General features: G+C 38.8%; 46 protein-coding genes, 25 tRNA genes, 1 rRNA gene and 1 pseudogene (1 of these 73 running past the window's edge). 58 read left to right on the top strand and 15 right to left on the bottom strand.

Annotated elements, in window-relative coordinates; all coding sequences use genetic code 11:
• Positions 1-187 precede the first annotated feature (187 nt).
• The 34 genes from rrf to ACPWSO_RS11000 all read left to right on the top strand — a co-directional run bounded on the left by rrf (position 188) and on the right by ACPWSO_RS11000 (position 12874).
• Positions 188-303: ribosomal RNA gene (rrf, locus tag ACPWSO_RS10835) — 5S ribosomal RNA — on the top strand.
• Between the two features lie 14 nt (positions 304-317).
• Positions 318-390 (top strand) — tRNA-Val (locus tag ACPWSO_RS10840).
• Between the two features lie 3 nt (positions 391-393).
• Positions 394-466: transfer RNA gene (locus ACPWSO_RS10845), tRNA-Lys, on the top strand.
• A 6-nt stretch (positions 467-472) separates the two neighbouring features.
• Positions 473-554: transfer RNA gene (locus tag ACPWSO_RS10850), tRNA-Leu, on the top strand.
• Between the two features lie 8 nt (positions 555-562).
• Positions 563-635, top strand: a tRNA-Thr gene (locus ACPWSO_RS10855).
• 9 nt (positions 636-644) lie between these two features.
• Positions 645-716: transfer RNA gene (locus ACPWSO_RS10860), tRNA-Gly, on the top strand.
• Positions 717-728: 12 nt separating this feature from the next.
• Positions 729-814: transfer RNA gene (locus tag ACPWSO_RS10865), tRNA-Leu, on the top strand.
• A gap of 14 nt (positions 815-828) precedes the next feature.
• A tRNA-Arg gene (locus tag ACPWSO_RS10870) sits at positions 829-902 on the top strand.
• Between the two features lie 10 nt (positions 903-912).
• A tRNA-Pro gene (locus ACPWSO_RS10875) sits at positions 913-986 on the top strand.
• 13 nt (positions 987-999) lie between these two features.
• A tRNA-Ala gene (locus ACPWSO_RS10880) sits at positions 1000-1072 on the top strand.
• A gap of 14 nt (positions 1073-1086) precedes the next feature.
• Positions 1087-1160: transfer RNA gene (locus ACPWSO_RS10885), tRNA-Met, on the top strand.
• 18 nt (positions 1161-1178) lie between these two features.
• Positions 1179-1252 (top strand) — tRNA-Ile (locus ACPWSO_RS10890).
• Positions 1253-1280: 28 nt separating this feature from the next.
• A tRNA-Ser gene (locus tag ACPWSO_RS10895) sits at positions 1281-1370 on the top strand.
• A gap of 126 nt (positions 1371-1496) precedes the next feature.
• A tRNA-Met gene (locus ACPWSO_RS10900) sits at positions 1497-1570 on the top strand.
• 41 nt (positions 1571-1611) lie between these two features.
• Positions 1612-1685 (top strand) — tRNA-Asp (locus tag ACPWSO_RS10905).
• Between the two features lie 4 nt (positions 1686-1689).
• Positions 1690-1762 (top strand) — tRNA-Phe (locus tag ACPWSO_RS10910).
• A gap of 16 nt (positions 1763-1778) precedes the next feature.
• A tRNA-Gly gene (locus tag ACPWSO_RS10915) sits at positions 1779-1849 on the top strand.
• A gap of 5 nt (positions 1850-1854) precedes the next feature.
• Positions 1855-1928 (top strand) — tRNA-Ile (locus ACPWSO_RS10920).
• 2 nt (positions 1929-1930) lie between these two features.
• Positions 1931-2018, top strand: a tRNA-Ser gene (locus ACPWSO_RS10925).
• Between the two features lie 8 nt (positions 2019-2026).
• Positions 2027-2098, top strand: a tRNA-Glu gene (locus ACPWSO_RS10930).
• A 12-nt stretch (positions 2099-2110) separates the two neighbouring features.
• Positions 2111-2200, top strand: a tRNA-Ser gene (locus ACPWSO_RS10935).
• A 128-nt stretch (positions 2201-2328) separates the two neighbouring features.
• Positions 2329-2402 (top strand) — tRNA-Met (locus ACPWSO_RS10940).
• 40 nt (positions 2403-2442) lie between these two features.
• Positions 2443-2516, top strand: a tRNA-Asp gene (locus ACPWSO_RS10945).
• Positions 2517-2532: 16 nt separating this feature from the next.
• Positions 2533-2603: transfer RNA gene (locus ACPWSO_RS10950), tRNA-Gly, on the top strand.
• A gap of 8 nt (positions 2604-2611) precedes the next feature.
• Positions 2612-2685: transfer RNA gene (locus tag ACPWSO_RS10955), tRNA-Ile, on the top strand.
• Between the two features lie 12 nt (positions 2686-2697).
• Positions 2698-2769 (top strand) — tRNA-Glu (locus ACPWSO_RS10960).
• A 259-nt stretch (positions 2770-3028) separates the two neighbouring features.
• Positions 3029-3871 carry a BglG family transcription antiterminator LicT gene (gene licT, locus ACPWSO_RS10965; RefSeq protein ID WP_426083262.1) on the top strand — a complete coding sequence of 281 codons (843 nt, stop codon included), beginning with the start codon at positions 3029-3031 and terminating at the stop codon, positions 3869-3871.
• Positions 3872-4014: 143 nt separating this feature from the next.
• Positions 4015-5910: a beta-glucoside-specific PTS transporter subunit IIABC gene (locus ACPWSO_RS10970; RefSeq protein ID WP_426083264.1), complete on the top strand. Its 1896-nt coding sequence runs from the start codon at positions 4015-4017 to the stop codon at positions 5908-5910.
• A 134-nt stretch (positions 5911-6044) separates the two neighbouring features.
• Positions 6045-7475: a 6-phospho-beta-glucosidase gene (locus ACPWSO_RS10975; RefSeq protein WP_426083266.1), complete on the top strand. Its 1431-nt coding sequence runs from the start codon at positions 6045-6047 to the stop codon at positions 7473-7475.
• A 151-nt stretch (positions 7476-7626) separates the two neighbouring features.
• Entirely contained in the window at positions 7627-9090 is a 1464-nt protein-coding gene (locus ACPWSO_RS10980) for a family 1 glycosylhydrolase (protein WP_426083268.1), read from the top strand.
• 75 nt (positions 9091-9165) lie between these two features.
• Positions 9166-9927 (top strand): histidine phosphatase family protein, encoded by a 762-nt coding sequence (locus ACPWSO_RS10985; protein ID WP_426083487.1) that lies wholly within the window; start codon positions 9166-9168, stop codon positions 9925-9927.
• Between the two features lie 165 nt (positions 9928-10092).
• Complete coding sequence (locus tag ACPWSO_RS10990; RefSeq protein ID WP_426083270.1) at positions 10093-10410, top strand: cupin domain-containing protein; 318 nt, start codon at positions 10093-10095, stop codon at positions 10408-10410.
• A 33-nt stretch (positions 10411-10443) separates the two neighbouring features.
• The gene (locus tag ACPWSO_RS10995) at positions 10444-12072 is read left to right on the top strand and encodes a peptide ABC transporter substrate-binding protein (RefSeq protein WP_426083272.1); all 1629 of its coding nucleotides are present in this window, start codon (positions 10444-10446) and stop codon (positions 12070-12072) included.
• A 289-nt stretch (positions 12073-12361) separates the two neighbouring features.
• Positions 12362-12874, top strand: a complete 513-nt coding sequence (locus ACPWSO_RS11000; protein WP_426083274.1) for a GNAT family N-acetyltransferase — start codon at positions 12362-12364, stop codon at positions 12872-12874.
• A 399-nt stretch (positions 12875-13273) separates the two neighbouring features.
• Here the strand turns inward: ACPWSO_RS11000 and ACPWSO_RS11005 are convergent, their stop codons facing one another.
• On the bottom strand, positions 13274-13924 hold the full coding sequence (locus tag ACPWSO_RS11005) for a DUF998 domain-containing protein (protein WP_426083276.1): 651 nt from the start codon (positions 13922-13924) through the stop codon (positions 13274-13276).
• 252 nt (positions 13925-14176) lie between these two features.
• Here ACPWSO_RS11005 and ACPWSO_RS11010 point away from each other — a divergent pair, with 252 nt between their 5' ends.
• The 6 genes and pseudogenes from ACPWSO_RS11010 (at position 14177) to ACPWSO_RS11035 (ending at position 20881) form a co-directional block, all read left to right on the top strand.
• On the top strand, positions 14177-14386 hold the full coding sequence (locus ACPWSO_RS11010; RefSeq protein ID WP_426083278.1) for a hypothetical protein: 210 nt from the start codon (positions 14177-14179) through the stop codon (positions 14384-14386).
• Positions 14387-14588: 202 nt separating this feature from the next.
• Positions 14589-14881 (top strand): annotated as a pseudogene (locus tag ACPWSO_RS11015) (transposase); the annotation flags it as partial.
• 10 nt (positions 14882-14891) lie between these two features.
• Positions 14892-15587 (top strand): hypothetical protein, encoded by a 696-nt coding sequence (locus ACPWSO_RS11020; RefSeq protein ID WP_426083280.1) that lies wholly within the window; start codon positions 14892-14894, stop codon positions 15585-15587.
• Between the two features lie 306 nt (positions 15588-15893).
• Positions 15894-16655, top strand: coding sequence for a DeoR/GlpR family DNA-binding transcription regulator (locus ACPWSO_RS11025; protein ID WP_426083281.1), 762 nt, complete (start codon positions 15894-15896; stop codon positions 16653-16655).
• A gap of 15 nt (positions 16656-16670) precedes the next feature.
• Positions 16671-18062: a M24 family metallopeptidase gene (locus ACPWSO_RS11030; protein ID WP_426083282.1), complete on the top strand. Its 1392-nt coding sequence runs from the start codon at positions 16671-16673 to the stop codon at positions 18060-18062.
• Between the two features lie 473 nt (positions 18063-18535).
• Positions 18536-20881, top strand: coding sequence for an HAD-IC family P-type ATPase (locus ACPWSO_RS11035; RefSeq protein WP_426083284.1), 2346 nt, complete (start codon positions 18536-18538; stop codon positions 20879-20881).
• 278 nt (positions 20882-21159) lie between these two features.
• Here ACPWSO_RS11035 and ACPWSO_RS11040 read toward each other — a convergent pair whose 3' ends face one another.
• Complete coding sequence (locus ACPWSO_RS11040; protein WP_426083286.1) at positions 21160-22950, bottom strand: heavy metal translocating P-type ATPase; 1791 nt, start codon at positions 22948-22950, stop codon at positions 21160-21162.
• A 758-nt stretch (positions 22951-23708) separates the two neighbouring features.
• On the opposite strand from ACPWSO_RS11040, the gene ACPWSO_RS11045 reads away from it, so the two are divergent.
• The 4 genes from ACPWSO_RS11045 (at position 23709) to ACPWSO_RS11060 (ending at position 27899) form a co-directional block, all read left to right on the top strand.
• Positions 23709-24056, top strand: a complete 348-nt coding sequence (locus ACPWSO_RS11045; protein WP_426083288.1) for a hypothetical protein — start codon at positions 23709-23711, stop codon at positions 24054-24056.
• Between the two features lie 98 nt (positions 24057-24154).
• Positions 24155-24406 (top strand): hypothetical protein, encoded by a 252-nt coding sequence (locus ACPWSO_RS11050; protein WP_426083290.1) that lies wholly within the window; start codon positions 24155-24157, stop codon positions 24404-24406.
• Between the two features lie 38 nt (positions 24407-24444).
• On the top strand, positions 24445-24813 hold the full coding sequence (locus tag ACPWSO_RS11055; RefSeq protein ID WP_426083292.1) for a DUF6578 domain-containing protein: 369 nt from the start codon (positions 24445-24447) through the stop codon (positions 24811-24813).
• 635 nt (positions 24814-25448) lie between these two features.
• Positions 25449-27899: an Ig-like domain-containing protein gene (locus tag ACPWSO_RS11060; protein ID WP_426083294.1), complete on the top strand. Its 2451-nt coding sequence runs from the start codon at positions 25449-25451 to the stop codon at positions 27897-27899.
• 875 nt (positions 27900-28774) lie between these two features.
• Here the strand turns inward: ACPWSO_RS11060 and ACPWSO_RS11065 are convergent.
• On the bottom strand, positions 28775-29155 hold the full coding sequence (locus ACPWSO_RS11065; protein ID WP_426083295.1) for a hypothetical protein: 381 nt from the start codon (positions 29153-29155) through the stop codon (positions 28775-28777).
• Positions 29139-30464 (bottom strand): Y-family DNA polymerase, encoded by a 1326-nt coding sequence (locus tag ACPWSO_RS11070; protein WP_426083297.1) that lies wholly within the window; start codon positions 30462-30464, stop codon positions 29139-29141. The genes ACPWSO_RS11065 and ACPWSO_RS11070 overlap by 17 nt, the downstream gene beginning before the upstream one ends.
• A 209-nt stretch (positions 30465-30673) precedes the next feature.
• On the opposite strand from ACPWSO_RS11070, the gene ACPWSO_RS11075 reads away from it, so the two are divergent.
• Together ACPWSO_RS11075 and ACPWSO_RS11080 are read left to right on the top strand one after the other, a co-directional pair.
• Positions 30674-32209, top strand: a complete 1536-nt coding sequence (locus tag ACPWSO_RS11075) for a hypothetical protein (protein WP_426083299.1) — start codon at positions 30674-30676, stop codon at positions 32207-32209.
• 228 nt (positions 32210-32437) lie between these two features.
• The gene (locus ACPWSO_RS11080; RefSeq protein ID WP_426083301.1) at positions 32438-32644 is read left to right on the top strand and encodes a hypothetical protein; all 207 of its coding nucleotides are present in this window, start codon (positions 32438-32440) and stop codon (positions 32642-32644) included.
• A gap of 92 nt (positions 32645-32736) precedes the next feature.
• On the opposite strand, the gene ACPWSO_RS11085 is transcribed toward ACPWSO_RS11080, so the two are convergent.
• The gene (locus tag ACPWSO_RS11085) at positions 32737-33027 is read right to left on the bottom strand and encodes a hypothetical protein (protein WP_426083303.1); all 291 of its coding nucleotides are present in this window, start codon (positions 33025-33027) and stop codon (positions 32737-32739) included.
• A gap of 269 nt (positions 33028-33296) precedes the next feature.
• On the opposite strand from ACPWSO_RS11085, the gene ACPWSO_RS11090 reads away from it, so the two are divergent.
• Complete coding sequence (locus tag ACPWSO_RS11090; protein WP_426083305.1) at positions 33297-33605, top strand: antibiotic biosynthesis monooxygenase family protein; 309 nt, start codon at positions 33297-33299, stop codon at positions 33603-33605.
• A gap of 123 nt (positions 33606-33728) precedes the next feature.
• Here the strand turns inward: ACPWSO_RS11090 and ACPWSO_RS11095 are convergent, their stop codons facing one another.
• The gene (locus ACPWSO_RS11095; protein ID WP_426083307.1) at positions 33729-33971 is read right to left on the bottom strand and encodes a GlsB/YeaQ/YmgE family stress response membrane protein; all 243 of its coding nucleotides are present in this window, start codon (positions 33969-33971) and stop codon (positions 33729-33731) included.
• 118 nt (positions 33972-34089) lie between these two features.
• Between ACPWSO_RS11095 and ACPWSO_RS11100 the strand changes: the two genes are divergently transcribed.
• Entirely contained in the window at positions 34090-34647 is a 558-nt protein-coding gene (locus tag ACPWSO_RS11100; protein WP_426083309.1) for an RNA 2'-phosphotransferase, read from the top strand.
• 93 nt (positions 34648-34740) lie between these two features.
• Here ACPWSO_RS11100 and ACPWSO_RS11105 read toward each other — a convergent pair whose 3' ends face one another.
• Positions 34741-35958 carry an MDR family MFS transporter gene (locus ACPWSO_RS11105; protein WP_426083311.1) on the bottom strand — a complete coding sequence of 406 codons (1218 nt, stop codon included), beginning with the start codon at positions 35956-35958 and terminating at the stop codon, positions 34741-34743.
• A gap of 159 nt (positions 35959-36117) precedes the next feature.
• Here ACPWSO_RS11105 and ACPWSO_RS11110 point away from each other — a divergent pair, with 159 nt between their 5' ends.
• Positions 36118-37854: an ABC transporter substrate-binding protein gene (locus ACPWSO_RS11110; RefSeq protein ID WP_426083313.1), complete on the top strand. Its 1737-nt coding sequence runs from the start codon at positions 36118-36120 to the stop codon at positions 37852-37854.
• Positions 37855-37953: 99 nt separating this feature from the next.
• On the opposite strand, the gene ACPWSO_RS11115 is transcribed toward ACPWSO_RS11110, so the two are convergent.
• The 3 genes from ACPWSO_RS11115 to rlmD all read right to left on the bottom strand — a co-directional run bounded on the left by ACPWSO_RS11115 (position 37954) and on the right by rlmD (position 40637).
• Positions 37954-38772 (bottom strand): hypothetical protein, encoded by an 819-nt coding sequence (locus tag ACPWSO_RS11115; RefSeq protein ID WP_426083315.1) that lies wholly within the window; start codon positions 38770-38772, stop codon positions 37954-37956.
• A gap of 209 nt (positions 38773-38981) precedes the next feature.
• The gene (locus ACPWSO_RS11120; RefSeq protein ID WP_426083317.1) at positions 38982-39242 is read right to left on the bottom strand and encodes a hypothetical protein; all 261 of its coding nucleotides are present in this window, start codon (positions 39240-39242) and stop codon (positions 38982-38984) included.
• A gap of 24 nt (positions 39243-39266) precedes the next feature.
• A complete protein-coding gene (gene rlmD / locus ACPWSO_RS11125) occupies positions 39267-40637 on the bottom strand; it encodes a 23S rRNA (uracil(1939)-C(5))-methyltransferase RlmD (protein ID WP_426083319.1) in 1371 nt (456 codons plus the stop codon).
• Between the two features lie 128 nt (positions 40638-40765).
• On the opposite strand from rlmD, the gene recX reads away from it, so the two are divergent.
• The 5 genes from recX to ntdP all read left to right on the top strand — a co-directional run bounded on the left by recX (position 40766) and on the right by ntdP (position 45255).
• Positions 40766-41569, top strand: coding sequence for a recombination regulator RecX (recX, locus tag ACPWSO_RS11130; RefSeq protein ID WP_426083321.1), 804 nt, complete (start codon positions 40766-40768; stop codon positions 41567-41569).
• Positions 41559-42731, top strand: a complete 1173-nt coding sequence (gene mutY, locus ACPWSO_RS11135) for an A/G-specific adenine glycosylase (RefSeq protein WP_426083489.1) — start codon at positions 41559-41561, stop codon at positions 42729-42731. Before recX ends, mutY begins: the two co-directional genes overlap by 11 nt.
• 194 nt (positions 42732-42925) lie before the next feature.
• Positions 42926-43369 (top strand): DUF6323 family protein, encoded by a 444-nt coding sequence (locus tag ACPWSO_RS11140; RefSeq protein WP_426083323.1) that lies wholly within the window; start codon positions 42926-42928, stop codon positions 43367-43369.
• On the top strand, positions 43350-44600 hold the full coding sequence (locus ACPWSO_RS11145) for a DUF6179 domain-containing protein (protein ID WP_426083325.1): 1251 nt from the start codon (positions 43350-43352) through the stop codon (positions 44598-44600). The genes ACPWSO_RS11140 and ACPWSO_RS11145 overlap by 20 nt, the downstream gene beginning before the upstream one ends.
• A 121-nt stretch (positions 44601-44721) precedes the next feature.
• Positions 44722-45255 carry a nucleoside tri-diphosphate phosphatase gene (gene ntdP / locus ACPWSO_RS11150; protein WP_426083327.1) on the top strand — a complete coding sequence of 178 codons (534 nt, stop codon included), beginning with the start codon at positions 44722-44724 and terminating at the stop codon, positions 45253-45255.
• Positions 45256-45577: 322 nt separating this feature from the next.
• Here ntdP and ACPWSO_RS11155 read toward each other — a convergent pair whose 3' ends face one another.
• The 5 genes from ACPWSO_RS11155 to ACPWSO_RS11175 form a co-directional block, all read right to left on the bottom strand.
• Complete coding sequence (locus tag ACPWSO_RS11155) at positions 45578-46423, bottom strand: sugar phosphate isomerase/epimerase family protein (protein ID WP_426083329.1); 846 nt, start codon at positions 46421-46423, stop codon at positions 45578-45580.
• 150 nt (positions 46424-46573) lie between these two features.
• Positions 46574-47962, bottom strand: a complete 1389-nt coding sequence (gene uxaC / locus ACPWSO_RS11160) for a glucuronate isomerase (protein ID WP_426083331.1) — start codon at positions 47960-47962, stop codon at positions 46574-46576.
• Positions 47963-48157: 195 nt separating this feature from the next.
• Positions 48158-49663 (bottom strand): UxaA family hydrolase, encoded by a 1506-nt coding sequence (locus tag ACPWSO_RS11165; protein WP_426083333.1) that lies wholly within the window; start codon positions 49661-49663, stop codon positions 48158-48160.
• Positions 49656-51080: a tagaturonate reductase gene (locus tag ACPWSO_RS11170; RefSeq protein ID WP_426083335.1), complete on the bottom strand. Its 1425-nt coding sequence runs from the start codon at positions 51078-51080 to the stop codon at positions 49656-49658. Before ACPWSO_RS11170 ends, ACPWSO_RS11165 begins: the two co-directional genes overlap by 8 nt.
• A 171-nt stretch (positions 51081-51251) precedes the next feature.
• On the bottom strand, positions 51252-52253 hold the full coding sequence (locus ACPWSO_RS11175) for a LacI family DNA-binding transcriptional regulator (protein WP_426083337.1): 1002 nt from the start codon (positions 52251-52253) through the stop codon (positions 51252-51254).
• 235 nt (positions 52254-52488) lie between these two features.
• Between ACPWSO_RS11175 and ACPWSO_RS11180 the strand changes: the two genes are divergently transcribed.
• From ACPWSO_RS11180 to ACPWSO_RS11195, 4 genes are all read left to right on the top strand, one after another.
• Positions 52489-53814, top strand: a complete 1326-nt coding sequence (locus ACPWSO_RS11180) for a glycoside hydrolase family 28 protein (RefSeq protein WP_426083339.1) — start codon at positions 52489-52491, stop codon at positions 53812-53814.
• 76 nt (positions 53815-53890) lie between these two features.
• A complete protein-coding gene (locus tag ACPWSO_RS11185; protein WP_426083341.1) occupies positions 53891-55630 on the top strand; it encodes a sensor histidine kinase in 1740 nt (579 codons plus the stop codon).
• On the top strand, positions 55627-57102 hold the full coding sequence (locus tag ACPWSO_RS11190; protein WP_426083343.1) for a response regulator transcription factor: 1476 nt from the start codon (positions 55627-55629) through the stop codon (positions 57100-57102). The genes ACPWSO_RS11185 and ACPWSO_RS11190 overlap by 4 nt, the downstream gene beginning before the upstream one ends.
• Before the next feature lie 425 nt (positions 57103-57527).
• Positions 57528-57671, top strand: the start of a protein-coding gene (locus ACPWSO_RS11195) for a carbohydrate ABC transporter permease (protein ID WP_426083345.1). 771 nt of this gene lie beyond the right edge of the window; the window shows 144 of its 915 coding nt (coding positions 1-144); the start codon lies at positions 57528-57530; its stop codon lies off the right edge, out of view.

Genomic DNA, 57671 nt, shown 5'->3' on the forward strand with positions numbered 1-57671 from the left:
GATCAGGTAGATAGGTTGGAAGTGGAAGGCCAGTGATGGTTGGAGCGGACCAATACTAATCGGTCGAGGACTTAACCAAAGAATTGGAAGAGTAAGAAAATGTTTTTCGGAATGACTGTGTTGAAGAGTTTTAATCTATCCAGTTTTGAGTGAGCAAATCACTCAACTAAATACCAAACAACACCAGTGTGGTGGCGATAGCGAGAAGGATACACCTGTTCCCATGCCGAACACAGAAGTTAAGCTTTTTAGCGCCGATTGTAGTGAAGGGTTTCCCTTTGTGAGAGTAGGACGCCGCCGCGCGATTGTTGTATTATGGAGGTTTAGCTCAGCTGGGAGAGCACCTGCCTTACAAGCAGGGGGTCAGCGGTTCGATCCCGTTAACCTCCATATGAGTCGTTAGCTCAGTTGGTAGAGCATCTGACTTTTAATCAGAGGGTCACAGGTTCGAGCCCTGTACGACTCATAACATGCGGGTGTGGCGGAATTGGCAGACGCACTAGATTTAGGATCTAGCGCCGCGAGGCGTGGGGGTTCAAGTCCCTTCACCCGCATTAAAAAAGCCGGCTTAGCTCAGTTGGTAGAGCATCTGATTTGTAATCAGAGGGTCGAGGGTTCAAGTCCTTTAGCCGGCATCCAGAAACGCGGAAATAGCTCAGTGGTAGAGCACCACCTTGCCAAGGTGGGGGTCGCGGGTTCGAACCCCGTTTTCCGCTTTCAAATACCGCGCCGGGGTGGCGGAACTGGCAGACGCACAGGACTTAAAATCCTGCGGTGAGTGATCACCGTACCGGTTCGATTCCGGTCCTCGGCATTTAGAAATATGTAGCACCCATAGCTCAACTGGATAGAGTGTTTGACTACGAATCAAAAGGTTAGGGGTTCGACTCCCTTTGGGTGCATTGTTATAAACGGGAAGTAGCTCAGCTTGGTAGAGCACTTGGTTTGGGACCAAGGGGTCGCAGGTTCGAATCCTGTCTTCCCGATAATTATGAATTTGGGGCCTTAGCTCAGCTGGGAGAGCGCCTGCTTTGCACGCAGGAGGTCAGCGGTTCGATCCCGCTAGGCTCCATTTTTATATGTATACGCGGTGTAGCTCAGCTGGCTAGAGCGTCCGGTTCATACCCGGGAGGTCGGGGGTTCGATCCCCTTCGCCGCGATTATTTTTTTAAGAGCCTGGACCTTTAGCTCAGTTGGTTAGAGCAGACGGCTCATAACCGTCCGGTCGTAGGTTCGAGTCCTACAAGGTCCATTGTGACATTGTTGCTTAAAAATAATATGGAGGATTACCCAAGTCCGGCTGAAGGGAACGGTCTTGAAAACCGTCAGGTGTGTAAAAGCACGCAAGGGTTCGAATCCCTTATCCTCCTTTACTGAGAAACACTGTGATTATTTTATCAGAGCAGATGTTGAACAGTGCTTGGCAACTATAAGGACGAAATTTCCTTAACGAGAGTTGCAGAAAACCTTTCCGTATACAATAAGTATACTATTATCGCGGGGTGGAGCAGTCAGGTAGCTCGTCGGGCTCATAACCCGAAGGTCGTAGGTTCAAATCCTGCCCCCGCAATTGCTTTTGACAATAGTTAAAAGCCAGTAGTAAAGATTTTTGGTCTGGTAGTTCAGTTGGTTAGAATGCCTGCCTGTCACGCAGGAGGTCGCGGGTTCGAGTCCCGTCCAGACCGTTTTGGCTCGGTAGCTCAGTTGGTAGAGCAATGGATTGAAGCTCCATGTGTCGGCAGTTCGATTCTGTCCCGCGCCATTATACCATTAAATTTGCGGGTGTAGTTTAGTGGTAAAACCACAGCCTTCCAAGCTGTTGTCGCGAGTTCGATTCTCGTCACCCGCTTTAATGGGCCTATAGCTCAGCTGGTTAGAGCGCACGCCTGATAAGCGTGAGGTCGATGGTTCGAGTCCATTTAGGCCCATTGGGGAAGTACTCAAGTGGCTGAAGAGGCGCCCCTGCTAAGGGTGTAGGTCGGGAAACCGGCGCGAGGGTTCAAATCCCTCCTTCTCCGTTCTTTCTGGCCCGTTGGTCAAGTGGTTAAGACACCGCCCTTTCACGGCGGTAACACGGGTTCGAGTCCCGTACGGGTCATTGCAATATTTTGGAGGATTACCCAAGTCCGGCTGAAGGGAACGGTCTTGAAAACCGTCAGGTGTGTAAAAGCACGCAAGGGTTCGAATCCCTTATCCTCCTTTACTGAGAAACACTGTGATTATTCTACCAGAGCAGATGTTGAACAGTACTTGGTGACTAAGAGAAGCAAAGTTTCTTTAATCAAAGTCGCAAGAAAACTTTCCGTATACAAATAGGTATACTATTATCGCGGGGTGGAGCAGTCAGGTAGCTCGTCGGGCTCATAACCCGAAGGTCGTAGGTTCAAATCCTGCCCCCGCAATAGCTTTTAACAATAGTTAAAAGCAAGTAACAAAGAATTTGGTTTGGTAGTTCAGTTGGTTAGAATGCCTGCCTGTCACGCAGGAGGTCGCGGGTTCGAGTCCCGTCCAGACCGTTATAAAGAGTTTTACGCGGGTGTAGTTTAGTGGTAAAACCACAGCCTTCCAAGCTGTTGTCGCGAGTTCGATTCTCGTCACCCGCTTTTTTTATGGGCCTATAGCTCAGCTGGTTAGAGCGCACGCCTGATAAGCGTGAGGTCGATGGTTCGAGTCCATTTAGGCCCATCAAAAATTCCCGGCCCGTTGGTCAAGTGGTTAAGACACCGCCCTTTCACGGCGGTAACACGGGTTCGAATCCCGTACGGGTCATCATTAGCGGTTGAGTACCGCTTTTTGTTTTAAATGCTTTGGAAGCGTTGACAAACGTTTTGTTATCATGTAATCTATGGTTATATGATATATAATTGAATATTATTTGTTGGATAGTGATTGTTTAAGTACAAGCTAAACCTAGTTATTTCAAAGGGGATGAAATTCTTTCACCTTTTTTGAAGTGGTTGGGTTTTTTTGTTTTTTTGAATAAGCGAATAAAATAATGTATTTGTTTTTATTCAGAATGGGGGAAAAAATGTTAATTCATAAGATACTTAACAACAATGTGATCATTACTGTCGATGAACACAATCGTGAATTGATAGTAATGGGCAAAGGATTGGGTTTTAAGAAAAAACCTGGTGATTTTATCTGTAAAGACAGGGTTGACAAAATCTATCAGCTGACAAATGAAAAAATTTCCCTACAATTCCAAGAGTTGCTGGAAGATTTACCCATGGAATATTTGAAAATATCGGATGAGATTATCGAGTATGCAAAGAAGGAAATCAACGAAAATCTAAATGAAATGATTTATATTTCGTTGACAGACCACTTGCATACAGCAATTGAACGGGTGAAAAAGAATGTTGAAGTCAAAAATGTTTTGTTATGGGATATCAAACGGTTTTTCCCAGATGAGTTTAAAGTTGGTATGATGGCCATTCAAAAAGTGAAAGAAAAGTATGATGTGGAGTTATCAGAGGATGAAGCTGGTTTTATAGCATTACACATTGTTAATGCCCAACAGGATGCAGATGGATCCGGTAATACTTATGAGATAACAAAGATTATGCAGGAAATTATGAATATTATTAAATATTATTTTAAAATATCATTCGATGAAAACTCTGTCTATTTTTATCGATTTACTACACATCTCAAGTTTTTTGCCTATCGTTTACTTTCAAAAGGACAATACATGGATGAAACAGATCAGGAATTATTAGAAATTATTAAAAGTAAATATCAAAATGCCTATCACTGCATCGAAAAAATCGAAAAGTATTTAATCGCTGCCTATGACTATAAAATTTCAAATGACGAGAAGCTTTATTTGACTATTCATATTGCACGTTTAGTCATTAAAAATAGTTAAACTATTATTATTATCAACCTAAGGAGGGACGAGGTACACCAAGAGAATACCCCTGCGATACCAAAATGGTATGGCTTTGGATCGTGACATTCAGTTGGCGAAACCTCTAAATAAAAATACACATAAATTTGGAGGAAAAAAACATGGGTAAATATGATGAATTAGCAAAAAATATTGTAAGAGAAGTTGGCGGTAAGGATAATATAAACTCTCTGACGAACTGTATCACACGTCTTCGTTTTAAACTGAAAGATGACAATAAAGCGAATACAGAAGTTTTAAAGAACATGGATGGTGTTGTTACGGTTATGCAGGCTGGGGGGCAGTACCAAGTAGTTATTGGTAATCACGTTCCTGATGTGCGTAAAGCTGTGGATGAAGTTATTGGTGTGCTGCAGCCCGTAGTTGATGATGGGCCTAAAGGTAATTTGTTCGATCGATTTGTAGATATGATTTCTGGTATTTTTCAACCAATTCTGGCTCCATTGTCTGCTGCTGGTATGCTGAAAGGTGTAAATGCCATTTTAGCATTTGCATTGGGCGTTTCCTATTCAGAAGGACCGACATATGCTGTATTTAACGCAATGGGGGATGGATTATTCCTATTCCTGCCAATTTTCATTGGCTACACAGCAATGAAAAAATTTGGCGGTTCACCATTCTTGGGAATGATGATTGCTTCCAGTTTAGTTTATACAGGCTTTATTGATGGCTCCGCAACTGCTGCTTTTGCTGAAAGCGGGGGACTGAACATCTTTGGGATTCCGTTCTCAATTCCAGCTGCTGGTTATGGTTCAACGGTAATGCCAATTATCGCAGCCACAGCGTTTGCAGCTTTGCTTGAAAAACAATTAAGAAAAATTATTCCAGATGTAGTAAAATTATTCTTAGTTCCATTCTTTACAGCACTAATTGCAGTGCCGCTAACCTTCTTAGTAATTGGACCAATTATGAACGTTGTTTCTGATGCGTTAGGAAACGGTTTGATTGCATTACAAGGGTTCAGCCCAATTTTATTTGGAGCTATTCTTGGATTTGCTTGGCAGATTCTTGTTATGTTCGGTATGCACTGGGCAATTATTCCATTTGCAATTATTGCTTTGTCTCAGGGTCAGCCTACACAGCTTTTGATTGCTTCAGGAGGCGTTTCATTTGCTCAAACAGGTGCGGTACTAGCAGTAATGTTAAAAACAAAGAATGCAAAACTGAAAGAGTTATCTATTCCAGCCTTCATTTCAGGAATCTTTGGTGTGACTGAGCCGGCAATCTACGGTATTACTTTACCGAAAAAGAAACCTTTCTGGGCTTCTTGTGTGGTTGGTGGAGTAACAGGTGCAATTTCCATGGGATTAGGTATTCAAGCTTACCAAATGGGGGGACTTGGAGTATTTAGATACACAGGGCAAATTTCTCCAGATGGAGATGTCAAATATGCAATTTGGAGCATGGCACTCGATGCAGCTGCTCTTATTGCCGGCTTTGCACTAGCCTACGCTATTGGATTTAAGGATGATGAAGACCTTTCTGCACCGCTGTCTAAGGAAGAAGCGAAACTTGCGGCAACAGGTCAACAAAATAAGCTTGGCAAAGATGAAGTTGTTGCTCCTGTCAAAGGAACGGTATTGCCTTTAAGTCAATGTAAGGATCAGGCATTTGCGCAAGGAGCATTAGGTAAGGGTGTGTTGATTGAACCTACAGAAGGAATTGTCCGCGCACCATTCGATGGAACTGTAATGACGTTATTCCCTACAAAACATGCGATTGGTTTGATTTCTGATCAGGGGATGGAACTGTTAATTCATATAGGTATGGACACGGTTCAGTTGGATGGACAATACTTTGAAGCGAAAGCGGCACAAGGAGATAAAGTGAAAAAAGGTGATGTTTTAGTCACTTTTGATATTGAAGCGATTAAGAAAGCCGGTTATAGTACGCAAACACCGGTGATTGTTACAAATACAGGAGACTATCTGGATATTGTAGAAACACAGAATGCAGAAGTAACTTCAACCGATACGCTGATTACTGCTTTAGCTTAATGAAGCATTATCAAAATAAATAAAATCTGAGATGGTTCTTGTTGAAAAGAGTATAGGAAAGCTGATAGTTAAAATTATCATTTCTTAGAAACTATTCACGCGAATCATCTCTGTAGTAAGAGAGGACTTTGTAAATGGCATTTAGAAAAGATTTTTTATGGGGCGGAGCAACTGCTGCGAATCAATGTGAAGGCGGCTATAATGAAGGCGGACGCGGTTTAGCTAATGTGGATGTTGTACCTATTGGTGAAGACAGATTTCCTATTTTAGCAGGAAAAATGAAAATGTTTGATTTTGATGATGAGCATTTTTATCCAGCGAAAGAAGCAATTGACATGTATCACCGCTATAAAGAAGATATTGCTTTATTCGGTGAAATGGGCTTCAAAACATACCGTTTATCGATTGCCTGGACAAGAATTTTTCCAAATGGTGATGAGACAGAACCCAACGAAGAAGGTCTGAAGTTCTATGAAGATTTATTCAAAGAGTGCCGCAAGTATGGAATTGAGCCGCTAGTAACAATTACGCATTTTGATTGCCCAATGCATTTGATTAAAAAATATGGTGCATGGCGTAGTCGTGAATTAGTTGGTTTTTATGAAAATCTTTGTAATGTTATTTTCAACAGATATAAAGGGCTAGTGAAGTATTGGCTGACATTTAATGAAATTAATATGATTCTTCATGCACCATTTATGGGCGCAGGTCTTTATTTTGAAGAAGGAGACAATGAAGAACAGGTGAAATTCCAGGCGGCTCACCATGAGCTAGTTGCTAGTGCCGTTGCTACAAGAATTGCCCATGAGGTAGATCCAGAGAATAAGGTTGGTTGTATGCTAGCAGCGGGAAATTACTATCCTTATACACCAAAACCTGAAGATGTCTGGGCTGGAAAGCAGAACGACCGGGAAAACTATTTCTTCATTGATGTTCAGTCCCGTGGTGAATATCCTGCATATGCATTGAAAGAGATGGAGCGTAAAGGGATTGAAATTAAGATGGAGGAAGGCGATGAAGAGTTATTGAAAGCTCATACCGTAGACTTTATCTCATTCTCTTATTATTCTTCCCGTGTCGCTACAACAGACTCTGCTCTGCTGGAAAAAACTGCTGGAAATATCTTTTCTTCAGTAAAAAATCCTTACTTAGAAGCGAGCGAATGGGGCTGGCAGATTGATCCCCTTGGGTTGAGAATAACTATGAATGATTTGTATGACCGTTATCAAAAACCATTGTTTATTGTTGAAAATGGTTTAGGAGCAGTAGATACACCAGATGAAAACGGCTATGTTAATGATGACTATCGGATTGAGTATCTAGCGGCGCATCTTCAGGCAATGAAAGATGCTGTTGAGCAAGACGGAGTAGACCTGCTAGGCTACACAACCTGGGGCTGTATTGATTTAGTTAGTGCTGGAACTGGTGAAATGAAGAAACGTTACGGATTTATCTATGTTGACCGTGATAATGAAGGAAACGGTACCTTAAAACGTACGAAGAAAAAATCATTTGACTGGTATAAGAAAGTGATTGCGTCTAACGGTGAAGATTTAACAAATTAGTAATGCATAGGGGCTGAAGCGAATATTCGTTTTTGTTTCAGTCCTTTTAAATGGATTTATTTGAAAACGAGTTATTTTGTTAGATTCTCGTAGTAATAAATATATTTCTATATGATTTGAATAATTATCTATTTCAGGAGGGAACTACATTATGACATTTCCAAAAAATTTTTTATGGGGCGGAGCAACTGCTGCCAATCAATATGAAGGCGGTTATTTATCTGGTGGTAAAGGATTAAGTACACTGGATGCTATTACCGGCGGTAGTCATACAGAGCCGCGAATGATCACTTATAAAACAAAAGATGGAAAAATTGAATCAGTCACGCGAGAAAAGGAGCTGCCGGAAGGAGCAGTGGGGTATGTAGATCCTGACCGTTATTACCCGAGCCATGTAGCAACTGACTTTTATCATCATTATAAAGAAGACATTGCGCTGTTTGCGGAGATGGGCTACAAATGCTTTAGACTTTCGATTGCTTGGTCAAGAATCTGTCCAAAGGGGACAGAAGAGATTAATGAAGAAGGGCTGCAGTTTTATGACAAGGTTTTTGATGAGTGTTTGAAATACGGCATTGAACCAGTAGTCACAATTAATCATTTTGATATTCCGATGTATCTTGCAGATGAGCTGGATGGCTGGTCCAATAGAAAGGTTATTGATTACTTCCTGTTTTTCTGTGAAACCATATTTAAACGGTATAAGGATAAAGTCAAATACTGGATGACGTTTAACGAAATTAACTTTTTAAGAAGCTGGACACAAATTGGTATTCATAAGAATGACGGACAATCGAAATATCAGGCAGCTCATCACTTATTTGTAGCAAGTGGAAAAGCAGTACAGCTGGGACACGATATTAATCCTGATTTTCAGATTGGTATGATGGTTGCCTATATTCCAAGCTATCCAATGTCTTGTAAGCCAGAGGATGTGATGGAAGCATTACAGTTTAATCGAGAGCAGGAGTTTTATATCGATGTTCAGGTGAAGGGATATTATCCAGCACATAAGCTAAAAGAATTTGAAAGAAATGGGATTGTCATCAAGAAGGAACCTGGAGATGATGAAATTATCAAAGCTGGGACAGTTGATTATATTGGTTTTAGTTATTATATGTCTACAGTATCCTCTGCTGATCCTAAGGATGTGAAATATGTCGGGGGTAATCAAATGCCGGCTGTTAAAAATCCTTACCTGGAAGAATCAGACTGGGGCTGGGCTGTCGATCCTTTGGGTCTGAGAATTTCATTGAGCAAGCTTTATGACCGCTACAATGTACCTTTGTTTGTTGTTGAAAACGGCTTTGGGGCTGTTGACCAGCTCGAAGCAGACGGCTCCGTTCAAGATGACTACCGGATCGATTATTTCCAGAAACACATCCAAGCGATGAAGGATGCTATTGAGCTGGATGGAGTAGACTTACTAGGCTATACACCATGGGGTTGTATTGATTTAGTCAGCGCTGGAACTGGTGAAATGAAGAAACGCTATGGCTTTATTTATGTAGATATGGATGACGAAGGCAATGGGACATTAAAACGGACTAAGAAAAAATCTTTTGATTGGTACAAGCAAGTCATTCAAAGTAACGGGGAAAATCTAGAGAAATAATAGACAAGATTAGGAGTGAAAAAAGTGAAGAAATTTATAAAAGCAATTGGTGTTTTAAGTTTGAGTGTACTGATTATGGCAGGCTGCGGCAGTAAAGCAGCTGAAGAAAAGACAGAAGCAAAGGCTGAGAAGCCGGAAGAACTGACAATCTATGTTGTTCGTCATGGAAAGACAATGCTGAATACAACAGATAGAGTTCAGGGCTGGTCTGATGCTGTTCTGACGCCGGCTGGTGAAGAAGTCGTAACGGCAGCAGGAATCGGTTTAAAAGATGTTGATTTTCAGAGTGCTTACAGCAGCGACAGCGGCCGGGCAATGCAGACAGCAAAGCTGATTCTTGCAGAAAATAAAACAGCGTCTGAGCTTCAGCTTGCTACGGATGAACGCTTCAGAGAGTTTAACTTCGGTACGTACGAAGGCGATTTAAACCACACGATGTGGCAGGATATTGCTGATGACCAAGGTGTTACATTAGAAGAATTCATGAAAAACATGACACCGGAATCCTTTGCTAATAGCGTAGCTAAGCTGGATGAAGGTCGGGATGAAGAAGGTGTGAATTGGCCGGCAGAGGATTATGAGACAATTACCAACCGTTTAACTGCTGGTTTGGATGATTTAGTTGCAGCAGAGATGAAAAAAGAAGGCAGCGGCGATGTTCTTGTGGTTTCTCACGGACTAAGTATTTCAGCTTTACTGGATACATTGTTTGATGACTTCAAGATTCCTGAAGGCGGACTAAAAAACGCGAGTGTCTGCACAATCAAGTATAAAGACGGCAAATACACACTGGATAAAGTCAACGATCTTAGCTATGTAGAAAAAGGACAAGAATAAAATACTTCTAAAATCCTCTGACAGAAAAACAGCTGTCAGAGGATTTTTTAAAGAGAAAATTAATGATTAAAAATTCTGAATTTTCTAAAAAAAGATTGACTTATAATGTTATTAAAGCAATAATAAATACTATCTCACAAAAATGTTAGAAAAGGGGAGAAAGCCATGATAATAAAGCCAACCTTACCACAGGAAATGACTATTTTTTTTGATCAGGAGAATCAGCCAAATAAAAAAGTTCAGATGGGTGTTATTACGTTATTACCGGGTGAAAAACGTCCATTAGAGGGTTTTTCCCGTCATGATCAGGATGAGTATTCATATGTTATTTCAGGAGAAGCACATACTATTTTAGAGGACGGGCAGGATCTTGTGGGCAAACCAGGTGATGCTCAGTTGATTGAAGCTGGTGAAGGGCATATTAACTACAACGATGGGACAGATCCGGCAGTTGTTGTTTGGATGCTTGTGGAACGGGACTAAGCAAAAAAATAAAGAAGGTAAAGGGAGAATGGGATGAAAAAAGTAATTAAACTAATGACAGGCTTGATAACAGCAGGAATTATATTGACTGCTTGTTCCGGCGGAGGGCAGAAAAAAAGTGAAGAGCAGCCGATGCAGTTAATGTCTGCATCTGAGCTGACAACACTAAATACTTCAGTGATGCTGGATTTTCCTGATGCAATTGTACAGACTGCAGCTTTTGAAGGACTGTATGCATTGGATGAAGAGGATGAGATTATTCCAGCAGTCGCAAAAGAGCTGCCGGAAATATCAGAGGATGGCAAAACATATACGATTAAACTAAGAGAAGATGCTGTTTGGAGCAATGATGACCCAGTGACCGCTCATGATTTTGAGTTTGCCTGGAAAAAAATGATTGATCCTGCTAATGGCTTGGTTTACAGCTTCTTAATTGTTGAAACGATTCAAAATGGCGGGGAAATTTCCAACGGCGAGAAAAAACCGGAAGAGCTGGGTGTAAAAGCACTGGATGACTATACCTTGGAAATTAAACTAACGGATGCTAAACCATATTTCACTTCGCTGTTGGCGTTTCCTACCTTCTTCCCGCAAAATCAAAAGGTTGTAGAGGAGCAGGGCGACGACTATGGAACGGCTAGTGATACTGTTGTATACAATGGTCCGTTCCTTGTGGAAAACTGGAAGCAAACAGATTTAAGCTGGGATTTGGTTAAAAATGATAAGTACTGGGATAAGGAAAATGTCAAATCTGATAAGATTCACTATGAAGTGGTGAAGGAAGCATCCACTGCACTTAATTTGTTTGAAGATGGACAACTGGATGTTGCCACAATCACAGGCGAGATTGCGAAACAGAATCAAAATAATGAGGATTTTCATTCATATCCAACAGCTACGATGAATTACATTCGTTTAAATCAAACACGTGACGGTAAAGATACCCCATTAAAAAATGAAAATCTGAGAAAAGCTATCGCCTTGGGAATTGATAAAGAAACGCTTGTTAATAACATCATTGCGGACGGTTCCAAACCATTATACGGTGCAGTAACAGAAGGCTTTGTATCAAATCCGGCAACTGGTCAGGATTTCCGGGAAGAAGCTGGTGATTTAATGACCTATGATAAAGAAGCTGCTGTTGAGTATTGGAAAAAGGCACAGGCTGAGTTAGGTGAGAAGGTTAAAATAGAGCTTATGGTGACTGATGACGGCTCTTACAAGAAGATGGGAGAAAGTATTCAGGGAACGCTACAGGAGCTGTTTCCAGGGCTGACAATCGATGTGAAGGCGCTGCCGACAGAAACGGCCTTGAACTTTGGGAGAGAAAGCGACTATGACATGTTTCTGATTTATTGGACTCCTGATTATAAAGATCCAATTTCTACTCTAAAAATGTTATATAGCGGAAATGACCGCAACTATTCAAATCCAACCTATGATCAGCTTTTAGATGATGCTTCAGAGAAATATGCATTGGAGCCGGAAAAACGCTGGGAGACACTGATTGCTGCTGAAAAATTGGTAATTGAAGAAACAGCCGGGATGATTATTATCAGTCAAAACCAGCAGTCTGTCTTACAAAATCCAAAAATTAAAGGGTTGAATTACCATACGTTTGGTGCACCATTAACATTGAAAAATGTAGCTTTAGAAGATTAAAAACTAGAATAATAGGGCGGCTTAGGGAAGCAGCAATGATTGCTGCATGTCCAATCCATTGTAGCCAATATTAGAGCTGTAAAGAAATTAAGCTGCAGTGAGAAGCTTTGAAGAAATAAGAAGGATTTACAAAAATTGTTCTCTAGATTTTTGTGAATTCTTTCTTATTTTTTAGATATAGGCTGATTTAAACTTTAAAAGACAGTGTCTTTATAATCTGTTACTGTTGCTTGCCTAGCACGAAGCCTTTGCTATAATCAAGAGGACGGATGAATAGAGGAGTGGTATATTGAGAAGAGGCATTTTTGAAACAGAACGGATTTATTTTTCTCATTGGCAGGAAAAAGATAGTGAACTGGCTGTCTCTCTTTGGGGAAATCAAAGAGTGGTTCAGTATATTACGAGGGAAGGAATGTCTGAAGCTCAGATTAAGGAACGGTTAGCAAAGGAAATGGAAAATCAGAAAGCTTACGGCTATCAGTACTGGCCGATATTTCTTAAACGGAATGAAGCATTTATTGGCTGTGCGGGACTTCGTCCGTATGCAAAAGAAGATAACGCTGCAGAAATAGGGGTTCATTTAAAAGAAGAATTTTGGGGACAAGGGTTCGCAGAAGAAGCCTTGCGGGAAGTGATTCAGCAGGCTGCCTCTTTTTTTATGCTGAATCAAGTATTTGCTGGTCATCATCCAGCAAATACTGGTTCGAAAAAACTGTTAAACAAACTAGGTTTTGTATTTGAGAAAACTGAATTTTATGAGCCGACGGGATTATGCCACCCGTTATATTTTTTGAATTTATAAAGATTTAAAGCTGATTTTTCAGGATAACGGTTGATAGATATTTAAAGTGAAAGCAGATTAGTATCTATTAAAAAGGATATTAGTTGACAAAAAAGCAGGATTTAAGTATTATAATAACTACCAACAACAACCTTTTTATTTTTCATTTTACTCTTAATTGAGTAATACTCCTTTTAGGCTATCTCTTCGGAGATAGTCTTTTTTTGTCTAATAAATAGTTAGAGGAAGTCTAGCATGACTAGAAATGAGCAAGAAAATTTACAATTATTCATTATGTCTTTAAACCTAACAGCAATGATACTTGGAAAATAGGAGCACAGCAATTTTTTTTGGGAGGCCTTAAGAGCCCACTTTGATGATAAGCTGGAATGATTTGAGCTGTTGCGTTTTTAGCATATTTTACTGATTTTTTCTATAAACGTTCTGGTGCTGTATAGCAACCAAAACAAAAGGTAGATAGAGGAAAAATAGATTAGCCCGCTGCCACAAGCCTCGATAAGGGATAGGCAGCTGAAGCAGGAAGGGAATTTTAGGTGCAGCAAACAACAGCATAAAAACGGATGAAATAAGAAAAGTGATGAATAGAACTACAACCATAAAGCGATTCATCTCTAGAGAATACAGCCGGATTAGAATAAAGGTACCGATTAGTAAGGCAAGAAAACCTGCGCCAGAAGCGTAGTCATGAATCATCTCTTCAATTTCGCCGCCAATAGTTGTTGCCGCCGACCGGTCGAAAATCCCGGTAAGTATGCAGTCTCCAGTACTGAAAACAGCCAACATAATTCCCAACCACTTTGCAAGGGAACGGTTGGTAACCTTAAACCGTTCATAGAATGCAGGAATAGTCAGTAACAGCAGTAAACCATCTATGATTGCCCAAATCTTAAAGGCCATTTTTGTAGGACTGCCATTTTCGCCGAATGCACTGATTAGCATAGTAAACGAATCATAGTTCGTATAAAAGGCTGCTAAAATAATTGGAAAGATTAGTTCGCTGGCAACAGCTATGAGTAATAAATAAAAACCATATTTTTTTAAATGTTTCATGATTAAGCCTCCTGTATCCGATGATTATTCTCATTGTAATACGTTTGAGGTTATTTCTCATTTATTAACTTCTCAAAGGCAATTCATTTAGATATGCTTAAGCAAAGCTCATCATTTTTTATTTTTTAAATCAATGAAAAAACGAATCTATCATGAATAAAAATAAATATTTAAAATATATTTTTGTTATATATAAGATAATGTTATGATTGTATTTGTAGTTAACTTTTCTTAAGTATAGGGGGGGACAGGATGACATTAACTAAATTGAATGAGTTAGAAGCTGCATATGAAGCAGCTGATCAGAAGTTAAAAGCTTTTCTTCAGAAGAGGATTCAGTCATTAATTTTCTTTGGGCGTACGATCAAACTATATGAAGCTAAAGCGACCTGTTTTAGGGAAGTTGTTGCTGAATGTGAACGTTTGGAAAAACAGGCGAAAAAGCAGTCATCCTCTTCGTGACAGTCAATTAACACAAAATAAAATTTATTCATATTTTTTCGATAAAGAGTGAGTAATAGTACGTAACTCAAGTAACGAGAGTGGGGCAATAGTCAGAAGAAAATCTGATTATTGTCCTACTTTTTTAATTTTAGGGTACACAAAAAGCACACAGCCTTGTATGATTAAAGTGCCTAAACCCAATCAAAAGGAGCGTGCTTTTATGTTTAAAAATTATACCATTAATCAAACGATTTTACCATTAGAGTTGGAACAGTTTATTCCTGAAACTGACGTCGCTTTTGCGGTTAATGCCTTAGTCGAAGCAATGCCGCAAACACTCTTTAATAAACTAGAAGAGCAATTAGGCCGACCGGCCTACCACCCGAAGATGCTATTAAAAATTATTCTGTATGCGTATACTCAGCGTGTCTTTTCTGGTCAGAAAATGGAATTTCTGTTGGATGACAGCTACCTATGCGCTGGTTAGCGAACCACGAACAAGTCAGTAGACGACCATGGAAATATGTTTGAAACAGCAACAGACATTGGCGATTCATCAGTTCTTAGAGGTGAAAACAATCGTGACAGCAAATCTGATGTCGACATGTTTAAGATTCGTCCGGCTTATGATGGTGCATATAAAATAATAGTTACTGGCGGTATTCAGGTTTTTGATGAAAATGGTGTTCAAAAGAAATCACATCCAGCGACATTTGTAAATGGCCCAGCTTATGATTTGGAAGCTGGTAAAGCTTATTTTATAAGGGTTGAAAGTAGTACCATGGTTAATAATTATGTTGCGGATAAAATATATGAAATCAAAATACAGGATCCGTTTGATGCAACGAAGGAATATGGAGTTGAAACATTAAGTCTAAGTCATAGTTCAATACCTTCCACAGGGTACCTTTCCGGATTTGGCGCAACATTTAATGAGCGTCATCCAATTGCTTATTATAAAGCGTATAGAACACCTTCAACCGTTTCAATCAAGGCGTTAAAAGTAAGTCTTTCTTCAAGCGGCTCAGCTACATCAATCGAAATTTACAACGAAGCAAAAGTGCTAATTGGGCAATCTGCATTGGGAGAAGACGGAAAACAAACCGTTTGGGTAAATGTTGGTAAAGACCAAGTTGTTTACACGAAAGTAGTGAATGAAACCCCTGGAGTCTTAGGGTACTTTTTCCATTTAGGTTTTCTAAACTCACTGATTGAGTAGTTTTTCAACAGTATAAGACCACCTTCAAAAGTTAGTCTAAAAGGCTAAATTTTTGGAAGTGGTCTTTTTATTTATGCTGGGAACATCAAGTGTAGTCAAATATATTCTAAGTTTTGGAATGTGTCTGAAAAAAATTATAATTGTTAATGGCTAAAACTTTCGTAAATGAAGAATAAGAATAGGGAAGCTCACTATAAAACGGAATTGCATTTTTTTGCGATAATATAATTACTTTTAAAATGTTTTTGCTTTATATTGCAAAAAAATGCAATCAGTGTTATCGTTAATTAACGAGGAGAGAAAAACATGCTGATTGAAGAACGATTAGAAAGAATTAAAAGTGTATTAGAGGAACATAAAAGTGCCACGATTGAAAAGCTTGTAGAGGAACTTAAAGTATCTAAAGATACTGTCCGGCGGGATTTAATTAAATTAGAGAAGCAAAATGTCGTGAAAAGAACGCACGGTGGTGCGGTTCTAAACAACCGGGAGGCAATGATTTTTAATTATGATCAACGCTCAGAAAAGTTTCACTTAATTAAAGAAAAAATAGCGCAAAAAGCTGCAGAGCTTATTAAGGATAATTCCAGCGTTATCTTTGATTCCTCGACAACTGTGGAAGCGGCTATTCCTCAATTGCAAGACAAAAATATTTATGCAATTACTAACTCACTAACTCACGCCAAGCTTTTGGCGAAAAATAAGAAAGGTGAAGTGACTCTTTTGCCTGGAAAGCTCCATAAGGAACAACTATTCTTATATGGGAGTGAAACAATTCAAAAGCTAGAACAGTATAATGCAGACTATACACTTTTAGGTGTGTTTGCAATATCTGGTAAGGGTCTATTTATTCACACGGAAGAAGAAGGACTTGTAAAACGTCAGATGGCTCTGCAGGCAGCCAAAGTAATTGCTGTAGCTGACCATACAAAAATTGACACGACAGGCTTTTTTAAGGTCTGTGAATTATCTGATATTGATTACTTAATTACAGATATGGAGCCTGATCAAGAGTTTATACAAGCTTTGAATGAAAAAAATGTTGTGCTTGTTTTAACAGAACATTAACGAAGGAGATTTGGAATGGTAAACAAAACAGTTAAATTAAAGGAAATAACAGCACCTAAAAAACATGAGGGTGTAGCTCCAACAATATTATCAAATACAACCATGGCAGAACGTAAAGAGAAAGTAATTAGCAGAATGAACGAAGAGGGCTACGATACTCTAGTTATTTATGCGGATAAAGAACATGGGGGGAATTTTGAATATTTAACGGGATTTATCCCGCGTTTTGAAGAAGGATTACTGGTTCTAGAGAATACAGGGAACGCTACCGTGATTTTAGGCAATGAGAATCTAAAAATGGCAAAATTTTCTCGAATTCCGGTGACCTTAAAACACAGTCCGTTCTTCTCCCTGCCAAATCAGCCTATGGATAATGAACAACCATTAGAAACGCTTTTTGACGAGCTTGGATTTAATAACATGAAGAAAATTGGGTTGATTGGCTGGAAGATGTTTACACCAAAGAATACCAATCCGGCTGTTTATTTTGATATTCCTTATTTTATTGTAGCAGCGATTAAAGAAAGCATCGATTCGACAGCTGTTTTGGAAAATGCGGCTCATCTTTTGATTGGCGGAGAGAACGGTACTCGAACGACAAATAATGCAAACGAGATTGCTCATTATGAATATGGTGCTAACTTAGCATCCAACTGTATTTTAACAGCTATGGATGCTGTAGAACCTGGCATAAAAGAAGCTGAGTTAGGCAATCTATTAGCTGCAGAAGGTCAATACAATACAGTTGTAACCATTGCGGCAACTGGACAGCGGTTCGAGAGTGGGGTAATCTATCCAACCTACAAGCAAGTTAAAAAGGGAGATCCTTTATCCTTAACAACAGCCTTCAAAGGCGGTTTATCTAGTAGAACAGGGTTTGTTATCTCTAGTGAAAGTGAACTGCCAGTGGAACAAAGCGACTATTTAGAACGGGTGGCTAAGCCATACTTTAATGCAGTTGCTACTTGGCTGGAAACTGTAAAATCGGGTATCAAGGGGAAACAGATTTATCAAGCCATTGAAGACGTATTTCCAAAAGAAATGTATCATTGGCACTTAAACCCAGGGCATTTAGTAGCTGATGAAGAATGGATGTCTTCGCCGATTTATAGTGAATCAAATGAGTTATTAAAAAGCGGAATGATTTTACAAATAGACATCATTCCTTCTATTACTGGGTATACCGGGGTGAGTGCCGAAGAGTGTGTGGCATTGGCGGATGATAAACTGCAGTTGGAAATTCAAGAACAGTATCCAGAGCTGTGGCAACGAATCCTCACAAGAAGAAAGTATATTAAAGAAGTCTTGAATATACAGCTGAGCGAGGAAATATTGCCGTTATCAAATACAGTTGCCTATTTAAGACCATTCTATTTGGCTAAGGATCAGGCGTTCTATTGTGAATAAATGAAAAAGCTTAGAGGGAAACCCTTAAGCTTTTTTTCGTATTTCCCCAAGTTCTACGCCTTATTTGTTAAAAATAGAATGAAATCAAGTATTACAAAAGCCAATAATGGAATAACTATAAAATTAATTTATGGCAAAGTGTAATTGGCAATGGTAGACTTAGGGTTTAGAAGTATTTATTTCTAAAAAAAGAGACTGAGACTATTTTCCAGTTAATAACTAGATTAATTAAAAAAGCTAGTCTTTATGATAAGTGCATGGTTAATCAGAAAAAGTATTTTTTATCAGCACCCGCTTGTAGACTAGGCTTTACTGAGTTGATTAAAAGCTAAATGGTTGCCTAGAGAGAAACAGTAAGCTATGCATAAATGGTGATAAGGAGTACATAAAATTTAAGACTAAAGCCGCATGTTTTTTTAGCGGTATCTCATTTATTATAGAGCCTAAGGGCATAATTGGAAGGACGATGATAGATGGCTAATGATGTTTCATACGGTTTGACGACGCAGGAAGTAAATCTGCGAATACAAAATGGGCAAGTAAATAAAGTGAAAAAAAATACATCTCGTTCTTATAAAACGATTTTCTTTTCAAATATATTTACTTTTTTTAATATAGTTAATACAATGCTTTTTTTCCTCGTTTTTCTTACAGGTTCTTATCAAAATGGCCTGTTTGTATTTGTGGTGCTGAGCAATGTTGTTATCAATCTGTTTCAGGAAATTCGGGCAAAACGGACATTGGATAAGCTGGCCCTTATAAAAGTGTCTACTGCCCAAGTCTATCGAGACAATAGATTACAGACAATCTCCATCAATCAACTAGTGATAGATGACTATCTTTTTCTTGAAAACGGAGATCAAATACCAACGGATGCCAGAATTTTTGAGGGAACGCTAGAAGTGAATGAATCGTTGCTGACTGGCGAGGCGGATAGTGTTTACAAAGAGAAAAATGCTGAGCTGTTTTCCGGCAGCTTTGTGACATCTGGTAGTGCTGTATGTCAGGTAATTCGTGTCGGTGAAGATAATTATATTCAAAAAATCACTAAAGAAGCAAAAACAATCAAAAAGAAAACCTATCTCATTCAAGGCGGATTAAACAAAATAATCAAATGGGTCAGCATGCTGCTGATTCCGTTATGTAGCTTGCTTTTTTTGAAACAGTATTTTTTTTCACATGCTACGGTAGACTATGCGATTTTGCATACTGTTGCGGCAGCTGTAGGTATGTTTCCAGAGGGGCTCTTCTTGTTAACGAGTGTCACCTTAACGATTAGTGCTGTTTATCTTGCCAGAAAAAAGGTGCTCGTACAAGAGCTTAACTGTATCGATGCATTGGCACGAGTGGATGTTCTTTGTTTAGATAAGACTGGTACGATTACCGAAGGTAAAATGACAGTGGAAGAAATGGTTTCGTTTGAGTCTGAAGAAGCAGTCCATGAAATTATGGGAAATATGATGACTTATTTACCTGATAAAAATCCAACAGCTGTAGCGTTACGAGAGTTTTTCTCAGCAAAGAACACTTTTGAATCAATGGCCGTCACTCCTTTTTCATCCGAGCGTAAATTTAGTACAGTTACCTTTAAAGAACAAGGAACCTATTATCTGGGGGCGGCTTCGTTTCTATTTTTACATGGTCATGAAGAGCTGCTGAGTCAGGAAAGAAGCTATGCGGAAGAAGGCTATCGTGTAATTGTTTTAGGACACAGCTCTACGGCATTTGAAAATAATCAGCTGCCTGAGGATATGACTGCTGTTGCTCTTTTTCTTCTATCAGATACAATTCGCGAAAATGCGAAAGAAATTCTTAGCTACTTTGATAACCAAGAGGTGCAGTGTAAAATTATCTCAGGTGATGACCCAGTTACCGTTTCTCAAATTGCTAAGAGAGTGGACTTACCTGGAGCGGATGCCTATGTAGATGTTTCGGCTATCTCCTCTAAAGAAGAATTGAAAACAGCTGTAGAGAAATATCAGATTTTCGGGCGAGTGTCCCCGCAGCAGAAAAAGGAAATGATTATCCTGTTAAAAGAATTAGGGCATACAGTAGCAATGACTGGCGACGGTGTGAATGATGTTTTGGCTTTAAAGGAAGCAGATTGTTCTATTGCAATGGCTTCAGGAGTGGATGCAGCAAGGCAGACCTCAAACCTAGTCTTATTGGAAAATCAATTTGAAGCAATGCCTGCAGTGATGGATGAAGGCCGGCGGGTGATTAACAATATCACACGTTCGGGCTCCTTAGTTTTAGTTCAAGTACTCTATTCTATTTTAATTACAATGGGTACCCTATTGATTGGGTCGGTTTATCCTTTTGAGCCGATTCAGTTAACAATCATAAATGCCTGCTTTGTGGGAATTCCAACCTTTTTTCTTAACCTTGAAGCAGATTTCAACAAAGTACGAGTTAAGTTTTTGGAAGAGATATTCACAAAAGCCTTTCCCCCAGCCTGTACGATTGCGTTGGGTACATTGTTAATTATTAATATTGGGCATTTCTTAGGAAGTAGTGGTCAGGCGTTGGCACTGATGTGCATGATTTTTACTGCATGGAACTACAGAGTTGTTCAGAAAAAAATTTATCCGCCGGTTAATAATTATCGAACGGCAATATTCCTGTGCACCCAGTTCGTTTTCTTTGCGGCATTGATTGCAGGCAAAGAGATATTTAATATAGGAGCTGCCACATTTATAAATCTTGTTTTACTGGTTGCTCTTTTAAATTATACAGCCTTTTTCCAGCGTATATTTGAGGGTCTCACTAGTAAAATACACAAGTATCTTTTACTGCGAGGAAAAGATTTGCAGAAATAGAAAAAAGTAGGATAGTCTTGTTAATGAGATGACTATTGTATCTTCAGAAGAAGGATTTGAACATCATTTTTTATTTATAAGTAATGAAAATAATTGCTCTTAATCTATCTAGAGCTGCAGCGATATGAAAAAACGCAGGAATAGAATGAATATTCTCTTGAAAACAAGAGGATATTGCTTCTCTTTCTGCGGTTTTTATTATGGAAGGAGTAGCTATTTTCTACTAATTTTTTTATGAAATCAATTAGTCTTTCAGGCCTGCTGTATAAAGCAGCGTACTATTTTCTAGCACGTAATGCGGATAAAATTGACACAGTATCGACGACCTCTTGAAGTATGGCTCCAATTAGAGCAGGAATTATGCCTGTACTTGCGACCAGCATCAAAATAATACAAATAATCAAGCCAATTAAAACAGACTGGCGGGCAATTTTCATCGTGTTTTGTGATAAGCGGACAGCCTCTGATACTCGGGTTAAGTCATCCTTTAGGATAACTGCATCTGCACTTTCGCTAGCGGCGGTTGAGCCATGGGCCCCCATAGCAATACCAATATCTGCTATTGCTAAAGCAGGCGCATCGTTTACTCCGTCGCCTACCATAATGATTGGGCGCTCAGTTTGGGATACATTCTTGAGCACTTGAATTTTTTCTTCCGGCAAACAGTTGGCATGGATCTCAGAAATGCCTACTTGATCAGCAATTTGCTTGGCAATGGACAACTGATCGCCAGTTAGCATAATTGTTTTTACAACACCTAATTTTGAAAGCTGTGCAACAGTCTGCTTAGATTCCGGACGGACAATATCTTTAAAGGCGATATACCCAACGTACTGCTCATTTAATGAAATATAGACTATGGTCTGTTCTGATGCTATTCCTGTTTCTCGACCGGCAAAATGATTTTTTCCAACTCGGATGGAAATACCAGCAACAACTGCTTGAATTCCCATACCAGTTACTTCTTCTAAATTCTTTACAGGCATTAGTGCTATATTTTTTTCCTTTGCATAGGCAATCAGAGAACGAGCCAAAATATGAGTAGATTCCTGCTCAGTACTGGCAGCATACTGCAGCAGCTCTTTTTGAGAATACTCGGGTTGTTCAACATGAACTTCAGCAACGGATAATCTGCCTTCGGTCAATGTTCCAGTTTTATCAAAAGCGATGCTCTTTGCTGATGCTAATTTTTCGATAGTCGTACCCGTTTTTACCACGATACCATTCTTGCTGGAACGGCTCATACCTGCAACTAGAGCAACTGGTGCTGCTAAAATCAATGGGCAAGGAGAGGCGACGACTAAGACTTCTGCAAAGCGAACGGGGTCTTTAGAGAGGAACCAGGCTACTCCACCGATGACATAAGAAATTAAAGTGAAAGGCACGGCGTAGCGGTCTGCCAGTCTGACAAAGTGAGCCGGCTTAGCTTCAGACTCTTTGACCAGCTTTACTAAGGTCTGATATTGACTATCGGTGGCTTCTCGTACGACTTTGACATGAATTGCGGCATCACCGTTAATCGAGCCGGACATAAGTAAATCGTGAACCTTCTTTTCAATAGGCTTTGATTCACCCGTTAACGAAGATTCATCCACCGTTGTTTCACCGGTAACTATTTTCCCATCAACGGGAACAATCTCACCAGGCTTAACTAAAAGTAAGTCATTGATACGTACGGCCTCAACTGGGACATCTTCGATAGCTTCATTGATTAGTCTATGAGCTGTTTGTGGGGAATTATCCAACAGTGATTTCAGTTCACGCCCTGCCTGTCGGCTAGCATAATCTTCTAGGCTGTCTCCACCTGTCAGCATGATTAAGACCATCAAACTTGCCCAATATTCTCCTACCAGCAGGGTAGCTACAATTGCAGTAATAGCCAAAATATCTATCCCGTATTTGCCGGACTTCAAGGTTTCAATCATGCCAATTAGCATTGAAACAGTAGTAATACCGCCGACAACAACAATCAGCCAGAAAGCAATTGCAGGCTGATGCAGAACGAATTCTGCAAAAAGAGAAATAATACCGACTAAAGCAACGAGAATCAGCTTTTTCAAATTACTCATATTTTCACCCCATCATTTTTATATGTATTAAAAACAGTTCTTCATTATTTGGAAAAGCAGCTAATCGGTTTGAAGTCGTAGATTACTACAAGAAATTAAGAAAAAGCTAAAGCTATCCAGACCAAATATTCCTACAGAAGAGCTATCTTCAAGCTCAGCATACCACTAAGTATCAATGAATAAAAATGGGAGTATTTAAATGATAAAGAGAATCATTAACACCTTTTTCTAATTAAGAATGTAGACTTGAAAACGGCGTTCTTCGATAAAAAAAAGCTTAGTTGTGTACTCTGCTTATAGTAAAAAAGTAATGATGTATATCTGAAATGGAGACGGGCTTGTACATAAAATATAAAAAAGCAATTTAAAATCTTTTTAACGAAAGCGGGATTGTCTATCGCTATTAAATTTATGTTATTATGTTAAAAATCTAAAAAATATTTTTATGATAATTAACTATTTTTAAAAATCTATATGTTAGAATAAAATTATACCATTAGTCTAGAATGTGACAATGATAATAGATGAACAGCTCTTCTTAAAAAGGAATGGATAAAGGAAAATCTGTCGAATTAGTAGATAACATTTACCGAGCGTGGGTTTGGTTGAAAGCAAAATAGAGGTGAAAAAATGAGAATTTATGTTGAAACAAATGGAAAGAGGACTTCTTTTGGATATAGAGAATTAGCTGAAAAAATGTGGTTTAAAGAAAAAAAGGTAAAGAGCTTGAAATATCCCATGCTGGAAATGATGAAAGTTTGCAGAATGAATTTAAATTGGCTGTATCTCTCGATAAATGGCTTAATGATGGAAAGTGGAGTGAAGTCAAAACTAAAATTTATTTTGAATACATTGAAATAAATCCTTTAAAAGATAGCAATATCATTGAATTTGTTTTCACACATATTAAACTTATGACTGTAGATAAGCGGGCGATGTATATTGTTGTCCTAGAGCTGGCTAAAGAATTAGGTGGCAGAATCAGTGAAGATGAGATGAGAACTTGGCGGTCAGTTGCTGAGTTTGAGAAAAAGCATAAATCGATACTTTCTCTAACCTTTGAGGAAGCGAATGAGCGTAGTTTAAAGGAAGCACCCCTTAAATAGAGTAAGGAGTGACGGAAATGGGAATAGCATTTTTTAAACAAGGTGAAGATGGCAAGATGTGATTTCAATCAGATTTTTCAGTTTTAGATGAAAATTTTGTGGAATTAGTCTATCAAAGCACGCATTTGTTTAGCAATGATATTGAGAAATTATTTGAATTAGATCCTTATGGTGATACTGTGTTAAGTGTACCAAAGCAAAAAATTCTCTTGCCAATTTTGATGGAAATCAAAGAAAAACAAGTTTTATTGAATTACAAAGATGAGGATGACCCTGGCTTAGATAAAACAATTCAGTTTTTAAATGACACGATTAAAAATGGCAATATTGTCGTCGCTAATGGAGATTAGGATGTATTTACGTTTATAGCAGAGAGGAGCTATTATTGATGAAACATGTTGTGATATGGGTTGCTGACTGGCAAATGCAATGTTGTGGTAATCCATTTTGCCTGAATGAGATTGTCAACTGGACAGTAGTAAATTGGACAAATGATAATTCTACAATTCTAGATAATTTTAATATTGACTATTATTTGGAGAATCATTTAGATGAGTTGGAGAAATATGAGGAGATAAGAGGAGAAATAGTTTCAATTGATAAGACTTATCTAACTTATCAAATAGATGAAAAAAGAAATGTATATGTACCAATAGATATTTTATTTGAAGGAACTTCAAATAAAGTGACGGGATACGAAAAAAATAAAAAAAATTATGATTTTGCTGGTTATTTGGTAAAACTCCAAGTGGAGTAATTTTGCTTTATGGTTATCCATTGAGATACAAAAGAAAAGAGCTCATAATTGTTTTTTAAATAAACAGAAACGGAAAAAATTAAAACGAGTCTGGACTCAGTATTTACGGTCCAGACTCGTCTTTTACTCTCAAAACAACAATCAAACTAAGAATCAAATGAGATCGTCATTTTTGAAGTGTATAACAATCAAGGGCATATCCGCAACACTGAAACACAAGACGTACCTAGCCTTACGGGAAACAACAAGAGCTGCTGGAAACTTCATTGACATTGGAAGAAAAGCAGTTAATAGCTATATTATTTGCAGAGTAGCTTTCTTCATTTAAAATTCCCAAATAATGAATATAGAATGATTCTGGAAAGTTTAGTTTAGTGTTATTTATCTTGAGTTTGGTAGTGTCTTAAAAATGAGTTTGTTAGGATAAAATAGAGGTGGGACCATAGTCAGAAGAAAATCTGATTATGGTCCCATCTCTTCAAGTCTTAATGCCACAGAAGTTTGGAAATCTGAAAAAGCCTAAATAACTCAAATATCTATATTTAAATTGTGTTTAAGGTATTGACCTAGGCTCATTTAATCATGATATACTAAATAAGTACCATTTATAGACAAATTTTTAGGAGGAATGAGAAATGAAAAAGAATTGTTGGCTAGGTTTATTTTGTGTTGTCATAGGGTTATTTCTGCAGCCAATTGTTGGACAAGCAGGAAGCAATCAGTCGTCAGATATTGTGTACAACGATGGACGGGTGGTCCCTACAGATTATCTGATGGAATATGAAAAGAAAATTCCTTTAGAAACCTTCCCGTCAGAAGGGAATTGGCCTGTTCAAAAGTCTCCACGTCAGATTTTTGGAGAGGATGATCGTGTAGTTGTTGAGGATGTAACACAGTCCTCGTACAGAAAAATTGTTTTTTTGGAAATTAAATTTCCTAAGGCATCTGCTGAAGGAACAGGATTTTTAGTATCCGCTGACACTGTTTTAACTGCGGGGCATTGCTTATATGCACCTGACCTTGGCGGCTGGGCGCAATCAGTTAATGTATATCTGATTGAGGAAGGAACAGAGAACAACCTCTATGATATGGGAAACTACAAAAAAGTGACATCAACTACTTTTATGGTTCCCAGAGGGCGGCTGGAATACTACACACCAAATTATGATATGGGAGCGATTAAGCTGTCAGAGCCAGCCGGAGAGAAAAATGGCTGGTTTGGTTTGACTCAGGAATTACCTGCCCCATATACATTAAGCGGATATCATTCAGATGGAAAAGGTAAAATGCTGACCCAAACGGTAGGTACCCTTGTGAAAGAATCCAAAGATACAATTGACTATATTTTAGATTCAAAACCAGTTTCTAGCGGTGGACCAATTTATAATCCAAATAATCAACAAGCAATGGCGATTAATGTGCAGGAATATACAACTAAAAATACTGGTGCTCGATTTAACACGTATCATTCAAACGGTATAATGAGCTACGCCTTTGCTCATTATAGTGCCTTTGGGACGCCAGTTTCGGTGGAAGAAATCAGCATAACTCCAGAAGTGCTGCAAGTAGGTGTTGGTGAAACCGAGAAAATGGCAGTTTCTATTACACCAACAAATGCAACGAATAAGTATGTTAAGCTAAGTAGCTCAGAACCAAGTGTAGCTAGTGTGAGTGATAACTCGTTAAATGTTGGACAGAATGAATCGAGAAATATACTTGTCTCAGGCCATCAACCGGGAACAACAGTTATTACTGCTGAATCGGAAGATGGACAACGAATCGGTCAAGCAACAGTGACTGTTGTTCCGGCTATTCCAGTTGAACAAATTAGCTTTGTCCCTGAAAAAATTCAGGTTTATGCAGGAGAACCAACTCCGCTGACTCCAGTTGTAACTCCGGAAAACGCTACTGATAAAGTATTTATTTGGTCAGTTTCAGACAGTTCTTACGGCACGATAGACCAGAATGGGGTGTATACTGGACACCGATTAGGAAGAAATATAATTACCGTTAAAGTAGGGCAAGGTGTAAATCAGAAGAGTGCGGTTTGTGAGGTTAATACAGTTGACCCAGCTGTAACAGGAGTGAAAATTACTCCTGAGAAAAAAGAATTATTTGAAGGAGAAAGTCAGCAGTTGACAGCAGTTGTAATCCCTGATTTTGCCAAAAATAAAACGGTAGCTTGGAGCAGCTCTAATCCTAAAATCGTCGAAGTCAGTGCGGATGGAACCGTAAAGGGAATCAAAGCTGGGACAGCAACTATTACAGCGACAACAGAAGATGGCGGGAAACAAGCGACCAGTACGATAACAGTGAATAAAGTAATTCCAGTAAAAAGTGTGAAACTTGAAATCTCAAATAAAACAATGATTGTTGGAACGGAACAGCGTGCATTTTCAACTGTATCACCTAGCAATGCTTCCAATCCTGAAATAACCTATACAAGTTCAGATTCAGCTGTCGCTGAAATTGATAAGTATGGGAGGATAACAGCGAAAAAATCAGGAAAAACGACAATTACTGTGCTTACAATGGATGGAAATAAAAAGGCAGCGGCTGTCATTACCGTAAAAGAAGAACGTCCAGTGACAGGTATTAAGCTGACTATAGCAAATAAGACGATGATTGTTGGGACAGAACAACAGCTTATCCCCACACTCACACCAGTAAATGCCTCGAATCAGCGAGTGAGCTGGATGAGCTCAAATTCAGAAGTTGCTACAATCTCAGAAACTGGTCTTGTACAAGCTAAAAATTCAGGAAAAACAACTATTACTGTTTTGACAGAAGATGGAGCGAAAAAAATATCGAGTGTAATTACTGTTCAAGAGGAAATACCAGTAAAAAGCGTGAAATTGAGCATTCCCTCAAAAACGATTATGGTTGGTGAACAGCAGCAAATCACATCTGTATTTACACCGCAAAATGCTTCTAATAAAAAAGGAACTTGGACAAGCTCTAATTCAGCAGTCGCCACTGTTTCTGAAAATGGAGAAGTAGCAGGAATCAAAGCTGGAAGAGCTACGATTACCTTTATTTCAAAAGATGGCGGAAAGAAAGTAACTGTTGCTTTAACTATTAAATAATGTAATTAGAAGAGCAAAACTACCTCTTACGGGTGGTTTTGCTTTTTGTACAGCAAATAAGATCTGTAAGTTCATTTTAAGCGTTTTTTATTTGACAGAGCTGTACTTCAACATTACAAAAGATAAGTAAGAAGCGGTGCAAAGAGTTCAGGAGAGCATGAAAGTTGAAGATATCTATCAAGCTTAAGGTCTAATTTAGAGACTAATTTTGATTTAGAAAACAATTATATGAATAAGATAATAGGCTTTACAAATGGACATCACACTATAGTCAAAATTAAGGAGTAAGCGTTAAGTGAAAATCGTATTAAAGGTTAGTTCAGTATTATTAATATTAAACGCAGCATTGATAGTAATACCCTGTGCATTAACTGTAGTACTAACAGGTGATTTTTTAGCATGGGGTTGGGTATTACCAATATTTGGTATAATGATATCTCCAGTAATATGTATTTTATTTTTTGTTTCATTGTATCTTTATAGTAGAAGCAAACGAATTGTGAAAAGGAAGAATGAGAGCTTCGGACTCGATTAATTAAATCTATTACGAAATAAATAGAAAAGAACCAGTTATAGGATAAGTGAATCTTCTTATAACTGGTTCTTCAATGTGATTCATACTACGTGTGTCTCATTCATTTTTTTATTAATAAATGTCAGCTGCAGCGAGAAAGTAACCAGCTAAACTACTAAAAAAACGAATAAGAGAAAGGATTTTGGAAATCAGATTCCTCCTTATTTCGAAGAGATGGCTTTCAAAATACTACTTATTTGGTTTTAGAGGATGGAGACATATGGATGCCACATTCTCTTTTTTGATTTTGCTATTAGATTAGAATAGTTTGAAATATAAATAAACTTAAGCTGTTTTTCTTCTAAACTTCACTCCATTTTTTAAAGGGAATAATCTCCACATGATGAATAGCCTCATAAGGAATACTTGTTGTATCTATATATAATCCCAGTTCATCAAAGCCGCTGATTATTCCAGTGATATCTTCAAAATAATTATTTTCTGTATCCCGCATGTCCAGTTGAACCGCAATAGTTTGCTGATATTTGTAAGCAGCAGCCAGAATTTCCTGAATTTCAGTTTCAGTCATAGTCGGCTTTCTTTTGATTATGTGCTGTTCTTTCTGCTGCTCTTTTGCAAGCTCAGCTGTATGTTCTGAAAGATACATTCCCTGCCATTTCAGCATTCCCCGATCTTTGTATTCTTGAAAATAAAAGGCGTTTAAATCAGTATTTTTTGGCATCGTATTCACTCCTTAAACCATCCATCCCACCAGCATGACCGCCAATCAGTGAAGCCCGACTAACAGCGGTTCCTCCTGACAGCAGTGAGTTTGCATGCAGAATAGCGGTAAATCCATATTTTTTTCGGATAGCATCAATCAAATTATCTAATTTGTGGTCATTGACCGGAGCTTGGGGATTATGGAACAGATCCAGTTGAATTGCATTAGTGTAAGTTAACTTTGAGAAAGAAACACCAATACGGCGTACTTCAATTCCAGTCCAATGCTCCCTGAAAATTTCTAAAATATATTCCTTCAAAAGCTTGGAACGGTTGGTTGCGGGAATTTTCATCTGATGGTGAAAGCCTTTGTTTCCTTGTTTTCTGTACCAGCTGGAGTAGCCTATGTAAAGCGCCACACATTGAGTCTGAGCGTCCTGCTGCCGCAGTCTTGCTGCAACCTGATCGGTCAGTTCCTGTAAAACCGTTTCTATTTCACGTTGAAAGCGGTAGTCTCTAGGCAGAATCTGATTATTATTAAGAGATTTTTCTTCAGGGATATAAGAATCGGCTAATCTAGTCCGGTCAATCCCCCAAGCATGAGCATAAAGCTGAAGTCCAATGACACCAAATTCATCCTTTAAGGCATACTCGTTTGTATGAGCCAGCTCATAAACTGAGTGGACATTCAGCTTTTCTAAGCGTTTTGCGGTTCGGCTGTTAATCCCCCACATTTCTGTCAGCGATTTGATTTTCCAAAGCGTTTCAGGGACTTGCTCATAGCGCCATTCAGCGATATAGGAATCATTATGTTTTGCCGCAACATCCATCGCCACTTTGGCCAGCAGCGGATTATCGCCGACACCAATAGTAACGGCTAAGCCAGTTTCTTTTTTTATGTGGGCCATAATTGTTTCAGCCAGTTCATAGGCGTTTTTTCCAAACAGCTTTTTACTGGCTGTAATATCAAGAAAGGATTCGTCGATGGAGTAGGCGTGAATGTCTTCAGTTGCGACATATTGTTTGTATATGTTGTTAATCTTCATATTTTCATCGATATAAAACTGCATTCTAGGAGGCACAATTCGTAGCTCTGGATGATCAGGTAAATCCCATTTTCGCATAACATTTGAGAGCCCCAGCTTTTCCTTTGCCATTGGTGAGGCAGAGAGAATCAAACCGCCGGCATTTTCAGCATTACTCATCACCACCAGCATCGCTTTTAATGGGTCTAAGCCCAGCTGAACGCATTCAACAGAAGCATAGAAGGACTTTACATCAATACATAAAATATCCCTGCGGGGCTCTTTACTATAGTCAAACCTCATGGTAATCCATCCTCTCCGTAAATAGTTCATCTCCATTATACGAACGTACGTTCCTTTTGTCTAGCATAAGATAATTAGCAGAAAGTGTGGATAGATTTTTTTAAAGTGACCGTAAGTCTGTTTATTATTAAATGATATAATGAAAAGAATATAGGATTACTTTTGTTAGTTTTAATAGAGCAGTTAAATTTTTTGTTTTGGAGGGAACAATGGCGACATATAGAACGATGCGTGGAGTATATGATTATAATTCAATTTTTATTAATTCAGATGCTGAGCCAGAAGAAGTCTTATCAATAATCGCACATGAAGTTGTACATGAATATCTGACGATATTCACAAATTTGGGACAGTTGTGCTGGTTGTTTAATAATCTAGCTTATAATTCTCGAAAGTACTTGGATATATATGATTACATCTTTTCAAGAGTAAATAAAAATGAAGAACAGCTTTGTCTTATTTTTGAAATATCTGTACAATTGGCAAGAAGCAAATTTAAGGACAACTGCAAAATGCTGGATTCATTTGATGAAGCGATGCACAACACATTTAAAAAGAATTACACATTTTATAAGGAATTTCTTCAATCTTTAAATGAAGAGAATTATATTGAAGTTATCGTGTTTTTAAGAACTATTGTATTTTCTTCCATGACAACTAAACTACCTGATATCACATTGAAACATGTGGAGGGGAAAAAACAGATAATTCAGTATTTCGAAGGAAATGATATTAACCCAAAAAGAAAATTGAAGAAGATAATAAAATTTTGTAATGATAACATGATGAATTACGGTATTATAGGTTTGACTAAGGCTATAGAGGAAAAATTTAATACTGATAATGCTTTACCCAATAGAATATTTAGTGTAAATCTTAAATCAGATACAATAAAAATTGATTATCAAGCTAGAAATAATCCGGTTACCCGAGAGTTTAAACTGAACCGAGATGAAGGGAAGCTGCGGGAGGATATAGGTTGGTCGATCGCTATTGGGAGATTATTGCTGGCATTGTCAGAGGAACAAAAATTGTTTGAGTCAGAGGATGTATGGAATCGAATGCTGACATTTTCTGATGAAATAGTAAGTAGTTTTAAAGAGGTGAAAAAGAAAGACGAATTAATAGATTTCTATAAAGAAAGCAAACAGTTATCTTTTGTTATTCCTTACAACACAGCAATTATGGAGATAGACAATAGTAGCTATGCAAAATATGTTAATGTACTGGGAATAAAATTTGATTTAAATGGAAAAAGAATTAAAGATATGTCTAAATACTTATTCCAAAAATTATCTTTAGAGGAGTATCAGTTGATTTCTGGAAATAATAACACTGAGTTTATGGCGAACCATACGAATTTGCTTTTCAGACTTACTCCGTTTAATAACAATTTCCTATATATTAAGAAGTTGGTCAACATTATGAAAAGTGAGGAGTCCCAATGGATAAATATATTTATATACAACAATGAAGTTCAAATAGAGTCATTTCTAAAATCTGTAAAAAGACACTTTTCAGATATTACTTATCGATATACGTATGAACAAGTTTCTGTTCTTGAAATAACTTCTTTAAAAGTTATGTTCTTTTTAAATACAAAAAAAATCGATGTCAAAAAGACTGATAATCCTGAACCTCCAAAAAAAGAAATAAATGTTCTTGTATCAATTTTTGAAGAAATTATCCAAAGCAGACATGTTCTATTCAAGTATTTAGATGGTAAAAAGCTTACTTTAGACTAAGGGGCTTTAAGTGTATCTAATAGTAAAAGATAGGATAAAAACTAAATAGTTAAAAATGGAGCTGTGTGTCAAGTATACAGAGAGCAACAGTGGAGCTGTTGACTAGAATGAGTAACTCATTTCATTGATAAACACTCCATTCGTTGAATCAGTCTTTTAGAGAACTTTTTCAAGCTACTTTCCAAAGGAGAACTATGCTATTATCTCTTAGAAAGCGAGTGTGAAAAGGTGATAAATAAATACGAAGAGTTATTGGAGCAGTTGAAAACTGGTGAAATCAGTGAATTAAAAATAGGAAATGCTGAATTTTTTCTTTTCCGGGAAGCCTGGCTGAATAGAGAAGATCGAATGAATTTCGTTGGGGAAGCTCATCATGGCGGTGCTGCTACTTACTGCTATAACACAGAAACTGTAGAGCTGGAACAAGCAGAGTGAATATACAAATATTAAAGAAAAGCCGTAAAAGAGTAGCAATAGTCACTCTTTTACGGCTTTTTCACTGTTGATATTTCTAAAAAGCAGTTCAATTAAGCAATACTTTTCAATGGCTTTGAGACGAATTCACGAATAAAAGAGTTGGGATTTCTGACAATGAATTTTTCAATCACAAGCTGCTGCCGGCTATTGTAATGACCAAATACTGAAAGCTCAAAGTGGTTATTTTCAAGAAATAACATCAGATTAGCTAAATCTCTTTTGGCCACTAAACAATTAATATCTTCTCCTTTAGTATGTAGGGTAAAGCGGACAAGCATATTTGGAAAAGCTGAAATTAGCCGAATCTTGTCTGCTGTTCCTACGTAGCTTCTTTCATTCATGACAGTCTCCTCGCTTTCTATAAATAGAAGTATTTATCTATAATCATTATACGAACGTTTGTTCTGTTTGTCTAGAATAAGATAATTTTCAGAAAGTAAAAAGTAGGTGATTGATATAGTTTAAAGTAGCAATAATAAACAGATAATTGAAATCGTGGCGGAAAGAATTATTAATGGTCTCTTTAGCTGATTAGACTTACATAAAATTAAAACTTACGGTATAATTAATAATGATAATCATTATCATTTGAGGAGAGGAGTGCAAAAAGATGTTTGTTCAAACCGTTGCATTTATCATAAAAAAAGAAGGTAAAGAAACCTTCGAGAATAAAACAAAGAAAGATGTTGCCTCAATGCAGGCATGGGAGAACTGTCTCTCCAGTGAGTGCTGGTATGCGGAAACAAAGGATACCTGTGAGTTCACATTAGTTTCAAAATGGCAGGATAAGAAGGATTTTCAAGCCTGGTTAAAGCGGCCTGAACATTTGGAAAAGCATCGGGCTGCTCATAAGAATAAAGAGAGCAGACCAGAGATTGTTTTAGATAAAATCAGAAAAAGCTACACGGTGTTTGCCTAATCCAGCAAAAGAGTTTCTCTATAGAAATATAATGCAGGAAAAAATCATGCTAAAACGAATAGACGCCTCAAAAGCTGTTTTTAGCAACAGTTTTTGAGACGTCTATTTTTAGTATGAGCAAAATTAGTTTTTACCTGTAAAGAAAGAAACGACAATAACAACAATTGCTGCACCCAGTATGGAAGGTACTAATGCCATTCCTGCTAAACTAGGACCCCAGTCTCCAAATAAGGCTTGACCAACTGAAGAACCAATCAAGCCGGCGATAATATTAAAAATACATCCGCTGGGTCTATCCTTGCTTGTTACTGATCCGGCAATCGAACCGATAATTGCTCCAACGATTAATGTCCATAACCAACTCATAATATCCCTCCTAACAATTAATTCTATTACATGATAACATAATATAATAGAAATCTAATCCGACGGAGGACTGATTTCAGTTCAATCGTTTTAGAAAAAATATAGCGGAGTGAAAAATATGCTGACAAAACAAGAAGAAAAAATTAGTAAGACAATTTCATATGCCTTGAGACACAAGCCGGAAGAGTTTGACCTGATTTTAGATGAAGAAGGTTATGTAGCAGTGAAGAGGTTTATTGAAAAGATGAATTGCAAGGAAAATCTTGGGTTGACAGAGGAGCTGTTACTGTCTCTTTTAGCAAGAAGTGACAAAAAGCGCTGGGAAATCAAGGATGAAAAAATAAGAGCAATTTACGGGCATAGCATTAAGAAGAAAATTGAAAAGACAGCAGCTGTTCCGCCGCAGTTTCTCTATCACGGAACAGCCCACCGTTTTACAGCCTCGATTTTGGAGCAAGGATTGATTCCAAAAGAACGTCAGTATGTCCATCTGTCTTCAGATATAGCAACAGCAGTTACAGTAGGCAAACGAAGAGACCGTTCTCCTGTATTATTCAAAGTGAATGCAGAAGCAGCTTTTCAAGGAGGCATCAGATTTTACCGCGAACCGGAAGATATTTGGCTGAGTGATAGGATTCCAGCTGACTATTTACAAATCATAACAGAACAGAAATAGATAGAAAAACGCAGCAATTGAACAGGATATGTAGTGACCACAATGAGTCTGGGACAGGTACTGCAGCATCCAGTGAACTACTGCGTTTTTCTTTTAATTGTCAATGGAGGTTTCCTGAGGCTGATTTGGTTGAACAGCTAATGAGCTGTTTGTCAGGATAATACTTACAATTCCTAGTGAAATCAGCAAGGCAGCCATCCCATATTTTCCGATTGCCGGAGAAATCATTAAGGAAAGGGAGGCTAGAATTTTACCAGCTTGGAAAATAATCCCATTAAAGGCTACATAGGCTCCCCGTTTGGAATTATCAATAATTTCAGCCAGAATTGTTTGCCGTGTTGGAACATAGAACAGCTCTCCCAAAGAAAAAACAATCGTAGCAATGAATAATACCAGCAGTTGATTGGAAAATGCCGTAACTGCATAACCAAAGCTGAATAGAATAAAGCCAGTATACATAATCGGCTTTTGTGAACGTCCGCTGACCCAACTGGCGACAGGAGCTGTGAACAGGACGATCATAATCGTGTTGACTGCTGTCAACAGACTAAGAATTTTTACGCCGTCTAAAGTGATGCTGCCTAGAGAACCAAAGTGCAGCACCATTTGTTGTAGTTCTTCTGCCAATCGAACAGAAACATAGTTATTGCGTTGAAATTCCACTGTCATAATAGCAATACCGGCTAATGTAAACAACAAGAAGCGACGGTCAATAACGACGGTTTGATAGTTTTTAAAGACAGCAGTTAAGCCGACATTTTTTTCTTGATGAGTGGTTTTAGTCATGGTCTCAGAAAGCATTTTAATGGTTAAGCCAGTTGTAAAAAGAGAAAGCAGAACTAGGGCGGCCAACAAGTAAAATAGATGTGTTTGGAAAAACCAGCCGCCAACCATGACGCCAATCAGCACCGATAAATTATTAGCCCAATAGCTGATAGAGTACATAAATGCCCGGTTTTCCGGTGTACTGACATCAATCAGCATAGCATCAGCAGCAGGATTAATCATTCCCTGAGCAACGCTGACTGTCAGCATCATTAAAAAGGTGAGCCAGACCGAATGAAGGAGAGCGGAGTTTGCCAGCAGCATACCTAGATAAGCAGCAGTTTTTAGCCATTCGCCAAGAACCATTAGCTGTTTTCGTCCGAAAATGTCTGTCAAATGACCGCCGTAAATCCCAGCAGCAAATTGAACGATGACATTAACCGTTACTAAAATGCCTGCAATGCCGCTATTTAGTTCCTTTGTCAGATAAACAGCCATGAACGGAAAAACCATCGAACCGACTACTTTGCTGAGAAATTGAATCATAATGCGCGCTCTAATATTAGGGTGTAGGGATTTTAACATGAAATTACTCCTTTCATTGAAATTATCAAATGGTTTGATATGATTATAAAAGAGGTTTGTAGTATTAAAAAGGGATTAATTTTTAAAAACGTGTCCCCTTTTAGAATGGGAGTTGACGAGATGGATTTCATTTATTATCAGCTGCGTGCATTTTTTTTGAAACGGGAGAAGCAAAATAAAGTGACCTTTAAACTAGTGGAACTGACAGATTTATGGCTGTGTACTGCGAAGCAATGCAAACGGCGGCTAAAGCAGTGTGAAGCGCTGGGAAAGCTGACTTATGTTCCGGGAAGAGGTAGAGGAAATGGCTCAGAGTTGATTTTTAGGGCGCCGTTTCAGCAGGAAGTACAGGAGATTGTGGAACAGGCACTTGAAACAAATTCATTGGATGATGTGATAGAGCTCTTGGGAATGGACATTCCCAAGGCATGGTTTGATGAGGTTTTTCAGGAAATACAAGGACTATTTGGCGTACAGCAGGGCTCAAATGATCAGGACATTCTGCGTTACATACTTAGAAGACCAATCACCTCACTTGATCCTTTGAAAGTTGCTGTTTCAAGAGAATCGTTTCTCATTCATCAGCTGGGAGATACACTTCTTCAATATGAAGACGGAGCCCACAGCTTGCAGCCGGGGCTGGCTCATCATTGGCGGGTTTCCAAGGATTATTGTCAATGGACATTTTTTCTCCGAAAGGGAGTCCGTTTCCATCACGGCAGAATGCTTACAAGTGAGGATGTGAAATACACGCTGCTGCGGGCACGAAATCCTGAATCGGTTGTTTCTTGGCAACTGCAGAATATTAAAGATATATCCTGTGATAATGAGTATGTTGTAACCATTCATCTGAATAAAGGTGAACCTTTTTTTGGTCATTACTTGGCAATGGGAAATTTAGCTATCCTGCCGTATGATATTTCTTTTGATGAAAAGAGATGGGTTTCGACAGGTCCGTTTAAAATTAGAAATTATTCTGATCAGTCGTTAACATTAGAAGTATTTGAAGACTATTATGGTCTGCGTCCCTTAATGGATCGAATTGAATTTTGGGTTATTGAAAATCAGGAGCTGCCGGTAACGGTATTGACTGATGCAGAGTTTTCAAAAAAGGATGAGTATGTAGAGTACAGTAAAGAGAATGTTGGGGTAGAATTTCTGATGTTTAACTTCCAAAGCCAATCTGTGATTCAGCACCCAAAGTTTCGGGAAGCAATCTACCATCTGCTGGATGGAGTAGAAATGAAAAAAGAATTGGCGATTGGTATGTCGGCCTCAAGATTTCATCCAGAAAAATCTAAACCAGTGCCAAAAGAATGCTCAAAAGTTGCTGAGTTGTTGGAAGAAGCAGGTTATCAAGGGGAAGTATTGACCTTAGGTACCTTTAGTTATTTGGAAGCAAGAAAGAAAGCAGAGTGGCTGCAAAAGCGGGCTGCAGCCTACGGAATTCAGCTGGAGCTACGAAAAATGCCGATTTCAGGAACCTTTTACACTAAAGAATATGAAGAAGAAACAGATATGATGATGGCAGCAGACGTACCGATTGCTAATCAAGAATTGGCATTTTTAGATTTTTGTTCTAATCCGAATTTATTTTGTCAGCGTCTTTTTTCAAAAGCTATTCTATCAGTGCTTAATAAGAAAATTGAAAAAATGAAATTTAACGAAGATTATTCTAAACGGCAGTTGGTTTATGAGCAGATTGATCAGTGGCTGACAACAAATTATTTTCTTGTCTACATCTCTCATCCAGTAAAAAGGGAGCTAATTCATTCAACGATCAAACGTCAGGGGAAAGAATTTTTTAGTAATTTAGATTTACGAACAGTTTGGGCTGAAAGAGGAGACACAGTATAGCGATGGAACAGGGATGAAGATAATGATTTAAAAAATAAAAAATCCGGAAAAGCGGTAATATACATTACACACTTTTCCGGATTTTCTTTGAATAATCATTTATCTTACTCGGGTAAATTCCATAGTAGTTGAAATATCTAATATATTTCCTGATCTTAGAACATAATTTTTTAAAGAATCGCCTTCGGCATCCTCCTCATCTGCCGGGAAGAGCCATTCAAATTTGTACTCATCAGCTTCCTGAGCAGTTTTATCTTTAAACAGCTTAAAGGAGTCACTTGTATCGCTGACGGGGATAATATCATACGCACCGGCATCTAAGTCTTCACCAATAATAATTTCTCCGGAAAATTGACCAGTTTCTCCGACAGCCAAAGCAATTACAGTTGTGTCAACGCTGTCGGATTCTATAGGGGTGCTTGTTGTAGAAGTAGTCGTTTCAGATTTTGTAGAATCGGTAGAGCTTTCTCCGGTAATTTTCTTAATGACTTCATCTTTTGATCCATCAAAATCTTCTTCTGAAACACCAATTCGAATAGTCGCTCCCTTTTCAGCATAATAACCAGCTTTTTCTTTTCCAACCTGTTCATCACTAAAATAAGTTAAGTTTTTTTGAGCTAGGAGGGTGTTACACTCGCCTTTTTTGAGAAAATGCTTTTCTTCCTCAGCTTTTTCTTTGAAAGAAGCAGATACAAATTCTACCTTTAGTCCAAGTTCTTTAAAGGCAGCTTCAACTTCTTCGTAAGGCTTGAATAAAGTATCCGGCACTTTGATTTTATTTTCTAAAGATATTTCGGAAGAAACAGTTGTTTCTATGCTGCTGCTTTCCTTAACTGAATTTTCCGAGTTAGTTGAGGTGCATGCTGAAATAAGAATTGCAGAGGCCAATAGCCCCAACACTAATTTTTTATTTTTCATTTTTTTCTCCTTTTGAATAAAGATTATACTAACATTCATTTTCCAAGCTATATGTTTTCAGATAAAGGTTCCACCCCTAAGGGAATAGCCACTCTCAGCCAAAATTATCCAAAGATAAGTCCGATAGATAGATTAAACAAAGCCTGTCACAAGAAAAGTGACAGGAAGAATGCTGTCTTCGGTCAGTTCTTTTCTGGTAAAATGACCTGCTATCTGGAAATAATAAAGAAATAGGCCAGAGAGAGCAGCAGCGGTATGACCATAATGATACTGATGATTAAGGGAATTAATGGTAATGCATACCAGCCGTTGCCGAATTTTTTCTTTCGTTTTACTGTGGCCATTGCGCCAATTGAAAACAAGCTCAGAACAAAGGTGATGAGACCTGTCAAACCAACAATTAAAATTCCCCCAATTAATACTAAGGCAGCTACCATTAGTATTAAAAAAAACAATGCACCTACTGCCATATTTTTCAACTCCTTTGATGATTCTCATTTTTTAACCAACTTCACAACAACTTCACAACGGGCGGTTTGAGGAAACATATCTACAGATTGAAGATATTCAACATGGAAGGCCTTGACCAGCTGAACTAGGTCTCTGGCCAGTGTAGAAACATTGCATGAGACATAGACCATTTTTTTAGGAGGATACTGCAGAATTGCTTGAAGCAGCTTTGAATCCAAACCAGTGCGGGGCGGGTCAACAATAATTCCATCAGGTCTAAAGCCTTCTCCCAGCCATTTTGGCAGCAGCTCTTCTGCGGTGCCAACCTCATAGCGTGTATTTGATGCCCCTAGCTCAGCAGCATTTTTTCTAGCATCGTCAATAGCAGCTGGAATGGTGTCCATTCCCCGTACCCCTTTGGCCTGATGAGCTAAACTTAATCCAATCGTACCAACACCGCAATAAGCATCAACTACTGATTCATCTGGCTTTAAATCCAAAGCTTTCCGGGCTTCATCGTAAAGCTTTTCAGTCTGTTCTGGATTCAGCTGGAAAAAGGCTCTTGGAGACAAATCAAAAGATAACTCACTGATGCGTTCTCTAATGCTTTCTTTCCCCCATAGATGGATGGTCTGGTCGCCCATAATTAAAGAAGTTTTCTTATTCTGAACGTTCTGCATAATGGAAACTACTTCCGGCAGTTTAGCTTGAATATCATTAATTATTTTTTGCTTTTGCGGGAATTTTTGAGATTGGGTGATAAAAACAACTTGAACCTCGCCAGTTTGAACACCTATACGGACCATTAATGTGCGGAAAATACCGCTGTTTTTCCGTTCATCATAAATTGGCAGATGATAGTTATTCAGCAGTTCTACCAGCGTATTCATAACGTTGGTGACAGTCGTATCCTGAACCAAACAATTATCGATTGGAACCAATGTATGTGAGTCCGGCTGATACAACCCGGCCTCAACAGTACCATTATTTTCGCGAAGCTGAAACTGGGCTTTATTTCGATAATTCCATGGATCTTTCATACCGATTGTTTTCCGAAGCTCATAGTTTTGATAATTTGCTGGTTTGAATTTTGTTAGCGCCTGTTTCAGCAAATCTTTTTTGTAAACCAATTGGGCTTGATAATTTAAGTGCTGTAGCTGACAGCCGCCGCATTTTTCATAAACCGGGCAAGGCGGTGTTATTCTGTCAGGAGAAGGCTTACTGATTTTTGTTAGCTCTCCTTCAATAAATTTAGGACTTACTTTTGTAACCTTTATTGAAACCTGTTCCTGAGGCAGTGCGTTGGGAACAAAGACAATGGTACGCTTATAATAGCCGATTCCTTCGCCGTTAATCCCTAGCCGTTTTATTTTTAAAGGAATTGTTTGACCGATTTTTACTTGCTGATTATTCATGATGACTTCCTTTTATATCAGATTTTATTTTTATAGACAGCTTAATTTTAGCATAGATTTTCCGGTTTGGCTTCTTGATAATATATGGTATAGTAGAATGTATGTTCTGATAAGAGAGGTGGAAAGAAATGGAGAAGATTATAAAAATCACTAGAGAGAAATCTCAGTTCTATCTTGTCTGGCTGTCTTCAGGGGAAAAGCTCCGTGTTTCAGAGGACACACTAGTTCGTTATCGTCTACTGAAAGATCAGGAAATCTCGCCTGAGCAGATTGAAGAAATTAAAAATGCTGGTTCATATGATGTAGGCTTACAGCTGTCACTCCATTATCTCAGCTACCAGCTGCGGACAAAAAAAGAAATCAGAGATTATCTAAAGGATAAAGAAATTCCTCAGAGAGATAGAGAAAAAATTATTCACCAGCTGCAGGAGATGCAGCTGCTTGATGATTATGTATACAGTGAAAGCTATGTTCGAACCATAATGAAGACTTCAGATAAAGGACCTAAACAGGTAGAACAGCAGCTGAAGAAAAAAGGCGTAGAGGAAGAGGCAATTCTGCATGGCTTGTCTGTCTATACAGAGGTAGAACAGCGGACAATTGCTTCAAAAGCTGCGGAAAAGAGTATGCGGCGTTATCGGGACAAAAGCTTTAAGGACGCTGTACAGAAGACGAAGCTTCACCTGATTCAAAAAGGTTTTTCAAAGGATATTATCGAACAGGTCATGACCGAGTTAGCTTTTGAAAAGGATGAAGAGCAGGAAGCAGAGCAGCTACAAAAACAAGGAGATAAGCTGTGGGAAAAGCATCGTAATTTAGAGCCGAGGAAGCGCAGCCTGAAGCTAAAGCAGGCGCTCTATCAAAGAGGCTTCGATTTCGATTTGATTGCCCAGTTTGTCAGCGAGAAGGAACTGGAAAATGATGAAGAATAATCAACTGCTGGATACACCTGAGAAAATCCGGAGTTTTCAAATTGAATTTATTGAGTGGTATGAGAAGGAAAAGAGAAATCTGCCTTGGCGTATAAATCTGGATCCCTACCGTATCTGGATTTCAGAAATTATGCTGCAGCAGACGCGGGTAGATACAGTAATCGATTATTATTATCGGTTCATGGAGTGGTTTCCAACCATTAAAGCACTGGCTGAGGCTTCTGACGAAAGGCTTCTCAAAGCATGGGAAGGCTTAGGCTATTATTCCCGAGCTAGAAATCTAAAGGCGGCAGCTCAGCAGATTATAAGCGATTTTGAAGGAGAGATGCCAAAGTCAATTGAAGAAATCCGCGAGCTGAAGGGAATTGGTCCCTATACAGCTGGAGCTATCGGCAGTATTGCTTTTGGACTTCCCGAGCCGGCTATCGACGGGAATGTCATGCGGGTTGTCAGTCGGCTGTTTGAAATTGAGGCAGATATTGCGAAGGCATCCAGCCGCAAGCTATTTGATGAAGCAATGCGGCTGATTATTGATGAGCAGCGTCCAGGCGATTTCAATCAGGCGATGATGGACTTGGGCTCAGCCATTTGCACCCCAACTTCACCTAAATGTGAAGCCTGTCCTATCCAATCTTATTGTGCTGGCTATGCAAATGGGACGATGACCAGCTATCCAGTAAAATCAAAAAAAATGAAGCCTAAAGATGTTTATTATATCGGTACAATTATTGAAAATAAAAAGCAGGAATATTTAGTAGAACAACGCAGTGATAAAGGTCTGCTGGCTAATATGTGGCTTTTTCCGATTAAAGAAGTGACGAAGAAAGAATTTGAAGCCATGCAAAGGGACTGGGCTGAAGTGAATCAGCAGCTTGCACTGGATATTGATCAGGAGTCTTTAGTCGCTGAAGAGAGCAGCAGTCAGCTTTTAAACAGCTATGATCAGGTAGTTTGGCAGAAACGGTCTTTAGGAGAGGTAACTCATATCTTTAGTCATTTGAAATGGCATATTTTGGTCTTTTACGGTAGAGGTACTGAGAATCACCCGCTTGAGCCCCAGCAGGAATGGCTGTCAGCTGAACGCTTTTCAGAGTATGTCTTTCCAAAGCCTCAGCAAAAAATGGTTGAGCTGCTGAAAAAAGAATTTTCTTCAAAAAAATAATTATGTTATTTTTTATTTATAAAAGACATACAAATAATAAAAAAGAATACGAAAGCCTAGAAAAAAACCTTGGATATCCAAGATTTTTTTCTAGGCTTTCTCTTTTTATAATATCATAAAATGAGACAAATTAATAGACTATACATACTCGCCTTTCTATGGTATTAAGTATGTGCCATAAGGGAGGAAGAGCTATGAAGTATGATTTTAGTTTGTTATTTAATGGAGAAATGGAACAAGATTTAAAGCAAATCAATCAAGGCATTAAAAGGAATGAAATGATACTAACCACGCAGCAGCTTAAGGTTATACTGGCAAGCCGGGGAAAAGCGTTGCAGGATAGTCACCTGTTGGAGCTAGCCTTGGAAACACAAAAGTATCTGGCCGCTCATTTATCGGAATCAGCCTTTGTGACGCCTAACAACTATTTTTCTGACTTACTTGATTTGCAGGAACTGTTTTATTTTATACGTAGTGATACGGCTTTTTCATGGTCGGATCAGGATATTTTGGATAAAATGCTGACGGTATTTGAAAAATATGAAGGCTCAATTCCTCATATTCAAGGGTATTTTGAGGAATGGCTTGTAGCAGAAAAATTGACAGGAGGAAGTCTGAATGAACCAGTTGATGAATAATTTTCACTTTTCAGAATCGGACGTCCTGCTTCTGCTGAAACAGCTTTTATTGGAAAAAGTCAGTGGAACTTCTGTTGTACCAGTAGATGAAGCAGAGAATGTTTTGCTTTCACTATTATATACAATGAATCATGCAGAAGCCGGCAATCAGCAGTTGTCAGCAGCTGCTGCTTTTGAACAAGGAAAGCTGCAGTTGAAGAAACACTTAGCTAGAGCAGAAGGGCTTTATCAAGAGGTGCTTCAAACAAGGACGCCGCTTCCGGTAGAATCCTATCAGAATTTGTTACAGGATTTCAGTGAATTTTTTGTTAGCTATGATATGGAATACGGCGCACATCAGACTGGAGCGTTATGGATTGATTATCAGCTGGCCTTTCCTTTAGATGACCAACAGCTAAAGGGTGTGGACTTTGTGGAGGCTTTTCTAGCTGCGCTGTTATGGGAAAATAATTTCTGTAAAGCCTTTTCTGCTAGCTGTTTATTGGAGTTATTTCAAGCCTATGAACGACAGGTGAAGGTTGATTATCAAACGGATATAAATAATATTTATGAACGTGTTTTTTTTCAAGCGTTTGGCAAGCAGTTAATTGGTAGAGACTTCACAAATACGCTATTATTTTCTAATGCCGAAATTGATGAGCTTTTGGAAAAAGCTCATCAAATAAATCATCATCATCAGGAAAAGTTTTTCAAAGAAATGCTTTGTAGACTAGAGCTTTCGGATAGTGTTTATTATCGAAAAAGTCTGGGGAATTTTCTCTATAAGCTGGACAATAACACTGCAAAGGATCAGAAATCCTTGTTTATTTTAAAAAAAGAACCAGCTAGTCTCTTTATAGCAAATGAAGGCCTGTTAATGGAAAGCTTCACTGAGGTTGTCACTCAGGCAGCAGTATTGAAGAGTACAGATAAAGTTGCTTTTTTAATTGAAAGCTTCGTATCCATTTACGATTATCTGGATTTTTTTGAGCTGGAGCTTTTGTCTGAAAAGGAATATGAACTGCTGTTTAAAAGTTTACAACTGGAGATGATTGCTGTTTTAATCAAGTTTAGCGCACAAAGAGATGAGTGGGAGGAGATTGTAAAGCTGGAAGATTTCATGAGGCTGGAGTTTAAGGAGCCTTGGAAAATAGACTTTTACAACTATCTAAATTCTTTAAAGGCAGATACAAGAAAACGTGTGGATGACCACTTGAAGCAGCTTGAACTACCCTCTTTAGATTTTCAATGAGAAGTAAGAACTCTCCTGTATGCAAATGTAAAAATTATGCTATAATTAAGTGGATATCGATGTAATGAGAACCTGAATGAAAATATATTGAAAATTTCATTTAAGGGAAAGTTGGGGTACTATGAAGATTCCTAAAGAGGGAGAGTTTGTAACGATTCAGAGTTATAAACATGACGGTCATTTACATCGAACATGGCGAGATACTATGGTATTAAAAACAAGTGAGTATTCTTTGATTGGCGTGAACGATCACACTCTGGTGACAGAGTCTGACGGACGTCGCTGGGTTACTCGAGAACCAGCAATTGTTTATTTCCACAAAAAATACTGGTTCAACGTAATAGCAATGATCAGAGAAAAGGGGGTTTCTTATTATTGCAATCTTGCTTCACCGTATCTGTTAGATGATGAAGCATTGAAGTATATCGATTATGATTTGGATATCAAGGTCTTCCCTGATGGAGAGAAGCGTCTTCTTGATGTGGATGAGTATGAATTTCACAGTAAAATAATGAACTATCCAAGTGATATCGATTTTATTTTAAAAGAGAATGTTAAAATTCTTGTAGATTGGATTAATAATGAGCGTGGACCGTTTTCTGATGCCTATATTGATATCTGGTATCGGCGTTACCAGCAGCTGGCTAAAAAATAGTCGATGTAAATGGACTGTATGAATATAAAAGCCCCTGTACTTTCGTGTACAGGGGCTTTTATATTTGGCGAAGGGATACTATTTATGGCTGTAAAGTCAGTAACATCAAGGGAGAGACTGAGAGAAGAATTTGGCTAAGGCCTAGCTTCACGAGCAAGTTCTTTTCCACAATTAGCGTGAGAGCTGAACAAAATCGTTCTACTTTTCTCAGCTTGTGACTGACTGGCGATTCCCTTTTTTACTCCAACGGTTGTACTACTTAACTTCATTCGAATGTCTGTTTATAAAACATCATGACATTCCAAGAATAGGGATGCAGAGACTAATCAGGAAGGGCTTGATAGATGTCCCGTAGTTTGGCAGCAGCGGAGGCAACATGTGGTTCAACTGTTGCTTCCAGACTGGCAAACATTAGGGGCTTATCATGTTTTAAAAAGCTGAGGATTTGGTCATAATTCATCCAGCCTGTTCCTACAGGTACAATTTTGACTTGATTGTTTTCAATAATGAAATCTTTAAGATGAAAGCTAGCAATGTCGTCGCGAAGCTGGTTCAGCGCATTGTAGACAACTGCTTCCTGTTGCTGATGATTTTCGACAGAAATCAAGTTGGCACAGTCCATAATAATTTTCAGGTTTGGCGATTGAACTTCCTTTATCAATCTTAGTGCCAGCTCTGAAGTGTGCAGAGGATGATTAATCCCTGCTTCAACACCAACTGTTACACCAAACTTTTCTGCAAAGGCGGTTAACTCAATGACCGAATCACGAGCTAGCTGATAAGCTTCTTCAGTGAAGTTTTTAGTTGTATAGCCATCACCGACAGAGCCGGTTTCTGTTCCGACAACAGCCGCATGATAATCGTTAGCTAAAGTGATGTGGTGCTTAAAAATATCCAGTTCGCGGCGACGAAACTGCGGATCTGGCGAAGCCATATTGATATAGCAGCCTAAAACAGAAATTTTAATTCCCATGCGCTGTAGATAATCACTAATAAAGCTGGCGGTACCGCTGGAAATACTCCGTAAGTCTGGAGCAAATTCTGGAAAAGACTTTTTGACAGCCAGCTGGATATGGGACAGGTCATGTTTTAGTACCTTATCAGCCAGTTCTTCACGGGAATCGGCTGATAAGTCGTGGGCACGAATACCAAGGTTCAAAGGAATCATTGCTTTTCTCCTTTTTCTAATTTTTGTTAATGATGGCTAAGTCTTATCGAAGGCTCAGGTTATAGTTCTATTACTTTTATCAGTATACGAGTCAAGCGGTGCATCTATAAATGTTGAAAGCAGCGTGTGGATAGAAATAGAAAATTTCTGTTAAAAATTAAAATAGTGTTCAGCATTGGTATAGCTAATCGCCTGAACAAGGGTTCCTAAAGTTTTTTCATCAGCAGGAGCTTCGCCTCGTTCCACGATTTCACCAACGAACTCACAAAGGACACGGCGGAAGTATTCGTGGCGGGTATAGGATAAAAAGCTGCGTGAATCTGTCAGCATACCAACAAAATTATGGAGAACACTGCCGTCAGCTAACTGTGTAAGCTGTTCCCGCATCCCAGCACGGGTATCATTAAACCACCAGCCGGAACCTAGCTGTAGCTTGCCGGCAACTTCTTTTTGGAAGCAGCCCAGTAGAGCAACCAAGGCTGGATAATCATTTGGATTCAGCGAGTAGAGAATGGTTTTTGGCAGCTGATTGCTGCTTTCGGCTCGATTTAAAAGCTGCTGCAGCGGAATTGTAATGGATAAATCATTGATGCCGTCGTAACCAGTGTCGGGTCCTAGCTGTGCCAGCATCCTCTGGTTGCAGTTTCGGTAAGCATGAATGTGAAGCTGCATAGTCCATCCGTATTGATGGTAAAAATGAATCAGTCGAATGAGAGTTTCTGTGCGGTAGCTGTGAAGCTCTGTCTCTGTCAGAGGTAAACCGCGCAGCCCTTTTTGAAAAATTGCTTCCAGTGTATCGCTGTCCGCTTCTTCATAGAGAAGAATATCAAGGGCATGGTCAGAGAGACGTCCGCCCAGTTTGTGAAAGAAATCAATACGGCTGCCAAGAGCGGCAATCAGTTCTTCATAGGTAGTTACCGGCATTTCACTGGATTCTGATAAGCGGTGAATCCACTGATTAAAGCCGGTATGATGAATATTCAATGCTTTATCCGGGCGAAACGAGGGCAGGACTTTGAAATGAGACTCTTCATCAGCCAAAAGCTTATGATAAGCTAAATCATCGCTGGGATCATCTGTTGTACAAACCACTTTTACGTTTGAACGACGAATGATTTCTCGGCGTTTAAATGCAGTTGTTTTTAGTTTTTCATTTACAAGAGTCCAGATTGTCTCAGCATTTTCCGGAGTAACAAGAAGGTCAATGTCAAAAAAACGCTTCAGTTCTAAATGAGTCCATGTGTATAAAGGATTTCCGATTAGCTTCGGTACAGTTTCACACCAAACCATAAACTTATCATAATCGGACGCTTCTCCAGTGATATGAGATTCCGGAACTCCACAGGCGCGCATCAGCCGCCATTTATAGTGATCGCCGGAAAGCCAAGCTTCAGTGATATTCGTGAAGTTTTGATTTTCATAGATTTCCTTAGGTTCCAAGTGACAGTGGTAGTCGATAATCGGCATGGCTGCAGCATGCTCATGAAAGAGTTTTTTTGCCCAGTCAGTAGACAGTAAAAAATCATCATTTAAAAACATAGTGGTCAATCCTTCTTTCTAATGAATAATTTCACAATAATGTGTTTGAAGCAGTGAGAAAAACGTTGGATAGAACAGAAAATAAGCATAGGTTCCGCTATTCTTTCTCTGCTAAATGGAGCCGACAGGAGCGGAAAAGCTGCACTCCGCTCTACTGGCAGCTCGTATATAAAAGATTCTATAAGCTACATGGAGTTATAGTGTAACGCCGTTTTTGAAGATTGCGACTTCCCGAACGTCATTTTCTTCGTTACGAGTAGGTTCACCGCTAGCTACAGCAATAATTTTTTGAATAAATTCTTCAAGAACCTCCTCCATAGGCTGTTCCAAAAGCGTTCCCGCATTAAAATCCATCCAATGACCCTTTCGGTCAAAAATGGTGTTGTTCGTAGCCACTTTGACTGTTGGTACATAGGCGCCAAAAGGTGTTCCGCGACCTGTAGTGAACAATACTAGATGACAGTCTGATGAAGCTAAAGCAGAGGCTGCCACTAAATCGTTCCCAGGCGCTTGAAGTAAACTCAAGCCTTTTTTGCTCAGCTTTTCGCCATATTTCAGCACGTCGACGACGGGAGCTGTTCCGGCTTTTTGAGTACATCCCAAAGATTTATCTTCTAAAGTAGTTATTCCGCCGGCTTTGTTTCCAGGCGAAGGGTTCTCATAGACAGGTTCACCGTAAGATAGAAAATACTGTTTGAAATCATTGATTAAATGAACAATCTGGTCAAAAACTTCTTCATTTTCAGCACGGGCCATCAGCATCTGCTCTGCACCAAACATTTCTGGTACTTCTGTGAGAATCGTACTTCCTCCTTGAGCGATGAGAAAGTCTGAAAAAGCTCCTAGTAAAGGATTGGCGGTGATACCTGAGAAGCCATCGGAGCCGCCGCATTTTAGACCAACATTCAATTCTGCAAGAGGAACCTCCTGCCGGTAATCATTTTTAGCTTCCTCATAGAGTTCCTCCAGCAGCTCTACACCTTTTTCCACTTCATCGTAGACTTCTTGAGCGACTAAAAATTTCACCCGTCTTTTGTCGTATTCACCTAGCTTTTCCTCAAACTCAGGAACTGTGTTGTTTTCACAGCCCAATCCAAAAACAAGAACACCACCTGCATTTGGATGCTTCACTGCATCAATCAGGACGTCGCGGGTATTTTGGTGATCGGTTCCCAGCTGAGAACAGCCGTAGGGATGCTTTAAAATAGTGATGTTGTCAAAAGCACCAAGATCAGGATGCTTTGCTTTGAATTCCTTAAGCATCAGCTCAGCCATACCGTTAACACAGCCGACAGTAGGAACGATGAACAAATCATTTCGAATCCCCACCTTACCGTCGGCACGTTTGTAGCCTTTAAATGTTAAATCAGTTTTTGGGTAATGAATCTGTTGAAGATTCGGCTGATAGGAATAATCCAGCTCGCCGGATAAATTGGTCTTTACATTATGAGTGTGTAGCCAATCGCCGATAATAGTGTCGCTTAAAACATGACCAATAGGGTAGCCGTATTTAATCACATGCTGATCTTTAGCCATATTAGTCAGAGCAATTTTGTGACCTTGAGGAATATCATGATTAGCAGTTATTTCCTGTTCATTTAGCTGCAGTATCTCGCCAGCTGTAATAGGGCGTAGGGCAACTGCCACAGTATCATTGGGATTTAGCGTTATTAAGGGGGCTTTTGTTAATGTTTCAGGCATGGACTTTTTCTCCTTTATTTATATTTTGAATAAGCTCTCTAGCTCCTTTTGTATCCAATACTAATAAATCTTGCTTAACCTGTTCTGTTAGTCCGGGAATAGTAGTCAAGTCTTTTCCCCATAGAGCAGTCTCAGCAAGCAATATCTGAACAGCCGTGTCCGGATTTTCCCAGGCTGCTTCAAATATGTTAAGAACAGCTTCATCATCCTGTGGTGTAATAGAATCGCCTTTATATGAACGAAGCAAGGCAGCCAAAGCGGCTGTCATGTATGGCGGCAAGGCGTTTCGCTGCTTTTGATAAGTCAGGAAAACAGGCAGCAGTCTGGCAGTATACTTGGAAACACTGTTTAAAGCAATCGCATTTAACTGATGATGGGCAAAAGGGTTTAAAAAGCGTTCCTTGATTTGTTCAGCATAAGCAGACAGTTCATCTTCCGGCAGAGTCAGCATAGGAATCAGTTCATCTGTAAACAAATGATCAATAAAATATCTGAAATCAGTATCCTTCATCATGTCTTCTACGGTCTCTACTCCTGCCAACAAACCTAGGGGAACCATTGCGGTATGAGGACCATTGAGCAAATGAACCTTTCTTTGACGATAAGGAGTCATATCCTCTGTAACAATCACGTTTAATCCAGCTTTTGCTAAAGGAAGTGCTTTTTTTAAGCTTTGTGGACCTTCAATCACCCATAGCATAAATGGCTCTGCTTTGACCATTAAACGGTCTTCGTAGCCATGCTGCTGATTAAGCTCCGCAGCTGTATCCCTTGGATAACCTGGTACAATCCGGTCAACTAGACTACAGCAGAAAATATTGTCCTGTTCAAGCCATTGCTTAAAAGCAGGTCCTAATTGCCAGTCATCTGCATAACGAAGCACGATTTCTTTTAGCTTCTCACCGTTACGATCAATTAACTCACAAGGAATAATAATCAGCCCCTTTTTTTCAAGCTGAAAACGTCGATAGAGAAAAGCAGTTAGTTTTCCAGGATAGCTCTGCTGAGGACTATCCGCAAGGCTGTCATTAGGAAGATATTGAATACCGGCTTCTGTTGTGTTGGAAACAATAAACTCAAGAGAGTCATTCTCTGCTAAAGATAGATATGCGTCCCAGTCTTTATAAGGATTGATGACTGAATCAATCACCGTGATGACCTCAGAAGAGTTGATTAACTCCTGATTTAACAAGCCTTCTAAAATGACTGTATAGAGGTTATCCTGTTCTTCCAGCATTTCACCTAAGCCTTGATTAATGGGTTGAACCACTGCCACTGAACCGTTGAAGAGGTTTTGTTTATTCATCTGCTGAATCTGCCAGTCTACGAAGGCCCTCATAAAATTCCCTTCACCAAATTGAAGTACTTTCACGGGGAGTGTTTCTCTTTTGATTTTTTCATTTGTTAGTCTGTTCATATTGGAAAACATCCTTTCGTATTAAATGCACACGTTAACAATTTTATTTAAAAAGCTATGGATGACAAGGAAATCCAAAACTTTTATGATTATTTGAAAAAGAATAACTATTCTTAAAAACGTTTTAACAGCTCCGCTTTTTCTAATTCACTGCTTGAGCAGGATTTTTAATTAGTTCTCGACTGGCGCAACAGATTGTCTAACCTGAAGATGGGTTTTCACCCGGTACTGTTTAGGTGAAATATCTTCACCATCAATCATGCGCAGGAGCAGTTCGGTTCCAGTTCGGCTAATTTTCTTCACGGGTTTATGAACAGTTGTCAAAGGGGGATTGAGATAAGCTACCAGCTTGCTGTCATCAAATCCGATAAGAGAAATATCTTTTGGCACCTGATACCCTTGTTCGGCCGCAGCGCGCATGGCACCGATAGCCATATCATCGTTGGCGCAAAAAACCAGTGAGGGTAAGGGTGAGAGCTGTAGAATGTTCTGCATCTCCTCAAAGCCGCTTTCGATACTGTAATCACCTTTGAAAAAATAATCTTCATTAATCGGCAGCTGATTTTTTTTCATACTAATAATCAGCCCTTGTTTTCTCTCATTGGAAGAACGGAAATCATCTTTCCCGCCGATGTAGGCGATTCTCTCGTGACCTAGCTGAATAGCATAATCAATGGCCTCTGTGACGCCTTCAGCATCATTGGCTAATACATTGATGATATCAGAATCCTCTAAAGGGCGATTCAAAACAACAAAAGGAATATTTTGCTGTTTCACAAAGTCAATAAAGGCTTCGTCATGATCACTTTGACTCATGATGATAATTCCATCATAGCGCTGAAAGTTAATTTGTTCCAACGCTCTAATTTCGTCGATTCCTTCCACGGATAAGCTGTAGCTTTCATCCAAAACAGCATGGATTCCCGTAATGACATCTACCAAAAAGCTGGAACTTGTTCCCTGATCAATACTTGAGAAAAATAGACCAACCATATAATTTTTTTGATTTACTAAACTCTTGGCATTGAAATTAGGAACATAGTTCATTTCTTCTGCAATTTTTTTGATTTTTTTTCGTGTTTCCAGCTTAATCAACGGGTTGTTATTCAGTGCTCTGGAAACAGTGGTATGAGAAACACCAGCTGTTTTTGCGATATCTTTTATGGTTACCATAGGCCACCTCATTTCAATAATTGTGAACGTTAACATCATAGTATGAAATAGATAGAATGTCAATGAGGAATGTTGATTTAAAAACAATGCACACGTGAAAATTTTTATTGGTTTTTTTAATGAATTATGATAGGCTATTGATGGACGGTACTAAATGTGAGCTGAGAAATAGATAAAATTACAGCTAAAAGATTGATTATTTAATTGCAAAAAGAAAAGGTCAGGAGGAAATGGAATGAGCGAGAAAAGATACTATATTACTGATTTTGGTGCGGCAGAAGGAACAGAAAGCAACACAATAGCTATTCAGAAAGCGATTGACGCTGCTTATAAAAATGGCGGCGGCGAAGTTGTGGTGCCGGCTGGTGTTTTTGTGACAGGGGCTCTATTTTTAAAAGACAATTTATCTCTTCATTTAGCGCCGGGCGCTGTGTTGAAATTTTCTGATGATCAGAAAGATTACCCAGTAGTTGTTTCCCGCTGGGAAGGTGTGCAGCAAAAAGTGTATGCTTCTTGTATCTATGCTGAAAATGCTGAGAATATTTCAGTAACCGGCTTCGGCATTCTTGACGGCAGCGGCAGCTTATGGTGGGATTTATTTAGAAATAACAGGAAAGATTTAGCGTATCCCAGACCTAAACTAATCAGCTTTCATCAATGTCGGCGGATTACGATTCGAGATATTCAGCTTGTCAATTCACCAAGCTGGACAGTTAATCCAATTCTTTGTGAGGATGTTACCATAGATAATCTCTCAATTTTAAATCCCGCTGATTCTCCTAATACCGATGGAATAGATCCTGATTCCTGTAAAAATGTTCATATCAGCAACTGTCATATCGATGTGGGGGATGATTGTATTGCTATTAAGGCAGGAACGGAGGAAACAGCTGAACGAATATCCTGTGAAAATATAACCATCATTAATTGTACGATGGTTCATGGACATGGCGGAGTGGTTTTAGGAAGTGAAATGAGTGGAGATATCCGCAATGTCACAATTAGCAACTGTGTTTTTCAAGGAACAGATCGAGGCATCCGCTTGAAATCACGGCGGGGCAGAGGCGGAATAGTAGAAGATATACGGATTAGCAATATTGTGATGAAGGATGTTGTCTGCCCGTTTATCATTAACCTTTATTATTATTGGGGACCTAAAGGAGAGCAGAAGCTGGTATGGACTAAGGAACCTCAGCCGGTTACTAAGGCAACGCCGTGTTTTAGGCGTATCCATTTTATGAATATCACTGCGGAAAATGTTCAGGCAGCCGCTGGCTTTATTTATGGATTGGCTGAACAGTATGCGGAGGGAATTACCTTTGATAATGTACGGATTTCAATGGCAGAAGAAGCCGTTGAGGGAGAACCGGCTATGATGATGGGAATGAAGAAAATGAAGAATCAAGGATTTTTGATTCAATTTGCCGAAAATGTGCTATTTGAACGGGTAACGATTGAAAATCATGAAGGTTCAGCTTTTCAAATTCTAGAGAGTAAGGAAATCGAGCTGTGTCACTGCCGTTCTAAGAAGCTGGGAGAAACGATTTTTCAAGCGGTTTAATGGAAATGAGTTGTTTTTGGAGAAGCAACCTGTGATAAAATAAGGATGATGAGATACTGGAAAGAGGGTTGACGGTATGACAGAAAAACAGAAAAAATCACGGTCATTGAACACAGTTTTGAATACGTTCTATATATTATTTGTAGCGGTGGTCATTCTTTTTTCACTTGTTTTTTCCAGTATTACAACAACCAGAGAGGTAACGGATACTGCTTATACAAGTGTAGAAAATACTTTGCAGGATAAATTCAGCGTCCTTAACCGAACCTTTAATCAGCTTTTCGAACAGGTTGTAAATCTCAACAATAATCCAAACCTTATTGAAGTAATAAATAATGATGATGATGCTTTACGTCAGGCTGTTAGTATGAACACCAATATTAAGGAACTTTATTATCGCTTTCAGGATGTTTTGGATTCCATCTACATCAATGTAAATAATGGTGAATTCTTCTTTAATGGGGGAGAGATTTCACAAGGACTAAATGAAATTGACTATCAGAATTTCTTTGACTTAGCGGATGGAGAAACAAAGTATTTTTGGCTGGACTCAAAAGAAAGCCCTTTCTCTACAGCGAAAGAAAAAACAATCTCAATTTGTAAGATTATTGGGGATGATTCTTCCGAAGCGAGTGGCGTGATTGTATTTAATTTGAAGCATGACTACATTGATAATCTTTTGCAGGAAAGCTTTGTTACTGAAAAAGGCCGCTTGTTTTTGGTCAGTGCCGACACAGCAGTTACGGATTCTGATCAGCAATTTCCAGCAGATGTGTTTCAGGAGCTGGATGGAACTCGGCAGATAAAGCGGGTGGCTGGGGAAAATTACCATATCCAGAGTAAGCAGTTCGGTTTGAATCAATGGTATTTAGCCGCCGTTTTTCCAGAACAGGATCTCCAGAAAAGTCAGTCCGCTTATCTGACCCTGGCCGCAGCGTTGTTTCTATTTCTACTTTTAGCTGGAACTTTAATGGTTATTGTTGTAGGTCGTTATATTTCTAAGCCTATTCGTAATTTAGCTAAAGAAATTGAAGCGACCAGTATTACTGATCACAAAGGTCCTTTGCCGGTTAATCAAAAGCATTTTAATGAATTGTCGGTTTTATATCGAAGCTTTAATTTGATGATTGAGAAAAATGAGCGGCTGCTGAATGAAAACGAGCAAAATCATGAGGAACGGAGCCGTTTAGAAATTGAACTACTGCAGTCACAGATTAACCCTCATTTTTTGTACAATACACTATACTCAATACAAAGCCTCAGTGATATGGAAATGAATCGGGATGCATCTTTAATGACCCGCTCCCTTGCAGAGTTTTACCGTACCGGTATCAGTAAAGGCAACCTGTTGATTTCCCTAGAGGAGGAATTGGAGCATGTTCAAAATTATTTAACAATCATGAGTTATCGGTACCATGATCGCTTTGACTATGCGGTAAAAATAGAGAATCCAGAGCTTTTGAAGTCCTTTATTCCTAAAATTTCTCTACAGCCGATTGTTGAAAATTCGATTTATCACGGGCTTAAAGAGCAGAGCTCAAAAGGTTTTCTATCAATCGAAATAAAAGAGAGCAACGGAGCTGTACTGGTAATTATTAAAGACAATGGTAAAGGGTTTTCTGATGAGCGCTTGGAGCTGATTAACGAAGAAATCAATTTATCCGCTTTAAGCAGCCGTAAAGTCATCGGAATTGGGCTGCGCAGCGTCAATTTGAGAATCAAAAAATGCTTTGGTTCAGCATATGGACTTTGGGTTGAAAAAAGCGTGGATGGCGCCCTGATTAAACTTGTCATACCGAAGGAGGCAGAAGAATGAGAAAACTGTTGATTGTTGAAGATGAGTGGATTATTCGTAAAGCATTAACTTCACTTCCGTGGGAACAAATCGGTATCACTGAAATTATTGAAGCGGACAACGGACAAGAGGGACTGGAAAAATATTTGAAATATCTGCCTCAGGTTGTACTTACAGACATCAATATGCCTTTTATGGATGGGATAACGATGGGAAAGGAAATCGTTAAAAATAATTGTAGTCCCAGCCGCATCATTTTTTTAACAGGCTATAGTGAGTTTAGTTACGCTCAGGCCGCCATAAGTATGAAAGCCTTTGACTATATTTTGAAGCCAGTCGATGCTTCGGTTCTGCTGCCTCAAGTTGATCGAGCTTTTCAGGCCGTGGCAGAAGAAATACTGACGGAACAGACATCAGGAGAATACCAGCGCCGGGAGCTGATTAAAAAAGTTATTCATTCTCAGAAAGCTGATTTTTCTAGACAAATCGATCAGCTTTTTCAGGTAGCGGGACCATATCAATGTCTATGCTATTTTCTAAATAAAGGAGTGCTGAGTATCCCCAGCCAGTTCCGTCATGAAACCATTCGTTTAGAAGACAATACTTATTTTTCTCTGGTTTATTTGGAGAAGCTGGGAATTGAATTTCAAGACTGGCTGAATGCTTCTGAGCTGCAGAAGTTTATTAAGAGGAACGAAGGCTGGATTGGGTTAAGCACTATTGGTAAAGGCTCTGAAGATGTGACTGAAAAAATTATTGAGGCTCGTATTTGTTTTGAAAAAAATAAATTGGCCCAGCCGGGTGTATATACGTATAATCCACAACAGGCCCGATTTGATTTCTCACCGATTTTACAAGAGCTGGAAATCCAGCTTAGTCAGGCAATAAAGGCAGAAAAACCTATGGAGGTTTATCAAAAACTGAATTCTCTAGAGGAGAATGGTGCATTGCTGACACTGCCGTTAGCTCAGGTTAGACCATTCCTAATCAAGCAGGTTTTCTTCTTGCTTCAGACGGCAGGAAGCATGCTTCAAAGAGATGAATTCCTAATTTATCAAAAAATAACCTCTGGTACCGTATTGAAAGAGTTACTTCAGCCGGTGAAGGATTTGGCTAAAGCTTGGGCGGAAGTTCAAGAGCAAAATACTCAGTCGGATTCAATTATTGAGCAAGCAAAACGTTTTATTGATCTGCATTATGCAGATGAAAATATTTCTTTACAGCTGGTGGCAGAAAATACCCATGTATCTCCGCCCTACTTAAGCAATCTTTTTAAAAGTGAAACAGGGAAGAATTACACGGATTACTTGTTCGAACGTCGGATGACAGAAGCCTATCGACTGTTAAAAACGACTAATCATTCAATTACTGAGATTTCGCTGGAAACGGGTTTTACCAATCCTAATTATTTTTCAAGCTGCTTTAAAAAAGAGAATGGCTTGTCCCCAAAACAATTTAGAGTAAGCTACAAGAAAGAAATTGAAGGCAAGTAAAGGATTGTATCGGCAAGAAAAAACAAATGAAATTATAGAACTTGGAACAAAAACAGTAATTTCCTGTTTTTTGTTCCAAGTTCTTCTATTTAAGGAAAGCAATAAAATAGCTAGACTTGGGATTACTTGCCGCAGTTAGTTACCGGCAAGTGGTTATGTGGACATTTGTTGTAATCCAGTAAGGATAATGAGATTTTGACAAAAATCTGGGAATTTGTTTATGTCCCAGACGACTTTATCAATTATTCAGCGGCTAACAAATCAGAGAGTGGGATTCTTTGACCCTTCTTTTTTTATTTAAGTGGGCTGATTTTATCGAAACAACTGAAATCTTAAAATATTATAAGTTTGTCTTAAAATAATGAATGTTAGGTGGAAGCGTTTTCTAGTATTTTAGAACTATAGAAAATGTTAGGAGGAGAAAAATGGAAACAGAAGCTACACTGCCAAAAGTAAAGAAAAATAGAAAAAAATTTCAGAAAGCGCCGTATCTATTATTACTGCCATCATTAGTTATGATTACTGCGTTGCTGTTTTTCCCAATGGCGAGAATCTTTTATTACAGCTTC

Source organism: Enterococcus sp. LJL51, assembly GCF_049894025.1.
GTDB lineage: Bacteria > Bacillota > Bacilli > Lactobacillales > Enterococcaceae > Enterococcus_L.

Coding starts and splice junctions, on each gene's coding strand:
- licT (WP_426083262.1), top strand. CDS start 3,029: ATGTTAATTCATAAGATACTTAACAACAATGTGATCATTACTGTCGAT.
- ACPWSO_RS10970 (WP_426083264.1), top strand. CDS start 4,015: ATGGGTAAATATGATGAATTAGCAAAAAATATTGTAAGAGAAGTTGGC.
- ACPWSO_RS10975 (WP_426083266.1), top strand. CDS start 6,045: ATGGCATTTAGAAAAGATTTTTTATGGGGCGGAGCAACTGCTGCGAAT.
- ACPWSO_RS10980 (WP_426083268.1), top strand. CDS start 7,627: ATGACATTTCCAAAAAATTTTTTATGGGGCGGAGCAACTGCTGCCAAT.
- ACPWSO_RS10985 (WP_426083487.1), top strand. CDS start 9,166: ATGGCAGGCTGCGGCAGTAAAGCAGCTGAAGAAAAGACAGAAGCAAAG.
- ACPWSO_RS10990 (WP_426083270.1), top strand. CDS start 10,093: ATGATAATAAAGCCAACCTTACCACAGGAAATGACTATTTTTTTTGAT.
- ACPWSO_RS10995 (WP_426083272.1), top strand. CDS start 10,444: ATGAAAAAAGTAATTAAACTAATGACAGGCTTGATAACAGCAGGAATT.
- ACPWSO_RS11005 (WP_426083276.1), bottom strand. CDS start 13,924: ATGAAACATTTAAAAAAATATGGTTTTTATTTATTACTCATAGCTGTT.
- ACPWSO_RS11010 (WP_426083278.1), top strand. CDS start 14,177: ATGACATTAACTAAATTGAATGAGTTAGAAGCTGCATATGAAGCAGCT.
- ACPWSO_RS11020 (WP_426083280.1), top strand. CDS start 14,892: ATGTTTGAAACAGCAACAGACATTGGCGATTCATCAGTTCTTAGAGGT.
- ACPWSO_RS11025 (WP_426083281.1), top strand. CDS start 15,894: ATGCTGATTGAAGAACGATTAGAAAGAATTAAAAGTGTATTAGAGGAA.
- ACPWSO_RS11030 (WP_426083282.1), top strand. CDS start 16,671: ATGGTAAACAAAACAGTTAAATTAAAGGAAATAACAGCACCTAAAAAA.
- ACPWSO_RS11035 (WP_426083284.1), top strand. CDS start 18,536: ATGGCTAATGATGTTTCATACGGTTTGACGACGCAGGAAGTAAATCTG.
- ACPWSO_RS11040 (WP_426083286.1), bottom strand. CDS start 22,950: ATGAGTAATTTGAAAAAGCTGATTCTCGTTGCTTTAGTCGGTATTATT.
- ACPWSO_RS11055 (WP_426083292.1), top strand. CDS start 24,445: ATGAAACATGTTGTGATATGGGTTGCTGACTGGCAAATGCAATGTTGT.
- ACPWSO_RS11060 (WP_426083294.1), top strand. CDS start 25,449: ATGAAAAAGAATTGTTGGCTAGGTTTATTTTGTGTTGTCATAGGGTTA.
- ACPWSO_RS11065 (WP_426083295.1), bottom strand. CDS start 29,155: ATGCCAAAAAATACTGATTTAAACGCCTTTTATTTTCAAGAATACAAA.
- ACPWSO_RS11070 (WP_426083297.1), bottom strand. CDS start 30,464: ATGAGGTTTGACTATAGTAAAGAGCCCCGCAGGGATATTTTATGTATT.
- ACPWSO_RS11075 (WP_426083299.1), top strand. CDS start 30,674: ATGGCGACATATAGAACGATGCGTGGAGTATATGATTATAATTCAATT.
- ACPWSO_RS11085 (WP_426083303.1), bottom strand. CDS start 33,027: ATGAATGAAAGAAGCTACGTAGGAACAGCAGACAAGATTCGGCTAATT.
- ACPWSO_RS11090 (WP_426083305.1), top strand. CDS start 33,297: ATGTTTGTTCAAACCGTTGCATTTATCATAAAAAAAGAAGGTAAAGAA.
- ACPWSO_RS11095 (WP_426083307.1), bottom strand. CDS start 33,971: ATGAGTTGGTTATGGACATTAATCGTTGGAGCAATTATCGGTTCGATT.
- ACPWSO_RS11100 (WP_426083309.1), top strand. CDS start 34,090: ATGCTGACAAAACAAGAAGAAAAAATTAGTAAGACAATTTCATATGCC.
- ACPWSO_RS11105 (WP_426083311.1), bottom strand. CDS start 35,958: ATGATTCAATTTCTCAGCAAAGTAGTCGGTTCGATGGTTTTTCCGTTC.
- ACPWSO_RS11110 (WP_426083313.1), top strand. CDS start 36,118: ATGGATTTCATTTATTATCAGCTGCGTGCATTTTTTTTGAAACGGGAG.
- ACPWSO_RS11115 (WP_426083315.1), bottom strand. CDS start 38,772: ATGAAAAATAAAAAATTAGTGTTGGGGCTATTGGCCTCTGCAATTCTT.
- ACPWSO_RS11120 (WP_426083317.1), bottom strand. CDS start 39,242: ATGGCAGTAGGTGCATTGTTTTTTTTAATACTAATGGTAGCTGCCTTA.
- rlmD (WP_426083319.1), bottom strand. CDS start 40,637: ATGAATAATCAGCAAGTAAAAATCGGTCAAACAATTCCTTTAAAAATA.
- recX (WP_426083321.1), top strand. CDS start 40,766: ATGGAGAAGATTATAAAAATCACTAGAGAGAAATCTCAGTTCTATCTT.
- mutY (WP_426083489.1), top strand. CDS start 41,559: ATGAAGAATAATCAACTGCTGGATACACCTGAGAAAATCCGGAGTTTT.
- ACPWSO_RS11140 (WP_426083323.1), top strand. CDS start 42,926: ATGAAGTATGATTTTAGTTTGTTATTTAATGGAGAAATGGAACAAGAT.
- ACPWSO_RS11145 (WP_426083325.1), top strand. CDS start 43,350: ATGAACCAGTTGATGAATAATTTTCACTTTTCAGAATCGGACGTCCTG.
- ntdP (WP_426083327.1), top strand. CDS start 44,722: ATGAAGATTCCTAAAGAGGGAGAGTTTGTAACGATTCAGAGTTATAAA.
- ACPWSO_RS11155 (WP_426083329.1), bottom strand. CDS start 46,423: ATGATTCCTTTGAACCTTGGTATTCGTGCCCACGACTTATCAGCCGAT.
- uxaC (WP_426083331.1), bottom strand. CDS start 47,962: ATGTTTTTAAATGATGATTTTTTACTGTCTACTGACTGGGCAAAAAAA.
- ACPWSO_RS11165 (WP_426083333.1), bottom strand. CDS start 49,663: ATGCCTGAAACATTAACAAAAGCCCCCTTAATAACGCTAAATCCCAAT.
- ACPWSO_RS11170 (WP_426083335.1), bottom strand. CDS start 51,080: ATGAACAGACTAACAAATGAAAAAATCAAAAGAGAAACACTCCCCGTG.
- ACPWSO_RS11175 (WP_426083337.1), bottom strand. CDS start 52,253: ATGGTAACCATAAAAGATATCGCAAAAACAGCTGGTGTTTCTCATACC.
- ACPWSO_RS11180 (WP_426083339.1), top strand. CDS start 52,489: ATGAGCGAGAAAAGATACTATATTACTGATTTTGGTGCGGCAGAAGGA.
- ACPWSO_RS11185 (WP_426083341.1), top strand. CDS start 53,891: ATGACAGAAAAACAGAAAAAATCACGGTCATTGAACACAGTTTTGAAT.
- ACPWSO_RS11190 (WP_426083343.1), top strand. CDS start 55,627: ATGAGAAAACTGTTGATTGTTGAAGATGAGTGGATTATTCGTAAAGCA.